Here is a 56,983-nt window from a genome sequence, read left to right on the forward strand (position 1 = left end):
TCTCTGTCAGGGACGGCTATATCAGAGCCTTTTGCCTGGAATCCGGCGCGCAGCGCGTCTTTCTCGCGGCAAATGTGTTAGCGGCAGAGCTGGTGAGCCGAGATGTCTCCTAATAAAGTTATTATGCTTGCGGACTGCCAATCCTTTTATGCATCTGTGGAGAAGTCGGAGCATCCCGAGTATCGCGATTTGCCGCTTGTCGTCGCCGGGGATCCCGAGCGCAGGTCGGGCATTATTTTGGCTGCCTGCCCCATCGCCAAGTCATTTGGGGTAACGACTGCCGAACGGCTTGGCGACTCGCTTGCGAAATGCCCGAATTTAGTCATCATCAAGCCGCGAATGCAGCTGTACATCGACATTTCGATGACGATTACGCGCATTTACCAAGCCTATACCGACCTCGTTGAACCCTATTCCATCGATGAGCAGTTTCTCGATGTGACAGGCTCGCTCCATTTATACGGCTCGCCGGAGGAACTTGCGCATCACATCCAGACCCGTATTCTAGCCGAGCTTGGCATATACACCCGATTCGGCATTGCAGAGAACAAAATGTTAGCAAAGACGGCCTGCGACAACTACGCGAAAAAAAACGGTTCCGGGATCTATATTTTAACAAAGGAAAATCTCCCCGAAACGTTATGGACCTTGCCCATCTCCAAAATGTTCATGGTCGGCAGCCGGATGACGAGGCATTTCCAGTTCATGGGACTGGAGACAATCGGCAAGCTCGCCGCGACGCCGCTCGATAAGCTAAAGCTGATGATGCGCCGCAAGCTTGGCAAAAACTCGGATATTAATGCGGAGCTGTACTGGAATATCGCCAATGGAATCGATAATAGCCCCGTCACCCCGGGGACGCATGAGGTTGCTCCGAAGGCAGTAGGGCATATGATGACGCTGCCGCGCGACTATGGAAAGCTCGAGGAAATCAAGGTTGTGCTGCTTGAGCTGACTGAGCTCGTCTGCCAGCGCTGCCGGGGCAAAGGGTATATGGGGCATGTCGTTTCGGTCGGCTTGATGGGCGCCGATTATGATCGGCCGTCCGGCTTTAGCCGCCAGATGAAAATGGACGATCCGACGAACATCACCAATCAGGTCTATCGCGCCGCCATCCAGCTGGTGCTGCGGCACTGGGACGGCTATCCGGTACGGAAGGTTGGCGTCAGCCTGTCGCAATTCTCCCAGGATGACGAATATCAGCTTTCATTATTCGACACGAAGCGCGAGAAGACGATGGCGCTTGAGAAAGCGACGGACGCGTTGAAGCGGAAATACGGAGACGCCGTTATTTTGAGAGCGGTGTCCATTACGGATGCCGGTCAGGCGCTCCATCGCTCGGAGAAGATCGGAGGACATTATAAATGAGAAAGAAGCTTGAAGGCAACGGAATTTGGGAATCCAGCCGCATGATGCTGCCCGAGCACAAAGTGGCGATTAATGAGCATGAGAAGGCTTTACGGAAGCGGGAGCGCGTAGAGCTTGACGAGCAGGAATGGGAGCATGTGGCCCGCTCCGTGACGGAGTCGCTGCAGCAGCAGCAGCCGATTACGCTCCGTCTTTTCCACCCGCTCGAGGAGCTCACGGTCATCGGCATCGTAGAACGCATTGACCAGCTGAGAGGCCGTTTTATGGTCGATGGCGAGTGGTTCCCGATTCAGGACATTGAAGGCGCGTCTGTTCAGGAATAATGAGAAACCGCCCTATCCACAAAAACGGCAGCCTTGGCCCGAATAAGAGGGCCGAGGCTGCCTGACTGCACGCACGGAAAATTATTTTGATGATTTCAAAGCCGCTGACGGCTACAGACTTTTGGAGATGTAACTTTTTTGGCGCAGCATCAGGATAACGGGTACTAATGCAGCGATGAAACAGCATGAGGCAAGAATCGGAAGCAGCGTCCATTCGAAAATGGAATTTCCGAGATACGTTTGCCAGCCGATCAATGCTAATCCAAGAAAATAAGTAAGGCCGGAAATATGAATCGACGTGCGGCGTACGGGAGAGGTAAGCGACTGGCGTTCTGTCAGCCAAGCTACAAAAGGCAGCGCCTGCAGCGCATGAAAACCGAGTCCATGGAGCCAAATAATATTTCCGTGCAAACCGACAAGCCTGCCTTGGTTAACGGAAATCCATATCCCTGCCGCAAAGGAGAGCATAACCGCAACCATGGCGTACCGAATGCTGAGCACAAGCTCCGGGCGGAGCCGATAAGCCTTCTTGCGGTAATATTGAATGGCTAAGAAGAGATAGAACACTACCAGCAAAAGAGCAACCAATCCAAAGATCGAACCGACAGCCGTATCGAAGGCTGTTCCGTCCTGTACGAATCTTGGATTTACACCGCGGAAATTTTGAACGGTCTCCGCAAAATAGGAATAAAACGCCAGTAAAATATAAGACCACCGAAAAAATGCTTTACCTTTCTCCCCCATTGCCGAAAATGGAAGGATCGCTGCCGTGGATAGCAAAAATATGCCAAGTGCGGCATTAAAGGAAAATGCTTTCAATACATCCCCTTCCGGGGCTACGGCTCCCCCGTTCAGCATGCCCCATACCCCGCAGATCACCGCAAGCAAAAATCCGAGCAGTCCGGTAAGCACCAAGGACTTCTCCCCTTCAAAAAACTTGACTGCCGGACGCAGTCCGCTACCTGCTTGATTATTCAATTTAAACACCCTTCCTGCCATGAGTTGATGACTCTCACTTTACAGGAAGGATGTTACATTTTTAACGGACGCAGGTTTGATTTGCAGTTGAACCTTCAGGATGGTTTTGTACTCGACTTAAGTCTAAACTTGACCAACATCCAGACCGATCATTTACTTGCCTATGATCCGATTCGCTCAGCGATATAAAATATTACTGAATCCTTTTACAATATGAGCATTGTTCTCCATTACTATTGATCCAACACCCCTGCCTGATCCAGATGCATATACACAATCACTTCATTTCCCCCGCTGCATCGCAAGCACCGCCAGCTCAATCTTGTTCAGCATGAGACCGTATTCATTCGTAATCTCGAAAGAATGAGGCAAAGGCAGCTTTTGAAAATAAGGCCACACCTCGTTTACCGATTTGAACCAATCGCCAGGCTCCGGAGCCTCTAAAGGCTGATCGTTCCACGCAGCGCCCAGCTCCGGGCTGTAAAGCGGCTCGGCACCCAGCTTCAAACGCCCGCCAAGCAGACGCTCCTTATAGACGCTATGCGGAAGCTGTTGACGAACGCGCGAGAACATATACGGCGCATAGTCCGCGCGCGAGCCCGTATGCTTCACCGCGCCGGCAAAGCATCGCGCCCCATCATATACGCGCGGTATGCCAAACAGCATCGCATACAAGCGCTTGCCGAATTCAATCCGCTCCGGTAAATTTTCGAACTGCTCCAAAATAAGGCCGGAGAGCTTTAACACGGATGCTCCTTCACCTCTTGCTTGCCCAGTTCCGTAAGGAACAATAACGCCGTTCAGCTGAAGCAGGGACTGCAGTCCAAAAAATAGCGTATGCAGCACTTTTTCGCGAAAATACGGATGCTGTACAACCCGCTGCTCAATGTAATGCTGCTCGTTTACGATTAACGCAATCGTAAGCGGCACTGCGTCGCGATCACGCCAGAACTGCTTCCAGACCGGCGCCATGAACGCCGATACGCCAAAAGCAGGCAGCAAATGGAACAAACTCCTGCCCTCGCGCCGGCTCCATTCATAAAGCAGCAGCTGAGGATAAGCATCTTGAAAGATCAAAGCGTTTGCCTGCTCCAGAAATCGAAAAACGGCCTCCCTCTGCTCTGCATTCAGCAGCAAGGGAAGCCACTCTCCTTGCAAGTCTGTCATATTCCAGCCGCCATTGCGGGACACCATGTGGGCTAGCAGCGCCCAATGCAGCTCTGGGGTACGGAAGTATACGGAACGGTAAGCTTCCGTTCGTGTCACATTATTTCGGTTGTAGGCTGCCGTCTCGTCGCGTATCCGCGCAATGAGAGCAAGGTCCCGTTCATGCCAGCCCTCTGCCATAGCAGGACCAGGGAATGTACTCTGCTTAGACCACGCATATTTTAGCTTCGCGGCTGCCGAAGCCGAAAGCTGAAGCGGGATCGCCTCCTCCATCATCGCATGCGATGCGCTCATAGCGGCCCATTTGCCGACCGCATAGTCAAACGCCGCGCCAGGAAGCGCCAGCAGCTGCCGGAGCCAATAGCCGAATGATCGGCGGTATACTCGTACCCCATTCTTATTGCCCATTGTAAACGCCCCTGTCCAACGTCATTGACTATATGAAGCAAATGCTCGCATCATCCTATATAACCAGTATTTGCCAACCTGCGAATCGTCATACCGTGTAAGCAACATATGCGCCGCAGCTGGCCGCGATGTATAATAAAAGCAAGCATAAAGGAAGGAGACGAGAGTCATGTGCGGAAGGTATACGCTCACCGTCACGCTGGAGGAGCTGATGGTTAGATATATGATTGGGGAGACGATGATCCCGTTTCATCGTCCGAAATACAATATTGCCCCTAGCCAGCAGGTGCTGACGATCATTAACGACGGGCAAAGCAACCGGTTAGGAGAGCTGAAATGGGGACTTGTTCCGCCATGGGCTGATGATCCGAAGATCGGCTTTCAGATGCTTAACGCCCGCTCTGAAACAGCGGCCGGCAAGCCAGCGTTCCAGAAACCGCTGCAGCGCAAGCGCTGCCTCATACCGGCTGACGGATTTTATGAGTGGAAAGCGACGGCACAAGGTAAACAGCCGATGCGAATCGTTCTGAAGAGCCGTGCTCTGTTCAGTATGGCCGGTCTCTTTGAAACATGGATCTCGCCTGAGGGAACGAAAATCAACAGCTGCACGATTTTAACGACAACACCCAACGAGCTCGTTGCCCCCATACATGACCGCATGCCGGTTATTTTGCGCCCTGAAGATGAGCAGCTCTGGCTGAATCGTTCCATAACAGACACCGCTGTACTTACGCCTCTGTTTAAGCCGTACCGGGCAGACGAACTCGAGGCTTACACGGTTTCCGCGGCTGTCGGAAGCGTACGCAATGACGAGCCTTCTTTGATTGAACCCTATAAAGCCGATGAGCAGTTGGAGCTATGGTAAACTATGAGTCCCAGGACTGCAGCGAGAGACAAAAAAAATCGCTGACCTCAAGCGGTCAGCGAAACATTCCCCAAAGCTTCAACAAGTGAAACGTGTTGTTAGGATCGATTTTTTGCCCCATGACGAAAGCGACAATCTGATCTTCCTGCGTATCCGTAAGTTGCTCCTGCAAAATAACGGCCGCTGCTTTCACAAGCTTCCTCACCTTTGGCCGATCCTGCAAATCATACTTCGTCACATTTCCAAGCAGCTGCCTGATACGATCCTTCACTACAGGGTTTTTCATTTTGTATTTGATGCGCTCGACCAACTGCGGCCGAATTCCATAATTTTGGTAACTCACTGGCCTGACACCTCCATCCGGCAATCCCGTCACATTGTTTAACTATATGCCGCAAGGAGATAATTATTGCCTAGTCCAGCTGTTCACCTTGAAAAAATTGATCTTTGCGCAATACGCTGCGAACTCTTTCATAAGAGTCGTTTGACCAAAAATCATCGCGTTCCGTCATTTCTGCGGCATCTTCCCTAGCAATCTCGAGCACCTCGTAGTCTGCTACCATATCCGCTAAACGGAATTCGGGCAGCCCGCTTTGCTTCGTCCCAAAAAAATCGCCGGGACCGCGAATCTCTAAATCGCGCCGGGATACTTCAAAGCCATCGTCCGTATCCGTCATGACTTTCATGCGCTCGCGTCCGGTTTCCGATTTCGGATCGGCTACAAGAATACAATGCGATTGATGCTCGCCACGACCCACCCGTCCCCGCAGTTGATGCAGCTGGGACAAGCCGAAACGTTCCGCGTCCATAATAATCATAAGCGTGGCATTAGGCACGTCGACGCCAACCTCAACCACGGTCGTCGCCACAAGCACATGCGTTTCATTGGCACCGAAGGCACCCATGACCGTTTCTTTCTCTGCTGCCGATAACCGACCGTGCAATAAACCGACACGCAGATCCGGAAACGACTGCTGTGTTTGCACGTAAAGATCAATCGCATTTTGAACGTCGAGCTTTTCTGATTCTTCAATCAAAGGACAAATAATATAAGCTTGCCGGCCTTTGTTTACTTCTTTTCGAATAAAACCAAGCACTCGCTCCATCATGGTATGCTTCACCCAATAGGTCTTGATCGGCTTTCGCCCATGCGGACGCTCTCGAATCGTCGACACATCCATATCCCCGAACGCGGTAATCGCCATTGTTCTCGGGATCGGAGTAGCCGTCATCGTGAGCACGTCCGGATTCATCCCTTTGCGGCGCAGCACGCTTCTTTGGTTAACGCCGAAACGATGCTGCTCGTCCACGACAACAAGTCCCAGGCTTCGGAAACAAACATCATCCTGAATCAACGCATGCGTACCGACAACGATATCGATGATCCCCATTTGCAGCCCCGCGAGTACGTCTCTCCGCTTGCGCTCTGTCAAACTGCCCGTTAACAAGGCAACCTGGATACCAAGCTCCGCAAACATCCTCGTTAGCGATCGCATATGCTGGTCGGCTAGGATTTCGGTCGGCACCATCAAAGCGCCTTGGTGCCCCGACTTCACAGCACAATAAAGAGCAATCGCGGAGACGACCGTTTTGCCTGAACCGACGTCCCCCTGAAGCAGACGGTTCATGCAGGAGGGTCTTCTCATATCGACGCAAATTTCATTAACGACCTTCTTCTGCGCATCCGTCAGCTCAAACGGCAGCGTAGCGGCAAATTGACGGATCGTCTCGCTCTCGATACGATGCGCGATACCGTCATTGCGCTTGCGGTTGAGCGCTCGGTATGCCTGCAGCTTAAGCTGGAACAAGAAAAGTTCCTCATAAACCAGCCTTCTGCGAGCTTCCTGCCCTTCCCGCGTAGCATCAGGGAGGTGGATGCGCTGCACTGCGTCCCGTCTAGCCATCAAATCATGCTGGCGGACAAGCTCTTGCGGAAGCATCTCTTCGATCATCGTTCCATATTGTGTTAAGGCTTGACGGACCGTTTTGCGCATCCAGGGCTGCGTAATGCTTCCCCCGACGGAGTAAACGGGCTGAAGCGTTCCCGACTTCGCCGCGCCTCCGCTGCCAGGAAATTCAGAGTCTGAAACCGTCATCTGCAGGCGCTGCTGCTCCCACTTGCCAGTAAGCATAATCTCCCGGCCGATGGTCAGCTGATCCTGCAGAAAATGCCGATTAAACCATACTGCCGTGACCAGCCATTGTCCGATCTCTACTTTACACGTCAGTCTTGATTTGCTTTTGCCATAGCGCTGCAACAGGGGAATCCCCCTCACATGTCCCAGCACCGTTACCTTTTCGCCTTCCTTGACATCGGTCAGCTCGCGAATGCGGTAATCCTCATACCGAAACGGAAAATAATCGAGGATATCCGCAACGGTTTTAACGCCAAAGGCGTGAAGCTCCTGTTCCTTAGGAGCACTCACGCCTTTGATTTGCCGAACTGAAATTTGGTCCAGCGTCATCATAATATCACATCCTGTACATAAACACGGCTGATGCGCCAGGTCCGGTGTGTGTTCCGATTACCGCGCCAATCGTCGTCCAGTTAATCGATCGTACATTGAATTGGCTCTTTAGAAGCTCACAAAGCTCCTCTGCGGTATCCTTGCGGAAAGAGTACGCCATTGTCATGCCAACCGGCTCATCGCCGTACGTCTGCTTCAGCAGCTCTATGATACGCGCCATCGCCTTCTTGGAGCCCCGCACCTTATCAACCGCATACACGATACCTTCCGGTTCCAATGACAAAATCGGTTTTATATTGAGGATCGAACCGATCAGCGCCGAAGCTTTCCCGATCCGTCCGCCCTTCTGCAAATATTCCAATGTATCCACAAGAAAATATAATTTCGTATCTCGCTCAAGCTGCTCGATTGCCTCTATGATCCGTTCCTTTGATTCCCCTGCCTGCGCCATTTCTGCCGCTTTCACGACACGCATCCCAAATCCGTAAGAAGCCGATCTAGAGTCCAAAATCGTAATATCCGATTCTTCCTCCAGCATAGAATGAGCGATGACTGCCGACTGAAAGGTGCCGCTCAGCGCCGCTGATAAATGAAGTGAAATAATAGGAGAATCAGCGTCTTCAGCGAGCAGCCGTCCATATACTTCCGAGAACTCAAGCGGCGATGGTTGCGATGTTGTAGGAAGCACAGAGGACTGTGCCAGCTTTTCATAGAATTGCTCCGACTTTATCGTCACCGCGTCTAGAAAAGTCTCTTCGCCGAATATCACCTTAAGAGGAACAATGGATATCCCCAAACGCTCTTTAACCTCATCCGGAATGTCGGCCGTGCTATCCGTTACGATACGGACCTTCCCCATTGTCATACCCTCCCCGCATTATAACGACCATATCTTTATTCTAAAGCAAATACGTAAGGATAGAGCGGTTGTCCGCCTTTTTGCACCTCGAGCTCCAGCTCAGGATATTGCTCCCCAATCCATTCGCAAAGCGATGCCGTTTCCGTTGCATCCGCTTCCTCCCCGGATAAAATCGTCAGCAAATCTCCACCGGAGTCAAGCATGCTCGCGATAAGCCCGTGACAGGCTTCCAGCAAGCCGGCTTCCGATACAACGATCGTTTTCTCCTTAATGCCGATGTATTCGCCCTCGCGGATGTCCACGCCTTCAATCGTCGTATCCCTTACTGCCTTTGTTACTTGCCCCGAAACTACCTGTTCCGCGGCATTTTTCATCCACACGCTGTTGCGCTCAGCCGTTTCTTCTTCTTTAAAAGCAAGAACTGCCGCCAAGCCCTGCGGAATCGTACGGGTAGGGATTACGGTAACGCTGCGCTCGCTAAGCTCGGCAGCCTGCTCTGCCGCCAAAATGATATTCCCATTATTCGGAAGAATATAAATATGCTCCGCGGACAACGCTTCGATCGCTTTCACGAAATCCTCCGTGCTCGGGTTCATCGTTTGGCCGCCGGACAACACCGTATCTACTTCATTTTCCAGGAAAATATCGGCAATGCCTTCGCCTAACGCGACCGCGATAATGCCAAAAGGCGCCTTTTCGAATATTTGTCCCGGCGGAACTCCTTGAACAGCTTGGCCTGCAAGCAGCTCAGCCGCGGAGAAGTCCACAACGTCCGTATCCGCTTGTTCATGCTCAAGCAAATCACGATGCTGCTCACGCATGTTAAGAATATGGATATCGGTTAATTCTCCGTGAGGAAGCGATAGATTAAGAACATCGCCCGGTTTCCGCGTGTGCACATGCACCTTGATGATATCGTCTTCCGTTATGACCAATATAGAATCTCCGTCTTTGCTAAGCGCCCGTTTGTAAGCGGATTCATCAAAAAACGCTCCTGCTTTGCCGGCCAGCTTGCGATTGATAAAAAATTCCATATCATATAAGAACTCGATAGCTTCCGTCGATAAACGCGATTGCGCCGATGTCGGCTCTTGCTTACGAACGGGAGGAACAGCAGTAGGTACAGCCACCTCTTCAGGCGGAGCCGCTTCCGAAGCCATGGAATAGGAATCAAGCTGCCCGTCCACATCGGTTAGGCTGCGTAAGAAACCTTCGTAAATAAATACGAGACCTTGTCCCCCAGAATCGACGACGCCTACCTGCTTCAGCACCGGCAATAAATCCGGCGTACGCTGCAGCGCGTCATATGCTTTCTGATGAACCTCCTGCATTAGCTCAGCCACATCGTTAGTTCTGCGGGCGTATTGCACGGCATGCTTGGCAGCTTCCTTGGCCACCGTAAGAATCGTTCCTTCTACTGGTTTTACGACAGCTTTATAAGCGAGGTCAACACCGTATTGCAAAGCAGCGGCCAGCTGCACCGTTCCCGCCTCTTCAAGACCGGCAAGCGATCTGGAGAAGCCCCGGAACAGCTGCGACAAAATAACGCCGGAGTTGCCGCGAGCGCCCATCAGAAGCCCCTTAGATAAAGCCTCAGTCGCCTTTCCAATGCTGTTTGACGGTTTGCTGCGGAGCTCGCGAACGCCGGAGGACATCGTTAAATTCATGTTTGTTCCCGTGTCGCCATCCGGCACCGGAAATACATTTAACGCGTTAACGTGCTCTGCGTTACGCTGTAAGTAATCCGCGCCGAGCAGTGCCATTGCGGCAAAATCAGATCCGTTTATAAAGCGCTTACTCAACGAAATTTCCCTCCCTGTTACTTAAGTACCCTGACATCCTGCACAATTATATGGACTTCTTCCACTTGTAGACCAATCACGTCATTCAGCACATATTTTACTTTGGATTGAATATTATGCGCTACCTCGGAAATTTTTGTTCCATAGCTTACGATGATGTAGAGATCAATATGCAATTTTTCGTTTACCCGTCTAACTTCAACGCCTCGAGTTAAATTATCTCGTCCGAGCAACTCGGCAATTCCGTCCTTCAGCTGTTTGCGTGAAGCCATTCCGACAAGTCCATAACAATCCATGGCCGCAGAGCCGGCAATAATGGCTATGCAATGGTCTGAGACATGTATGGTACCGAGTTCGGTGCTTAGCTGCAGTGACATGGAAAAACACTCCCTTACTGTATATATTATGGACTAAGTATTATTGTACTATAAACGGCTCCTTTATAGAAGTCCGATCAGCAAATCCAGTCTTTCTAAGGAAAAATGAGCTTTTAATGCTTGGAAGGAATGCTTTGTCCGTATATTTAGGTTGAACAGAACCGATGTTTATGATACGATATTCAAGTGTGTTTAAATGTTATTTCGCTTACGAATGAAGTTTTCCTCACGCATAACGAGCCATTCTTATGGAATCAGTTTTGCTCACGCAAGATTTAAAGGAGGTGTAGTCATGTCCCGCAAATGTTTTCTTACAGGTAAAGCACCTGGTAAAGGTAACAACGTTTCCCACGCAAACAACAAAACTCGTCGTTCTTGGGGCGTAAACGTGCAAAAGGTTCGCATTTTGGTTGACGGTAAACCGAAACGTGTTTATGTCAGCACTCGCGCGCTGAAAGCCGGTAAAGTTACCCGCGTATAATGATGGCTTTGGCCATAGACAAAAGCACCTGAGCGCTCAGGTGCTTTTCTTTTACTTTTACACGATCACGGCCGAAGGGTGCCCTGCAGCGTCTGACCTAATTTTTTTGGAAGGTATTCAAAATCGCCTTTACGAATCCGCCCAAAAATTTAGGCAGTTTGATTGTATAAAATTTCATGCCCCATCCCTCCTCAGACACGCTCATCGAATTTATCCGTGACAAAATTCCTACGCTCATGTAAACATCCTATGCGTATTCAGTTCGTCCTATTCCATTGAGAGCCTGCGGGGGTAAGCGTATTACGCGCCCATTATTGTGTCTGGGTGATCTCTTAAAAAGATAAAGGCAGAGACGATAACAGCGATTAGCAAATAAAAAACAATCGACAATACGAAAAAGGTAATTCTAAAACCAAGCGTTTCGAATCTCCGAAAAAAGCGTATGCCTATGTATAAAGCTAACAAAGAAAAGAGATAACGATAAAAATCCTCAATCAGTGAAAAAATCGTCAGCATGAGACCAGCTGAAAACGTATAGGCCAAAAGCCAAAACGTCGTTTTTAATCGCTCATTCATCATCCCGGCCCCTAACGCAATACCGCAATGGCTGCTGCACGGTCCTCTTCCGAAAATACGGCGTTCCCTGCTACAAGTACGTTGGCCCCGGCTTCGCGAATCACCGCCGCCGTAGTCGAATTCACGCCGCCGTCCACCTGTACGTGCACGTCATCCAATCCCTGCTCCTCAAGCATCGCACGCAGCTGCCGTAATTTCACGAGCGAATAAGGGATAAACTTCTGCCCGCCAAAACCCGGATTAACCGTCATAATAAGCACAAGGTCAAGATCATGCAAAATCGGCTCTAATACAGAAACCGGCGTTGCCGGATTTATGGCTACGCCCGCAGGCAAACCCTTTTCCTTAATATAATGCACCGTTCTATGCAGATGCACGCAGGCCTCGGCATGCACCGTAATCCGGTCCGCGCCTGCTGCGATATAATCGGCAATGGATAGCTCCGGACGTTCAATCATCAAATGCACATCAAATGGCAGCTTTGTCGCTGGCCTTATCGCAGAAATGACCGGCGGTCCGAAAGTAAGATTGGGAACGAAATGTCCATCCATCACGTCCACGTGGATCCAATCCGCGCCTGCCGCTTCCACGGCTTGAACTTCTTCCCCAAGCCGCGCAAAATTAGCCGATAGTATGGAAGGAGCAATAATTGTCATAGTAGTTAGTACCTCCGTTTTTTCTCTTTCATTTCCGCTAAAAAAAGCAAATAATGCTCATGCCTGCTTTTCTCGATTTCCCCGCTTTCAACCGCAGCGAGCACGGCGCAGCCTGGTTCTTGGACATGCGTGCAGCCTCGGAACTTACAGTCTGGAGAAAGCTTGCGCATTTCAACAAAACAGTAGCCTAAATCCTCAATCCCCAGCTCTTGGAAATCCAACTGGCTAAACCCTGGCGTATCCGCGACTAAACCGCCGCCGATTTCAATCAGTTCCACATGTCTGGTCGTATGCTTGCCGCGCCCCAGCCTATTGCTGATTTCATTGGTCTCAAGCTGGAGGCCTGGCACAATGGCATTAAGCAGCGAGGACTTCCCTACGCCTGATTGACCGGCAAATACGGCCAGATGGCCCTTTAGCCGCTCTTGAAACGGTGCAATGCCCTCGCCAAGGCGAGAGCTCGTTCCGTATACCTCATACCCGAGCGGACGGTAAATACGATTAACGGAGGCAGCCGCAGCCTGCGCCTCCTCCGTCTCTAAACCGTCGTTTTCTAAATCTTGTTTACTTAAACAAAGCACAGCAGGTATGCCGGCATGCTCGATATGGACAAGAAACTTATCAAGCAGCTGCAAATTCAGTGCAGGCTCCGTAACCGAAAACACGAGTATGGCAAGATCGATGTTCGCGACCGGAGGACGAATAAGCTCCGAAGAACGGGGGAGAAGCTCCTCAACGGTGCCTTCCCCGTTCTCCGTTAAGCTAAACATGACAACATCGCCCACTAGCGGAGTAAGTCCTTTGTTTTTGAAAACGCCCCGTGCCCGGCATTGGACCGTTATGGAATCCGCTGCTGTGTCAACCGCCCGAACATAATAATAACCGCTCAACGCTTTTACTATCGTGCCTTTGAGATGATCCTCTTTGCTGTTATGGCTGCTGCTGTTGCTGTTCTTGCTGCTGCTCTTCTTCAATTGGCTCATCGCTTTCGGTAACCTCCGCTTGTGTCGGCTCTTCTGTGGCCTGCACTTCTTCACCCGGAATGGTCAAGGTGGATGAATTTGAACCCTGCATTAGTTCTTCGTAAGTGATCGTTTTGGTATCGATAAACTGGTTGTCGCGGTATACCGTTACCCTCGCTTCCGTATCGGGTGCGACGATAACTGTAACAGGGAAGGTCTGCGTGTTGTTGATTTGACGTTTATCCCATTCAATATTCTCGCCGCGCGCATCGGAGTATTCAATTCGAACTTCGCTGGTTTTGCCTGCTTCCGCAGGTGAAATCGTGATATTGAATTGATGCTCCTTCGCATCAGCCGGCGGTCCGGAGCTTACGCGAATGGAAACCTTGGCCCCTTTGGAAACTTGATCCTTCGGCTTGTATGGATCCTGGCTAATGACATAATCCTTCTGATGCAAATAGCTAGGCTCATACAAAATATCAGCGTCATCCAGCGTCAACTCGTTTGCCTTAATCAAATCCTTCGCTTCGCTCAGGCTCTTGCCGATCAGATTCGGCATCGGAACGGTCTCGCGGCCTTTGCTGACCATGAAATTGAATTCAACGGATTCAGGATTGTACTGTTCGCCCGGCTCTGGCGACTGCTGGACAATCGTATCCGGCTCTTCCTCGCTGAATACCGGATCAATCACGATCTGATCCTCCGTTATGCCTAATGCTCCGAGCTCATCAATCGCAGTTTGAAGAGATTTCCCGACATAATTGCCTAACTCCTCGAGTTCTGGCCCATCGCTGACCGAAATCTGAATCAATGAGCCTTCCTTGACCCTCATATTCGCCTTCGATTGACTGATTACCTGATCCTTCGGAATTTCTTTATTATGCTCATGAACGACAGGATCTTCCACTTTTAGACCCGCGCCTTCAATCATTTGCCGGGCTTCGGTCTCTGTCTTGCCCACAACGTAAGGCACGTCGACCTCTGCGACATCAAGTACGCCCAGGAGCCAGAAAAAGCCCCAAATGAGTAATCCCAGAAAAGCGAGCGTGAAACCGACTACAGCGAGCGGTTTTTTCCAGCCCTTTGACTTCGGGACCGTTTCTTTCTCCTGCTGTTCTTCGACCGCGGCAACTGCCGGCCGATCGCGCTCTTTGGCGTCTACCGGAAGGATATCGCCGCGAATAGCAGGCATTACGCGCGTTTCTTCCATGTCATTGACATGTATAAACGTTATTTTGGGCTCCTTCAATCGTTCAGGACGAAGGCAGGAATCCAAATCAAGCTGCATTTCATGGGCTGAGCCGTAGCGCTCGCTCGGGTTTTTCCGCATCGCTTTAAGAATAACGTTCTCTACGCTTTGCGGAATATGCGGATTAACGACCCGCGGCTCCTCGAAATTTTCCTGCAGATGCTTCAAAGCAACGCTGATCGGGCTTTCGCCCAGAAACGGCAGCTTTGCCGTAAGCATTTGGTAAAGCACGATGCCAAGCGAATATAAATCCGATTTTTCACCGGTGTTTACCCCTTTGGCATGCTCGGGAGAAAAATAGTAGACCGATCCAATAACAGATCCCGTCTGCGTAATGGTCGATGATGTAACCGCACGCGCAATACCGAAATCGGTTACCTTCACTCGCCCGTTTTTGCCTATAAGAATATTATGAGGCTTAATATCGCGATGTATAATATGATTTTGATGGGCATGGTCAAGAGCATCAGCAATTTGCATGGCAATGCGCACCGCTTCATCTGTCTGCAACGGCGCACGCTCTTGGATAATTTCGTTCAAATTGTGGCCTTCGATATATTCCATTACGATATAATGCGTATCCTCTTCTTGTCCTACATCATAAATGCTGACGACGTTCGGATGAGATAGCGCAGCTGCCGACTGTGCTTCACGACGGAATCGGCGAATAAATTCCTCGTCATGCACAAATTGCTGCCGCAGCACCTTTACCGCGACCTTACGATTCAGCAGTACGTCATGCGCTTTATAAACAAGCGCCATCCCGCCGCCGCCGATCCGTGTCAATATTTCATAACGTCCGCCTAAATCCTGTCCGATCATCCTTGTCACCCCTCTCGATTCATGCTAGGCGCTTCTTGCAGCAGAACGACTGTAATATTGTCGTCCCCGCCAGCATGGAGTGCAAGCTGAATGAGATGATCAGCTTTAGCTTCAAGCTCCAGCTGCTCCGTCGAGACCGTTTGCAGCATTTGCTGCTCGCTCACCATATTCGATAAACCGTCGCTGCAAAGCAGCAGAACGTCATGGGAAGACCACTCTACGGTTTGAACCTCGATGTCAACCTGGGAATCCGTACCGACAGCACGTGTCAGCACATTGCGCCTAGGATGATGAGCCGCCTCTTCTGCGCTAAGCTGGCCGGATTTGACCAGTTCATTGACGAGCGTATGGTCATTTGTAATTTGCGTAATAACGCCTTCCGTAATTTTGTAAGCGCGGCTGTCGCCAACATGTCCGATAATAGCATTGTCCTGCTTCACCAAAGCAGCAACGATCGTAGTGCCCATGTTATGATAACGCTCATTACGGGAAGCCAACTCAAATACAGCTTCATTCGCATGCGAAATCGCTTGCCGAATAAGCATTTTCCCTTCCTGTAAGGACAAATCCGCTTTCGCCGCGCTTTGCTCCAGCATGCTGCGGAACGCATCAACAGCCTTTTGGCTTGCTACGTCCCCAGCCTGATGGCCGCCCATGCCATCGGCTACGATGGCAAGGGTTACCCCATTGTTTAATTGACTTACCCATGATTGGTCTTCGTTGACTTGACGAACCCGTCCGATGTCACTGCGGTTTGCCGTTAACAATCAATCATCACCTCGCCTGAGACTCCATATGTTTCGCTCTTAATTGGCCGCAGGCTGCCGCGATATCATGACCTTGCTCCCTGCGAATCGTTACGCTCACTTTATTCCGTTCCAGTACGCGTTGGAATTCAAAAATATCCTCGCGCGGCGTCCGGACGTAATTCCGTTCAGGAACATGGTTTACGGGAATTAAATTGACGTGGCATAACATGCCTTGAAGCACATCAGCAAGCTCTTGCGCATGCTCGGCACGGTCATTCACTCCGCCAATCAAGGCGTACTCAAACGTGATTCTCCGGCCTGTTTTCGCGATATAGTTATGGCAAGCAGCCATTACGTCATCGAATGGGAAACGGCGGTTAACCGGCATCAGCTTGGAACGCAGCGCATCATTCGGTGCATGGATCGACAGCGCGAGGTTAATCTGCGTGTTTTCCTCTGCAAATTTATACATGCTTGGTACAATGCCGCTCGTCGACACCGTAATGTGACGTTGACCGATGTTCAAGCCTTTTTCATGAATCATGATACGCAGGAAGGCCATGGTTGCGTCGTAGTTCTCAAAGGGCTCCCCTGAGCCCATTATGACGATACTGGAAACGCGCTCGCCTGTTGCGTCAAGCATTTGCTGCGCAGTAACAACCTGTGCAACGATTTCTCCCGCGGTCAGGTTGCGTTTCAAGCCGCCAAGCGTCGAGGCACAGAATGTGCAGCCGATTCGGCAGCCGACCTGTGTCGTCACGCAAATGCTGTTGCCGTAGTTGTGGCGCATAATCACCGTTTCGATCGCATGCGCGTCATGCAGGCCGAATAGAAACTTAACGGTGCCGTCCTTTGATTCGAATTTTGTAATTTCGCTAAGCGTTATAATCTGGAAGCTTTCCTCGAGCTTATCGCGAAGCTCCTTGGATAGGTTGGACATATCTTCAAAGCTCTTTACCCGCTTCACATAAAGCCAATCAAACAACTGCCCGCCGCGAAAGGCCGGTTCGCCGTTATCTTTCATCCATTGTTGAAGCTGTTCGAGCGTGTAGTCATATATGCATGGTTTCATTTCATCACACCTGTACCTTATAGTAGGGCGGACCAAACGTTCTGGTATCCGCCATCGATTTATTTTACCACAAACGCCCATGTTCAGCCATAAGCGCGGCTTATGGGCGCTTTACCATCCTTGCAATGTAAAAACCGTCGCTGTCAAAATGCTGCGGAAGCAGCTGCGCTTGGCCATCAAAATGCTCATCGATAGCTCCGGCTTTCTTCAGCTGGTCAACGATGGCCTCCGGCCAATTGCGATCCAATTCAAACTCGGGATGCTCCTGTAAGAACCGGGCAACCTGCTGCTCGTTCTCATCCTTCTCGATCGTGCATGTGCTGTATACGAGCACTCCTCCAGGGCGAACCAAATCGCATACGGCATTCAGCAAGCGCTGCTGAACGGCCGCTATATCCGATACATCTCCGGCTGTTTTGGTCCATTTGATCTCCGGCTTGCGTTTAATTACGCCAAATCCGGAGCAAGGGGCATCGAGCAAAACGGCATCCATCGAATGCGGCTTGAAGCGGCCTGCCAGCTTGAGTGCATCCTCGGTAGTAGCCTCGACATTGCGCAGCTTCAGCCGCTCGGATTGCGAAACGATCAAATCGCGCTTATGGGCATGCAAATCGTTCGCCCACACCTTGCCCTTGCCATCCATTAACTCAGCCAAATGCGTACTCTTTCCGCCGGGAGCCGCGCAGCAATCCAGTACCTGCATGCCGGCTTTAGGCGCTACGACCTCTGCAACCAGCATCGAGCTTTCATCCTGCACAGACCATAGGCCCTCGCGGAATCCGTCGGAATCGGCTAGATTGCCTCCGCGCTGAACGGTTATGCCTGCGGGCGCAATAACGGATGGCTCAGCCTCGAAGCCTGCTTCTTTCAACAGCGCAATGGCTTCTTCGCGGCTAACCTTTAATCGGTTAGCACGCAGGCTGGTATGGGGATGCTCATTCCCTGCCGCGCAGATTGCCTCTGCCTTTTCTTCCCCATATGCGATTACCCAGCGGCTTACGAGCCATTCCGGATAGGAGTGGCGCAAGGCGATCTGAACGACCGGATCTGCATGCTTGATATCAAGCGCCTGCAGGTCTGAACGGCCGCGGTCGATGCTGCGAAGCACGCCGTTCACCATGCCGGAAATCCCGGAGTGCCCGCGCTTCTTCGCTATGGTCACCGCTTCATTCACGGCAGCATGCGCCGGTATGCGATCTAAATACAGCAGCTGGTACGCGCTCATACGAAGCAGCTGATGCACCCATGGCTCAAGCTTATGTAGTCCTTTCGAGACGAATCGGCTTAACCAATAATCAAGCGTCGCTTGACGCTGGATTGTCCCATATACGAGCTCCGTTACTAACCCCGCGTCTGCGCGCTGCAATCCTGCGTCCTGAAGGGTACGGTTAAGCTGCAAGTTACTGTAAGCTCCGGTCTGGGCTACCTTAACCAAGGTATCCATTGCCAGCTCCCGCGGCGAATTCGCTTTGCGGGTTCCCTGCTGCGGCGGAGTCTGTCCAGCCTGAGCAGGCTTGCCGCCTGGAGCTGGACGTTTATGACCATTCCTTGCTTTGGGCTTGCCTTTTGCGCCAGTACCGTTGTTACCCGTTTTTTTCGTGCCGCTCTCCGTCATGCCGCACCTCCGTCGCCAAGCAGCGTGCCTGCTTCAAGACGTGCGCCTTTCAGCCAATCTGCCGCGCTCATCGCTCGTTTGCCTGCTGGCTGAATTTCTTTCAATACAAGCACGCCTTCGCCAGTCTGGACTTGAATGCCGCTGCTGTCCGATGCAAGAACGGCTCCTGGTGCAGCAGCTTCTTTTGAATCAGCGGCTGACTGCACGGCGCACTGCCATACCTTAAATACTTCACCATTCAAATAGGTAAAAGCACCGGCCATCGGCGATAAGCCTCTGACCTGATTGAAAATCGCGCGAGCCGGTTTCGTCCAATCGATTCGCTCATCCTCACGCGTTAAGTTGGGTGCGTAGGTTGCTTCCTCATTCTGCTGCGGGACGGCCTTCGCCTCACCCGAAATTATGGAGGGCAGCGTTTGTCCAAGCAGCTCCGCGCCTGCGCGGCTAAGCTTTTCGAACATGGTCCCGGATGTATCCTCGTCACCTATCGGCAGTTCGACAACGCTGATCATGTCACCGGTGTCCAAGCCCTCCGCCATATACATAATCGTAACGCCAGTCGAGCTCTCGCCGTTAATGATAGAGCGCTGGATAGGAGCGCCGCCGCGATATTTCGGCAGCAAAGAGCCATGCACGTTAATACAGCCAAGGCGCGGAATATCAAGCAGCGCCTTCGGCAAGATTTGGCCGTAGGCTGCCGTAACAATCAGGTCCGGCTTCAGCTCGGCAACCGCTGCAACGGCATCTGCATTCCGCATCCGCTCCGGCTGGAGCACAGGCAGGTTGAACGACAACGCCGCTTCCTTTACAGGCGGCGGCGTTAGCGTTTTTTTGCGGCCCTTCGGCCGATCGGGCTGTGTAACAACAGCAACAACATTATACTGCTGCTCCAAGAGCAGCTTCAAAGAGGGAACGGCGAATTCCGGCGTTCCCATAAATACGATACGCATGAAGCTATTCGCCGCCTTTTCTAGCTCTTTCCGAAATGTCGTAGATACTCTCCGCCAAATCGGTAAACAAAATACCGTTCAAATGGTCGACTTCATGCTGAAACGCACGTGCGAGGTAGCCCTGCGCTTCGACCTTAATTGTCTGACCGCTGCTGTCTTGTCCGGTTACCACGATCCGGTCTGCACGCAGCACGTCCCCATTCAGGTTAGGAATGCTTAAGCATCCTTCAGGCCCAAGCTGTTCGCCTTCCTGCTCGACGATGACGGGATTGACCATTTCGATTAAACCATTCTCATCGCCCACATCCACGACGATAATCCGCTTCGAAATCCCGATTTGCGGTGCCGCGAGGCCTACGCCCTCTGCATCGTACATCGTATCGGCCATATCCTTAAGCAATTTTTGCAAATTTGAATTGAATTTCGTTACTTCTTTGGCCACTTCCCGCAAAACCGGGTCCGGTTCTTTCACAATTATACGGATACTCATTGTATTCCCTTCCTTTACGATCATTAAAATAGTAATAGCTATTTATAATATAACTTGTGGATCTACGTCAATACTGAACTGCACAAGGCGTTGCGCCGGCCCCTCCGTGAAAGGGATAAGCGCCTTGCGGACAAGAGCAGAAGCATCGATGCTCCCACGATATTTTATCACACATTGAAAACGGTAGCGATCTTTCATTCTCGAAATCGGCGAAGCGACTGGTCCAAGCACCTCCAGCGCCCTGCCAAATCCGCTGCCGAGCGAAATGAGCACGCCTTCATTTTCGGCGAGTTCCCTCAGCTCGGCGGCAAAACTCTCGCTGACCGAGGAAAGCAAGGGCAGCTGCTCATGCGACATTGTTACGAGAATCAGCCGGCAATAAGGCGGGTAGCCCATCGCGCTGCGATGACGGAGCTCCTCGCTGACAAAAGCCGCGTAATCATGCTGCTGCGCCGTAATGACGGCATAATGCTCTGGCGCGTAGGTTTGAATGACGACTTCGCCCGGCAAATGATGACGGCCCGCGCGGCCCGCAACCTGCGTGAGCAATTGGAACGTACGTTCCGCCGCGCGAAAATCGGGCAGATTGAGCGAGGTATCCGCTGCAATCACTCCGACAAGCGTAACATAGGGAAAATCCAGCCCCTTCGCTACCATTTGCGTCCCAAGCAGCACATCCGCCTTGCGTTCACCGAATTGCTTCAACAGCTTTTCATGCGAATTTTTTTCAGTCGTCGTGTCGACATCCATGCGGATCACCCTGATGCCCGGAAAGAGCTTGGACAGCTCCTCCTCTACCCGCTGGGTTCCGGTACCAAAGTAACGGATATGCTCGCTTTGGCAGGAGGGACAGCTTGTCGGCGCTTGCTCCGCATGCCCGCAATAATGGCAGCGCAGCGCCCGCGACTTTTGGTGATAGGTCAATGAAATGTCACAGTGCGGGCAAGCTGCCGTATAACCGCAGGAGCGGCACATCACGAAGGTCGAATACCCTCGTCGATTAAGCAGTAGAACGGATTGTTCGCCGCGCTCCAGCCTCTCTGCAAGCGATGTGTGCAGCAGCCGGCTGAACATCGAACGATTGCCTTCTTTCAGTTCCTCCCGCATATCGATCACGGTCACAGGCGGAAGCGGTCTTTCGCCTACCCGAACCGGCATGGGCAGCAGGGCAGGCTCGCGTCCTTCATCCCGTGCGGTTAACGGCCGGCTTGCCGCGGCAAAGGATTCTAAGGATGGCGTTGCCGATCCAAGAACTACCGCCGCTCCATGCTGCTTTGCCCTCTTCACCGCGACATCGCGCGCGTGATATTTCGGGCTCTCCTCTTGCTTATAAGATGATTCATGTTCTTCATCCATTATAATAAGCCCAATTCTCTCAAAAGGTGCAAAAATGGCCGAACGCGCGCCAATCGCCACCTGCACCTGACGGCTGCGAATTTTGCGCCACTCGTCGTACCGCTCACCATTCGAAAGCCTGCTGTGGAGCACGGCAACCGCATCGCCAAATCTGCCCTTGAACCGTTCAACCATTTGGGGCGTCAACGAAATCTCGGGAACGAGCACAATCGCCTGTTTCTCCTGCTCCAAGCAAAATTGGATGGTTTGCAAATATACTTCTGTTTTCCCGCTCCCCGTTACGCCGTGCAAGAGCATCGTCTGCGGCTCGCCAGCATCCACCGCCCTGACTATACGGTCATATACCGCTTTTTGTCCTTCTGTAAGCTCAAGCGGCGATGTTCTCTCGAACTCCCTGCCTGCATAAGGATCACGCTGCTGCTCTACCTCACGAAGCTCAAGCAGCCCTTTCTCGGCTAATGACCGTACGCTCGCGGCAGACCCGCCGGCTTCGGCCAGCAGCTGCTGAAGCTGCATCGGGCCTCCATGCTCAAGCATGAAGGCTAGAACTTCGCGCTGCTTCGCCGCCCGCGAGGGCAGAGCTTCCATTTGCTCGCGCACTGCCTCGATATTGTCCGGCAAATAAACGGTCAGCACCTTACGAACGGCAAGCCTGTCACGTACCTTGGTGTGCTCAACGAGCACGCCTTCGCGCAGCGCGGCCTTGACGACCTTCGCATGCTCTGGAAAACGCTCCAGCAGCACCTCAAGCTTGACCAGCTTTCCGCCATTCGCCATCCATTCCGTCATCGCAAGCGGAAGATCCTCCCTGGCAGCTTCTTCATCCTCAATGCCGACAAGCCTCTCGGCTTTGCCTTTCAAGGCAGCCGGGATCATGGCCTGCAGCGCCGTTGTCCAGGAGCAGCAATATTTATCGCTCATCCACTTGGCCAGCTCAATAAGGTCAGGCAGCAGCGGCGGCACATGATCGAGCAGCTCCGAGATCGGTTTTAGCCGCTTCGAATCGAAATCACTCGTATCGGCCAGCTGCGTCACAAAGCCCTGCAGCACGCGTCCGCCGAACGGCACGCCGACGCGGCTTCCCACCTCGATCCAATCCGCAAAGCCAGCAGGCACCTCATAATCAAACGGCCGATCCGTCTGGCGGCTCGGCACGTCAACAATTACTTTAGCAATCATCCGGCGCTCCCTCCGGAACGGATAAGCCGTCCAGCAACCAGCTCCAGCAAACGAACGGCAACCTCTCGCTTGTACAAGAGCGGCATCGCCTCGACTAACCCCTCCGCACCGAATACCTGAACGATATTCGTATCGCCGTTAAAGCCTGCCCCATCCTTGCCCACATCGTTTGCCACAATAAGATCGCAACGCTTCCTGCGCAGTTTATCCATGGCATAATGCTCGACCTGATCCGTTTCAGCGGCAAAGCCGACAAGAAATTGATGCTGCTTCCGCTGTCCGAGCGTTTCCAAAATATCCGTCGTCCGCTCAAGCTCGAGCACAAGCTTCTCTCCGGTTTTCTTCAGCTTCTTATCGCTTATGTTCGCCACCCGGTAATCGGCAACCGCTGCAGCTTTGATAACGATATCCATCTCGTCGTATCTTTCTGTTACGGCTTCCAGCATTTGCTGCGCGGACTCTATCCGGATCACCTTAACTCCGGAGGGCAGCGCAGCAGTCGCACGGCCAGCCACTAAAGTAACATCCGCCCCCATAAGCTGCGCTGCTTCCGCAATCGCAAAGCCCATTTTGCCGGAAGAATCATTCGTCAAAAATCTTACCGGGTCCAGCCTCTCCATCGTCCCGCCAGCGGTGACCAGCACTCGCTTGCCCTTTAGCTTGGCGCTTCTTCCAAACCAAGAATCGATCGCCGCGACGATATCTTCCGGTTCAGCAAGCCGGCCCTTGGCAACATAACCGCAAGCCAGCTGGCCTGTGCCAGGTTCGACGAACATTGCTCCGCGCGCTGCAAGCAGTTCTAAATTATTGACCACCGCAGGGTGCTCGTACATATGTACATTCATTGCCGGCGCAATCAGGACCGGGCAAACAGCAGCAAGAAGCGTCGTGCTCAGCATATCGTCGGCATGGCCTCCGGCTAGCTTAGCTATCGCATTGGCGGTAGCCGGGGCAATGACGATTAAATCCGCATGGTCTGCCAAGTGGATATGCGATACGACGGCCGGATCCCGCTCATCGAACGTATCGGTATAGACCGGGTTGCGAGATAACGTTTGCAGGGTCAGAGGAGTTATGAATCTAGCTGCCGACTCCGTCATGATCACATGGACATTCGCGCCTGCCTGCACCAGCTTGCTGCATAAAGCTGCACCTTTATAGGCTGCAATTCCGCCCGTAATTCCGAGTAATATTGTTTTTCCTTTTAGCATGGTGTATCTCCTATCAAGCGTAACGAAGAGTAGCAAGCTTATCATTTGTTATATTTTTATAAATAAAGCCTTGGACCATTCACCGCTTAAGTCACCAATCCTTGCGTTCTCTTAAGCTTGTGATTTGAGCAACGTGATGTTTGCCATGCCACGCCACAAATCCTAAAAAATAAGCCAAGCCTATCTGATTCCCCTGCTCGGGATGATAGAACATTTTTTCGAAATCAGAGGACTGCATCGAACGAAGCAGCAGCACCCAACGGGCATATATCCCCTCGACGATCGCATTACTAACTTCCGGCGAAGCCTGCAGGCTATCCGCCGTTTCTGCCCAGCGTTCTTCGTTAAACGGCTTAATGGTCGGATTGTTCTCCGTAAGCGCAAGCTTAAAGCGCGAGAAACAATTCATGGAAGCATCCGCGAGATGATGGGCAACCTGACGTACGGTCCATCCCCCGCTTCGGTAAGGCGTATCTAACTGCTCTTCATCTAAATCCGCTAACGCAGCTCTCAATTGACCTGGCAGCTTCTCGATGTCCGCAATCCACTGTTCACGATGCTTATTGGTCATTCCCTCGAACGAGTACCTGCCAATCGGATAACGTAATTTGTCCATTCCGTTCCCTCCTGTTCATTCGTCCACGAAACGTGAGTCCCGCCATCTATCATAACATATGCAGACTCAAAATCTAACCAGACCTTATACTTATTGAACAATAAAGCCGGTCCTGGAAAAATTACAAAAGACCGTTTCTGATCCGATGCGCCATCCAATAAAGCTCCGCAATATCAGAACGGCCGATCGCTCTGAAACGTTTTACCGCTTCATCGATGCCGACCACTTCTACGACGGCCACTTGCTCGCCATCCGGTGGATTTAAAGGATCGCCTACCAGCTCAACCTCGCCGTATCCGACAAGCCTCACAAAATGCGGATGGGGAATATGCGGCCGATAAGGCTCCTTAGCGGATGAATGACAAGCAAAGCAGCCGAATAGGGTGTAACTCAGCAGCTCGGCTCCGAGCTCCTCCTTTACTTCCCTGACTAACGCATCCATATGATGCTCTTCAGGCTCCAGCGTTCCCCCGGCAAGCTCCCATCTTCCATCCTCCAATTGCATGACTGCATAACGGTCGCCAACGGTAGGAATAATGCTGATGTTGCTGACTAACGCTTCGTCCACCTTATAATCAGGGGTAAAGCAGTTCTCGACCGCCCCCCATACGATACCTTTCGACAATGCCGGAAAATCATTTAAGCTAAGGTTTTTAATCATGTGCAATCCATCGACCTTTCCTCAAAATTCATATCTATTTTCGACCATTGAACGCATAGCGGTTCTCATAGTTTAACAAATTAACAGCTTCTGTTCACACATAAATATTGAATGCTTGCTCCATAATATGCTGCCGACATATGGCTGCTAGCCAATAAACTGAATAACGCCTACGGAGATTATCAACATAACAAAAACGATAAGAAAACCAATGCCAAATCTTGCCAAGTTTGAGCGAGCGCCTCTGGACCCAGCCTTCAGCTCCGCCACCTGCGCCTCTAGCTTAATAATGGATTCCTTGATTTCACGAATCTCCTGCTCATTAGCCATTCTGATCGCTCCCTTCAATCTCTGCTTTTTATCGTTTATATTCGCTTATCGACGATATGTTTATTTTCTTGAATTTCCTTTCTCAGCAGCTTTATTTCTTGGTTAAGCGACTCCAACTGCTCTGTTAATTTAGAAGAATTAATAGCGCCGCGAATGACGACTGACAGAAGCAGCATGAAAACGACTAAGACAATAATCGAAAATAAAATAAGATCCACTTCTTTAAACCTCCTTGGGACTGACAAACATTTCAGATGTTCATATTCGCCTCAGTTACTACCTATATTTTACTAATAAAGTATATATTTTAAAAATATTTTCAGCATTATTAAAATAGAAAGCGGAGTGCTTTACTGTCGCCAGTAAGCACTCCGCCATTGCAATGATTATTAAAAACTCTGCTTAGTCCTCTTTTGTTGCGAGGTTTTCTACTTGGAGAATGTCGCCGTAAATTTCTTCCAACGCAACACCTACATACTTGCGGGAGCGCGGGTTTTTAAGTTCCGACTTGTCTCCGTTGCGAAGCATGCGGGCACGTCTTGAAGCTGCTACGACTAACGTGTACTTGCTGTCAACTTTTTTCACCATTTCGTCAATGGACGGATATAACATCGTTCATTCTCCTCACTCATGCTTTCTCAATTGCTGCGACCATACCCGAAACGTAAGGTAAATATCTGTCTCTGCGGCAATGTTCTGCTATCATGATGCTGCGAATACGATCGCATGCAGCATCTATCTCATCATTCAATACCGCATAGTCGTAATGGCCAAGCAAATTCATTTCCTCGACCGCGACAGACATGCGATTATTGATCGTATCCAAGGTTTCCGTACCACGTCCGGTAATTCGCTGCTTCAGCTCATCCAAGGAAGGGGGCAATAAAAATACAAAAATACCTTCAGGGAACTTTTGCTTCACCTTTAGCGCACCTTGTACTTCGATTTCCAAAATGACATCCTTGCCGCTCGCTAATGTGCGCTCAACGAAATCACGCGGCGTTCCGTAGTAGTTGCCAACATATTCCGCATGTTCCAGAAGCGCGTCGCGCGCGATCATGTCCTGAAACTGCTCCTTGCTTTTGAAAAAATAATTCACGCCGTCTACTTCACCCTGACGCGGCAGTCTGGTCGTTGCCGACACCGAATACACCAGCTCAGGAACCTTGTTACGAAGAACGGAACAAACCGTCCCCTTGCCAACCCCCGAAGGGCCGGATAATACAATTAGCAATCCCTTTTCCATATTACTCCCCGTACTATTCGTCGTTATCGTCGTCCTTAGTGGATAATCGGTGTGCAACCGTCTCTGGTTGAACAGCCGATAATATCACATGATCGCTATCCGTAATAATAACAGCGCGCGTGCGGCGTCCATATGTCGCATCAATAAGCATGTGGCGGTCGCGGGCCTCTTGAATGATTCTCTTAATCGGAGCCGATTCCGGGCTTACGATTGAAATAATGCGGTTTGCCGATACAATATTACCGAATCCGATATTAATAAGTTTAATAGCCAAGCCTGGTTCCTCCCCCGCCTACGGTCTTCCCTGTGCATCTGTCTGCAAGTGTTCAAAAAGCATGATTATATTTAATGAATGTGAATACGACAAGTTCGCGTTCTTGCCAAATACCGACAGAACTACTGCACTATTGTTGACGAAAAAAGTGCCGTGCATACTTCCCTTTGTAGAGTAAAGCATCTACCGTTACCGGTTTCCAGCAGCCTGTCCTTGCCATGCCGTGTAAGTGTGGCAACTGTATCCATGCTTTATTTTAATTGATTTTCCGCGCGCGAACAAGCGAAAATGCGAAAACAAGCAAAAAAGGCTGTTTTTCGCATTGATTCCACGTAATTCGCCTACATACGCTCTGTCTTCTGCCACACGTATTCCGTGAGCTGAACGCCCATATCGTAGAACATAAACGGCGTTATTAAATAGATGCCTTTAAAATGCGGCAAAGCGGCATCGAGCAGCTCTTTGGCGATTTTCACGCCCTCCGCACGGCCCGCTTCTCCCTCAAGTCCAGACATTCTGGCCCGAACCTCGTCGGAAAGCTGGATCCCCGGCACCTCATTATGAAGGTATTCGGCGTTGCGTCCGCTGGCCAGCGGCATGATGCCGATAAATACGGGAACCGAAAGATGCTTGGTCGCTTCCGCTATCCGTTCAATAAGACTTGGATCGTAGACAGGCTGTGTCATGATATAATCCGCGCCTGAAGTAATTTTGCGTTCAAGACGTTGAACGGCTTTATCCAAATGCTTAACGTTCGGATTAAAGGCGGCGCCGACGACAAATTTGGCCTTTTGCTTGAGCGGCTTGCCCGAGAATGCCGTTCCGTCGTTCAACTGCTTGATCATTCGGATCATCTCGAACGACGTAAGATCGTAGACCGAGCTGGAATCCGGCAAATCACCGAAACGGGCAGGGTCGCCGGTAACCGCAAGCACATGGTCGATATCAAGCGCGTCTAATCCCATCATGTGGGATTGCGTGCCGATCAAGTTGCGGTCGCGGCATGCAATATGCACAAGCGGACGGATACCGACTTTCTCTTGTACAAGCGCGGCAAGCGCAATATTGCTCATGCGCGTAACGGCAAGCGAATTATCCGCCATCGTAACCGCATCCGCCTTGGCTTCCTTCAATGCGGCAGCGCCGTCCATGAATTTACGGATGTCCAAATCGCGCGGCGGGTCGAGCTCGACGATAACCGTGTGGCGCTTCCGTACTAAATCAACGATTGACGGCTCCTGTATGGCAGACTGCTTCGGTGCAGATTCCGTTTCAACCGGTTTCTCTACCGGCTTTACGACAATCCTCTCGACCGCAGGCAGCGGCGCAGCAGCTTGTCCGAATTGCGGAATATAGCCGTCGAGCGCAGCAGCGATCGCTTTTATATGCTCTGGGGTCGTACCGCAGCAACCGCCGATCAAGCGGGCGCCGCGATCCGCGAAGCGCTGGGCTGTCTCGGCAAAATACTCGGGACCAGCGGAATAGGTGTATTTACCATCGATATAATCCGGTATACCGGCATTCGGATAAACCGATAGCGGTAATCCGACAGGACCGGTCATGGAATCAATCGCCCTCATGATCCCGTTAGGACCGCTGCGGCAGTTAAAGCCCACCACGTCAGCGCCTTCCGCTTGCAGTTGATCAAAAGCGCCCTTCATGCCATTGCCGTCCTGCGTGCGGCCAACGTCCTCAACCGCGAACTGGCAAATGACGGGAACGTCCGACGCCGCTCTCGCAATACGAAGCGCAAGGAGCATTTCATCCAGATCATAAAATGTTTCCAGCAGCAGTCCGTCAACTCCCTCATCAAGCAGGGCATGCATTTGACGCTGATAGGCCTCGATCACTTTTGCCGTGCGCAAATTTTTCAGCTTCCCGTCGCGTATAGAGCCGACCGCGCCTACAACATAGGCATCCTGGCCGATCGCGCCGCGGGCAGCGCGAACGCCGGCACGGTTAATGGCATCCATTTCATTCTCTAAGCCGTATTTGGATAACTTCTCTAAATTAGCTGAAAACGTATTCGTCTCGATGACGCGCGCGCCTGCCTCATAATAGCGGCGATGGATATTTTCAATCACATCGGGACGAATCGTATTGAATTCCTCGTAAGAAACGCCGACAGGGAACCCCATCTGATACAGATAGGTTCCCATCGCGCCGTCCCCGGTCAAGATACGCTGCTGGAGCGCTTCCCTCAAATCCGGTTTCATTATATTCATACCACCCATCTTACGTTGCTCTTATAGCGAGCCGCGGAACGATACCGCTGCTGGACCCGTCATGTACACGTGATTATCGGATTCATTCCATTCAATCAGAAGATCTCCGCCTTTAAGCGATACCGTAGCCGTGCGATCCGTTGCGCCGTTCAATACGGACGCGACAACCGTTGCGCAAGCGCCGGTACCGCATGCCAGGGTAGGACCCGCGCCGCGTTCCCAAACACGCATATCCGTTTGCGAACGGGAGTTTACCGTCACGAATTCAACATTGATTTTACGCGGAAATAACGGGTGCGTTTCAAGCTTTGGCCCCCAAGTGTTCAGATCAAAATTCACGGCATCGTCTACATAAATGACGCAGTGCGGATTACCCATAGATACTGCCGTGAAACGGAATTCGCGGCCGTCCACCTCGATTGGATGCTCGATTACGCGTTCAGCGTCAATGGTAGTCGGCACTTGCAGCCCGTTCAAAATCGGCTCGCCCATATCGACGCGAACAGAGGAAACCTCGCCATTGTCAACGGTAAGCTGTACCTTCTGAGCGCCCGCGCCTAACGTTTCTATCGTAATTTCTTCTTTATCGGTTAAACCATTGTCATAAACATATTTAGCTACGCAGCGAATCGCATTGCCGCATTGCTCAGCCTCCGAACCGTCGGAGTTAATGATCCGCATGCGGAAATCCGCGATCTCCGAAGGGAGAATGTAAACAAGACCGTCTGCTCCGACTCCGAAAAACCGATTGCATAGACGAATAGCCAATTCGGCTGCGTCTGCAGGCAGCTGCTGTTCACCCGCGATTACCACGAAATCATTTCCTAAGCCGTTCATTTTTGTAAAATTCATCTGTTTGCCCTCTCCTTGCTACATCAATAGGTATGATATTGCTATGATTAATTCCTAATAGCATACCGCAAAGCAAGGAGAAAGGCTATTCATAATTTGTTCAATCATTTGTATTTTCCTGTTATCTAGCTGCGGTTTGCGGGCCGATCGGCCATTTTGTTTTGGTCTTGTTTTTCTTCGAAGTGCCCAGCACGCTCCCAATACCCATTAAGAAAGTCGGAATTCCCGCGGCCACGAACACAAGACACCATTCGCGGAAGTTAAGCGGTACGGTTTTGAATATCGGCTGCAAGGCTTCGATATAAAGCACGCCGATCATGAGCAGCAGCGACGAAAGCACGGCAAGCACCAAATATTTATTTTGAAACGGATTGCGGTGGAAAATCGAGCGCGAGCTCCTGCAGTCGAACACGTGAATGAGCTGTGCCATGACCAAGGTAGCAAAGGCAACGGTCTGCGCCTTCATAAGCTGTCCGGCGCTGCCGGGCGCATCATGCAAGGTGATCCAGAAAGCCCCGAGCGTACAAACGCCGATCAAAATACCGCGGCTAATAATTTTCCAGCCGAGCCTGCGCGAGAAAATGCTTTCTTTCGCGGAGCGGGGCTTTTGCTGCATTAAATCCTTCTCGGCCTGATCTACGCCAAGCGCCATTGCCGGTAAGCCGTCCGTGACAAGGTTAACCCATAGAATTTGAATCGGCACCAGCGGAAGCGGCAGCCCTGCCATCATCGCAAGGAACATGACTAGTATTTCCCCAACGTTGGATGCTAATAGATAACGGATGAATTTACGGATATTCTCGTAAATGCCCCGTCCTTCTTCGATTGCGGCTACGATTGTCGAGAAGTTGTCGTCGCTCAGGACAAGAGCCGAGGCTTCCTTCGATACATCCGTCCCGGTGATCCCCATCGCGATACCGATATCCGCCGCTTTGATTGCCGGCGCGTCGTTCACCCCGTCGCCTGTCATTGCAACGACATGCCCTTGGCGCTGAAGCGCTTTGACGATCCGTAATTTATGCTCTGGGGATACCCTTGCATACACATAAATATTATCCACGAGGCGGTCAAGCTGTTCATCGTCCATCGCCTCAAGCTGCCTGCCGCTCATGGCAATACCGCCGCGCGGCATAATGCCCAGCTGGCCCGCAATGGCTTCCGCTGTCAATTGATGATCCCCGGTAATCATCACCGTCTTGATCCCCGCACGTCTGCAGGTCGCGATCGCTTCCTTCACCTCGCGGCGCGGCGGATCGATCATTCCAGTTAATCCTACAAACACAAGCTGGCATTCGGCATCCGCTTCCGTCTCGCAAACATCACTGGCTCGCAAATCGCGATAAGCAAGACCGAGCACGCGAAGCGCGGACTGCGCCATCAGCTCGCCTGCCTCGGCGCATTTCCGTTTGAGCGTGGATGTAAATGGCACGACCTTTCCTTCCCACAGCACATAAGAGCAGTGGTCCATCAGTAAATCAGGCGCTCCTTTTGTACAAATGAGACGGCCCCCTTGATGAGCCACCACAACCGACATCCGCTTCCGCTCCGAATCAAAAGGAAACTCTTTCTCGCGTTTATATAACGGCTCAAGCGATTTGGCCGAAGAACCAAGCTTGGCAGCAAGCACTGCCAATGCCCCTTCCGTCGGATCTCCCTTAAGCACCCATTCCTCTTGCACTTCCTTGCTTTTACGTTTGCCTGTTTCGGCTGATTCCACCTTTACGATTTGAGCGTTATTACACAGAGCGCTTACCTGGAGGAGCCGCTTGATCGATTGATCGTGTTTGATATCAAGCGCATTGCCAGCTTCATAAATGGCACCCGTCGGATCATAGCCCTCGCCGCTTACCTCAAGCTGCCTACCGCCTATCCATACATGGGTGACCGTCATTTTATTTTGCGTCAGCGTGCCCGTTTTGTCCGAGCAAATGACCGATGCGCAGCCGAGTGTCTCTACGGACGGCAGCTTACGGACGATTGCTTTTCGTTTGATCATTCGTTGTACGCCGAGCGCGAGAGCGATGGTCACAATGGCTGGAAGTCCCTCTGGAATAGCAGCTACTGCCAGGCTTACGCCGGCAAGGAACATGCCGTATGGAGGCTGTCCGTGCAAAATTCCCGCAACGACAACCATAACCGTCAAGCCAATCGCAACCACGATCAAAATTTTCCCAAGCTGCTCCAAACGATGCTGCAGCGGTGTTTCCATCGATTCCGTTTGCTGAATAAGACCCGCGATTTTGCCCATTTCCGTTTCCATGCCCGTCCGAATGACCACAGCTTTTGCTGTTCCCCTCGTAAGCATCGTGCCCATGAAGCCCATGTTTCTCTGATCTCCAAGAGGCAGATCATCCTCCGCGATCGCTGCGGCATGCTTGCCGACAGGTACCGATTCCCCCGTCAGAGCCGATTCCTCGACATAACAGCTGTTTGCTTCTAGAAGCCGCACATCAGCTGGTATCCGGTCCCCGCTCTCCAAATAAATAAGATCGCCTGCGACCAGCTCCTTGGCAGGAACGTTCAAAAGCTCCCCGCCCCTGAACACCTTGGCCGTTGGCGCGGAGAGCTCTTTAAGCGCCAGCAATGAGCGTTCCGCCCGAAATTCCTGGACGAAGCCGAGTACCGCGTTAATTACGATAATGGCCACAATCGTGATGGCGTCCAAATACTCGCCCAGCAAGCCTGAAATTAAAGTCGCTCCCATCAGTACGAGCACCATAAAATCTTTAAATTGATTGAGGAACAACAAGATCGGCGAGACGCGCTTGCCCTCCGTCAATTCATTATGTCCGTTCTTCTCCAGCCGCTGCGCCGCTTCCGACGTCGTCAGCCCTTGATCCGGGGAGCTGACTAATGCGTCAACCAGCTCATTTGTCCCCATTTGATGCCATTTCAATTGTTCCATGGTATAACTCCTTTCCGTAATATGCCGAGCCAAGCAGACACGACGCCAGCCCTTCGGACAGCCTTCTAGGGTAAATGTATTCGGACAGCCCATAAAATATCCCTTAAAAGACTTAAGTTTTTGGCTCAACTATGGCATGATAGAGAAAGACTGACCAAGGAAGCGAGGAACACACACCATGGCATTAGACGGGATCGTCACCCATGCTATTACGCAAGACCTGCAGCGCTGCGTCGGCGCGCGTATACATAAAATACACCAGCCTACCGAACACGAACTCATTTTCAGCATTCGAGGAGCCGGCATGAATGGCAAGCTGCTTTTGTCTGCCAATCCTACCTATCCCCGCGTACATTGGACAACGGGCACGTACGTCAATCCGATGGAAGCTCCTATGTTCTGCATGCTGCTCCGCAAACATTGCGAGGGCGGCGTCATTGAGTCCATCCGGCAAATCGGGTGCGAACGTATCATCCATATCGAAGTCAAGCATCGGGATGAGCTCGGCGACTTATCGAACAAAACAATCGTTATCGAGATTATGGGCCGCCACAGCAATATTATTTTGATGGACAAGGCAACCGGAATGATTCTTGACGGTATCCATCATGTTACGCCAGCAATCAGCAGCCACCGGATCGTATTGCCAGGCAGCAGCTACACTCCGCCTCCCGAGCAAGGGAAAATTGATCCGCTGGCAATTGATACGGAACAAGCGTTTTTGAATGCACTGAGCGATACCGATGAAACAGCGCCTATGCATAAGCGACTTGTGGACAAGCTGAGCGGTTTCAGTCCCTTGCTCGCGAAGGAGCTAGTATACCGGGCACAGGCTGGCGCAGAAACATTAAATGAGGGCTTACAGCAAAGCTTGGAACAAGTATGGAACAGCTTCTCCAGCTTTATCCAGCAGGTTAAGAATGAACAGTACACGCCTATGATCAAAACAAATCCGGACACCGGAAAATCTTTTTTCTCAGTCACGGAGCTTACGCATATCCAAGGTGAAGCCGAATTTTTCGCGGATGTCAGCGCTTGCCTCGAAGGTTTCTACGGCAACAAAGCCGAACGCGATACCGTAAAACAACGAGCAGCGGATCTCATCCGATTCGTTCAAAATGAGAAAGCAAAAAACGTCACAAAAATTAAAAAGCTTGAGGATACGCTCGTAGAAGCCAAGGATGCGGAGAAATATAGAGTTCTCGGCGAGCTCCTCACCGCTTACATGCATCAAATGAAGCGCGGGGATACTTCCATTGAGCTAATCAATTTTTATGATGATGAACAAGCCTCGGTCACCATTGAGCTTGATCCGCAGCTGACGCCTTCGGACAACGCGCAGCGTTATTTCCGCCGTTATACCAAGCATAAAAACAGCTTGTCCATCGTCGCTGAGCAGATGGACATCGCACGTACTGAAATTCAATATTTTGAATCCTTGCTGCAGCAGGTCGATAACGCTTCTCTTGGCGATATCGGGGAGATTCGTGATGAGCTCGTGGAGCAGGGCTACATGAAAGAACGCGGCCGGCGCGGACCAAAAAAGAAAAAAACGCTCAAGCCTTCCTTACTTTGCTACACGTCCTCCGAGGGGGCCACGATCTATGTCGGCAAGAACAATACACAAAACGAGTATTTGACGAATCGGCTTGCGTCGCCTTCCGATACATGGCTGCATACAAAGGATATTCCAGGCTCGCATGTCGTCATAAGAGGCGGAGACTTTGGCAACGCCACGCTTGAGGAAGCGGCTATGCTTTCCGCTTTTTATAGCCAAGCACGCGACTCCAGTTCCATACCGGTTGATTACACGACCATTCGCCATGTTCGCAAGCCGAGCGGCGCGAAACCGGGCTTTGTTATCTATGACAATCAAAAAACATTATTTATAACACCGGACGTACAGCGGATTAAATCGCTTCCCTGCGAGACGAAATAGACCCGCTGCCGATCTGCTGCACCGCACAAAAACAAAAACACGGTCTCTTATTTTCTTAAGAAATAAGAAGCCGTGTTTTTATTTTTTCTATGCAGATCTTGCCGTCACCCGACACCAGAAACACATGCTTCGCCCCAGGAAGCAATCCATCTTCACGAACCGCCCTGCCGCCTATAAACACTTTAGCCGTTAACTGACTGTCTTGGATCATTCGGTCCAACCTTAGCAGGAAGGCCGCAGCCGTCCCCAAGCGCTCCCCATTGGAAAAACTTAGCGTAAATGCTGAAGGCTTTACCTCAGCCAAGCAATCGAATATCCCTTTTTCGGAAGGAGAGCTCCCAAGGCAAACTACCCGAAAGCCCTCCTGCTGCGCAAAAAAACCAATCAATTGGATGCCGAGCTCATGCCGCTCCCCCGGGCCGCTGGCCGTAACCAGCAAGGGACTATCGTCGTTAGGCCGGAATAATCCGCGAATCGCAAGCACTTTATCACGAATAAAATGGCTCCCGAAATGCTCCTGGTATTCGGAGATTCCTCCCAGCTCCCGCCGTTCACCCAGCTCTACAAGCGCTGGCTCTAAAATATTTAAGAGAAGATGCTCCAAATGATGCATCGCAAGCAGCTGCTCATAAAATCGCTGCGCGCTGCCAAGGTCCAGTTGAGTGAAGCATTGCAGCAGAAACTCGATCGGCATGCTCCAATCCGGGGAAGGCGGCTTCAAGCCCTCCTGCTTTTGCCCAGGACGAGCTGAAGCATCTTCAAGACCGTTTTTCCATTCCATAACAGCCATCCCGATCGGAACGCCTTCATCCACCTGTCCTTTCAACCAGAGCAGCGTGTCGATATCCTCTTTCGTATAACCGCGGTAGCCATTCGTCATCCTCTCCGGCTTAACGGCTTCGTAGCGGTCCTCCCATTTGCGGATGAGCTGCGTGGACATGCCTGTCCGCAAGGAAACTTCTTTGACTGTATAAAGCCTAGAGGTCATTCCTCTTGCTCCTCCATGATGGCAGCAGCTGCTGCAGCACGCCGATACTTACCGTACGACTGCCTACCGCACCATGAAAAACAACGCCCTGCCGCGAGCCATGAAAATCCGAACCGCCGGTCGCTATCAATTGATACTTGGCTGCAAGTTCCGCATATCGGTGCTCTTCCTCATGACCGTGATCGGAATGATACACTTCAATGCCTTGGGCGCCATAGCGTATGATCTCTTCCACTAATGAATCGTTGTTGTATAATCCGGGATGCGCAATTACGCTTGTCCCCCCGGCCTCTCGTATCCAGTCAATGGCCTCGAACGGATTCAGTCTCGGAGGATTGACGTAAGCCTCGGCACCCGTAGCTAAATAACGATCGAACGCTTCCTTCATATTGGATACGACACCCTTACGGATAAGCGCCGCAGCAATATGAGGACGCCCGATGCTGACAGCGGCGGATTGCAACGACTCATTCGAACGGTTCCCGTGGGCGGCATCGAGCACATCATCCATTGTCATCGCTATGCCCAGTTCATTCAGCTTCGCGACAATCATTTCATTGCGTCGATCCCTCATGCCGCGCAGGCTTGCAAGCCTCGAGAGCCATTTTTCATCGGTATTATTCGTGTAATAACCTAGAATGTGAATATCGGTACCAGCCGCAACCGTGCTCACCTCAACGCCCGGTACAACAACGATACCTAATTTCTCGCCTTCTAACAGCGCTTCAGCTACACCGGCGACCGTATCATGATCAGTAATTGCAATCGCGGAAAGGCCGGCCTCTTTTGCCAGCTTGACGTTCTCGGAAGGACTATGCAATCCATCCGATGCAGTCGTATGTGTATGCAGATCAGCAAGTCCGTTCGTTAGAGCCATTGCTGCAAATCCCTCTCTCTCAAAAAGGATAAGAACGTTACGGCGGATATAGGCAAGATTGCCGATTTCAGATAGATCGAATAAAACTGCCGCTTAAACTTCGAGTCTGATACTTTGATCATTCGAATTAAATCAAGCGCAACCTCATGCTTAACGGAGGAGGAGGAGACAAAGGAAATGCCTAAACCTGCTTCGACAGCTGATTTCACGGCACCGGTGCTGCCTAGCTCCATGACGATTTTCATTGACGCGGGATCTATATTTTTCTTTCTAAGCTGCTCTTCCATCACAAGCCGCGTTCCCGAGCCTTGCTCCCGCAGGACGAAAGGAAATGCCATGGCTTCTTCTAAAGTGACCGATTCGCGGTCTGCTAACGCGTGCGATTTGGACACGATGAGCCTGAGCTCGTCGCTCATGACAGCTTCCATATGCATATCAGGATGGTTAACCGGAGCCTCAATCAAGCCGAAATTAAGCTGATGGCTCAAAATATCTTCCATTATTTGGGATGTATTCATGACCTTCATGCTAATCGAGATATGCGGGTACTCTTGACCGAACGGCCCGAGCAGCCTAGGTAAAATATACTCCCCTATCGTCAAGCTGGAGCCGAGCTGCAATCGGCCCTTCAACTGCTTCGTGAAAGCAGACATCGCTTGATCCGTATCTCTGATCAAATCGATACTGCGTTGGGCGTAAGGCATCAATGCCCTCCCCGCTTCCGTCAGCTCGATCCGTTTCGTAGAGCGCTGGAGCAGCTTTGTGCCGAAATAATCTTCCAGCGACTGCACTTGCATCGTTACGGCAGGCTGAGTCATATGTAAAGATTGCGCTGCAGCCGAGAAACTGCCGCGTTCGGCAACCGTACAAAAAATGTGAAGCTGATGAAAATTAAGCGCCATGATCGATCATCCTTTCTTCTGGTGCTTATTATACTACAAACCTTGTACGGATTCTTACAACCGCAACAAAAAAAGCATGCAATCTTATTTGGATTGCACGCTCCGGTTTTATTTATATAGTTATAATGCCTTATTTGCGTTTTCTGCTGCTCTTTACAAGAGTCATTCGCCGGGAATGACGCAGCCATGAATAATAGGACTTAAGATCCCTAAGCTCAATGGTTTCCGACATCCGTCCAAGAAAGGTCACTATGATCATTTTATGTAATGGAACTCCGGTAATATCCGTTTCCGTCAGTGATTCCGCAAATTCGGCAACAAAGACCAGGTCGTCGTCAATTAAATAAACATCCTGCTCATTGCGGTAATACGGCTCGATGCGGCCCTGCTTCAAGCATTCCCATAGAAATTCGGCAATATCTTCAAATCCGGTTTTCTCGCTTTCGATCCGGTCCAGCCAACGGCTTTTGGCATGGTTTGTGATGACGATATCCGCTACTTTTTTATCACCTAGATCAATATAAAACGACTCATATGTGCTCCATCTTCTTGTCATTTTATCTTTCACTGCGCATCTCGCTCCTTCCTAGGACCCAGGGCTTTTATACTATGAATTTAATTCCATTCTATCATGATTGTCCGAGATTACAACAATAAAATAAAGTACGACCATTTTTGTAAGTTATTGGTTAATTTATCGTAAAAAAAAGACACTTCTCAGCGTTAATCGACACGGAGAAGCGTCATTTCATCATGCATATATGCGATTACTCATTATTGAAACGGATAAGTACACTGCCATAAAACATATAACCTGCTTACAGGCTGTAAAACCTTGTTTTATCTTCACTGTCTTTGCTGTATTCGGTTTTGATTTCATTGCGGTACGAACGTTCGATCTTACGAACGTAAGAAAGCTTACCCATCTGCCGCACAGCCTCTTCAGAACGTTCCGCATTCATATACATCACGACGTAATGCATCTTACGCGACATATAATGAACCGTCCCGAACCTTTCGAGTGACCTTGCTGCTTTCAAATCACTTACCCATACGATATAACCCGTTCGTTCCGGTAGCATCTTTTCCCTCCTAAAGGTTTGCCCAGCAAACCTGCTTCGCAAGCATAGGCTAAAGTTTGCCCGGTAAACCTGCAACGAATGCTTATGCTGAGGTTTACCCTGCAATCCCGCCATTATTCCGTGCCGCGCACCGTGTTAGCTGCAACCGCCGCTTCCGCAGCTGCAAGAGCCGCCGCTTCCGCAGCTGCCGCCGCCGGCAGCTTTCTCGTTGCCAGGCACCTTGATATTGTCCGAAACCGACTCCGCGATCGTGCGCGAAACATCATACAGCATTTCGTCTACGACCTGCTCAGCGACTTTGAAACGACGAACGCTTTCAATTTCACTCAGCTCACGCTCGATTTGCTTCACTTTGTCCTTCGCTTCATTATAATCCGGATGAAAGCGCCCGAAGCGCTCACATTCGACGAACAATTCTTTAGCTTTGGCGAATCGCTTCGTCATTTGCTTGACTTCTTCGTCTTCGTTTACAGCCGTCTTCCAATATAGATAATCGGCAACTTCCGCCGATTGATTAATCCAATCTCCTAGTTCATAGGCACAGAGCAGCAGCGACGCCATATCGAGAGAAGAAACGCCGCCTTGCGGTTGCTCCAACTGAATAGCCGTTAAACCTTCAGTTGTTGGCATTCACCCACCTCATTTCAATTGCTAATTACTACAATTACTACACTATCATATCATATTCGCTTTACCAATAGATAGAGATTATATTGGGCTTTCTTGACCCGGGATAATTAGGCGCATCTCTTCCCACATATCCGGCGTGAGCCGGGTAATTTGCCGCTTCCGCTCATCTCGAAGCAATCCAACGACTGCCCATCCTTCCTCTTGATGCTCGAGCTTCTCCGGAACGAATGAACGCAGCTCCTGCTCCATGCGCAGCTGGATGGGCGTTTGCCATTGCAGCGCCTGCTCAATGAGTTCTCTCCTGGTGGAGTAGTGATACGTGCGAAGCTGCTTTATCCACATCGATGGCACTTGCTCCCGCTGCAACCAGGATTGAAGTTTTTCCTTCCCGGCATGATTTGTAAGCTCAAAATGATGTAGAGGTACGGCTTCATAAATATAAAAAGACGGTTCAGATAATGTTCCTTCTATTAAAGGCTGACCGTTTACATTCTGATGCGCCCGCTCCGTATTTACCATTGGGTAAGAGGCAGCGCCGTTCTCGTCCCGCGAGGCTTCAGTTTGAACCGCTTTGCGCGCAGGATAGCCCGCTTTCTGCAGCAGGCGCCTGATTTCGCTGATTTGTCCCTGCTCCACTATGAAATCTAAGGGACCAAGCTTCTGCTTCAATAAAGGAGCAAGATTAACATCGTTCTCCAAAATAGCAGCCATCTCTTCGTGATCGCAACGAAGCAAGGACACCTCGGCGAACGAGGTACGGCAAGCGCGGTTTGCCCATGCATCCAGCAAAGCCTCTACTGTAGCCGGCAAATCCGGAGCGCCGGATGCCTGTACGAGAAAACTCTTTATGGACGAACGTGTCCTGCCCTGCTCCAAAGCACGGGAAACGGAGGCAGAATCCAGCTGATAGACGGTGACCTGCTCATCCGATTTCCTCTCTGCAAGCAGTTCAAGCTCCCACCTTATCCAGAAGGGACATTCCGCCTCAACGACCATTTCTCCGTTCGGTTGAACGGTAATATAGGATTGAAGTACCGAAGCTTGATCTTGCTTCCAAGCAACTAAAGGCGCAGTTGATTTCCATCTGTAGAAAACCTCGTTTACGTTCGCATGCCCGCAGTCGACCAGCTCAAGCCAGCCCATGCTTTGCCACAGTTCGTGCCAGCGCATGTTCATAGTTCCGCTTTGACCGGATGTTTCCAGGCTTGAAGCCGCAGCCGCTTGTAATTCGTCCAGCCAGCTTGCCATACCGTTTACTGAATACCATTCTCCTGCCTGCAGGCCCATCATGGACGCAGCCAAATGAGCGCTTCCGATCCCTGCTGGCAGCAGCAGTGCTAGACACCAATCCATTAATTGTTTTTCCCGCTCTGCGTTTTCAAGCATAAGCCACTGCCGGAGCTGCGCTTCATTCCACTTTAACGATCCCTTTTCCGCCGTAAGCAGTCCGAGTGCAGTACCCGCTTCCAGTACAAATGCTGCTTGCAATGGATAACTATCGGCATGAGCCCAATTCAGATCGAATGCTTTGAGCGAGCGATCATCCAAATCAATCGCCTGTATCAGCTTGCCCACCGTTTTTTTGGGAAGCGTACCGTTCAAAGTCAGCCCTAATCCGCTTCGCCCGAGCTCCGCGAATGCGCTTAAGAGCTGCCTGCTGAATGGACGGCAATAGGTACGCATGGTCCCGCTCATTAGTCTTTCCCTTTCTAGGGTGGTTAGCTGCTCGGGTTTGTATGGGAAAAATACATTCTGCCAGCCAATGAAACATTCCGATGGCATAAAAAACAAACTTTCTCCCCATACCTTTTTGACGGAGAATAAGATACCTGCCTCCGCAAGCTCGGCAACGCCAAGCTGACATTCCGCACCGGACAAGGAGGTGCTCTTCCGCAGCTCCCGTATGAGCCTTTCACCTTCTACAGGGACAGCCGCATATTGACGCACGAATTCTTTTAAAACCTCCGCTGCATGTACAGTCAGCCGCGCAGCGGCTTCCTGGATACAATCATGATTAATGGCTGCCTGCTCCCAGGACATCCCTTTTCGGCTCGCGGTTTGCCATACTGGGTGTTGCATAAAGCTTTCCATGCGTTCCGCGGAAAGCTTGGAAATCAGCTGCTTCATTTTCATAGCGCCGCGGCCTCCTCTTGCCTATCCTCATCGCTAGTAATGCTGATCCTCTCGTAATGATAGCCTTGTTCAAGCATGAACAGCTGTCTTCTCATCGCGAATTCCGTTTCCTTTGTTTGGTCCGTCACTATCGTATAAAACCAAGCTTGATTGGCTCCCGCTTTCGGCCTTAACAATCTTCCGATGCGCTGCGCCTCTTCCTGCCTGGAGCCAAAGCTTCCGGACAGTTGAATCGCAACTGCCGCATCGGGCAAATCTACGGCAAAATTCGCTACCTTCGATACAATGAGCACGGATAAATCCCCTGCTTTAAAACGCTCATACAGTTTCTGCCGCTCCTGCTGAGGCACTTCGCCAGTAAGCAATGGAACTTGCAGCCTTGCTGCCAGCTCGTTCAACTGATTCAAATACTGCCCGATAATGAGAGTCGGCTTACCCGCATGCTCCTGCAGAAGCATTTCCACAATCGCAATTTTCCCGGGATTCTCGGCAGCCAAGCGAAACTTGGACCTTGCACTCGCCTGCGCGTAGGATGCTGACACGTTTTTATGTAGAGGAACTCTGATTTCGGTGCATGACACTGCCGCAATATGAGCGCTTGCTTCCGCTAATTTCCATTGCATATCAAATTGCTTAGGACCTATCAAAGAATACACGTCCTCCGCGCAGCCATCCTCACGCACCAGCGTTGCGGTTAAACCCAGCCGCCTCGTCGCTTGTATGTCAGCCGTCATTCGGAACACCGGCGCCGGAAGCAAATGAACCTCGTCATAAATAATCAGACCCCAATCCCGTTCGGTGAACAGCTTCATGTGCGTAAATGGCATTTCCTTCGACTTTCGATGCGTCAAAATAGTATAGGTCGCAATCGTGACCGGACGGACCTGCTTCAGCGCGCCGCAATATTGGCCCACTTCCGAATCCTGCAAGGTCGTTTTGTCCAGCAGCTCGTCCTTCCATTGCTTTACCGAAGTGGAATTGGACGTGAGGATTAATGTCGCTCTTCCCAAGCGGGTGAGAGCCGAAATGCCGACAATCGTTTTACCTGCCCCGCAGGGCAATACGATCACTCCGCTGCCCCCTTGTACGGTCCCTTCTTTATAAAAAAGCTCTACCGCTGAATGTTGATAGTCCCTTAATTCGAACATACGGTCCCGAAGCGTGCGTTTTCTCAACTCCACCTCAAGCGCTTCTCCGGCATGATAGCCCGCCAAATCGATAACGGGGTATCCAAGCCGCGTCAACTCCTGCTTTAGCGGGCCCCGACAATTGTTTTCAAGCTCCCACGACCCGCTGTTCAAACGGATCGTTACGTTTTGCATTATACTTTCCTGCCCTGACAGCTCTTCCAGTAACGTATCATCGCCGTGCAAAATCAATCTATCCGAATCATTCGACAGCCAAAGCTTGCCGTATCTGCCAATCAGCTTCCTAATCATGGCCTCTGCTTGAAAAGGCAGCTCGTATCGGCTGTATGCCGTAAGCCAGCCCACGATGTCTTCCGCTGTGAATCCGGCTGCAGCGGCATTCCATAGCGATAAAGGCGTCATTCGGTACGTATGGATAGCACCTGCTCTTCGAATGGCGTCCATGAAGAGAACGAGCTTCTCTTTTGCTTGTTCGGCATCAGGCTTCCGCTCATCAAGAAGCACCATTAGATCCGATTGGACAATTAATGGGCGGTCCTTAAGATCGTGCATCAGTCTCCCCCTCCTAGGTTGTGAAGCAAACCTTCATCGTAAGCACTTTTCCGAACAGAATGCTCCTTTTGACAGTATGCAAAAATTAACACTTTTTTATGCCAATTTTACAGTGATATTCGCGCGATTTTATAATGTAAAATGTGTTATAGTAATAAGAAGTTCTTATTTTGACCGCATATTGGGCTGGAGGTAACACATCTATGAAAAGAATTATTATCATTCTCCTCATGCTCATCTGCATGCCGCTTGCCGGCTGTTCGGCCATTTCCGAGCTTTCATCGAACGTTATTCAAACGAACCAATGGTATCAAGTAACTGGCTTTATAGATGGCGATACCTTCAAAATCAAGACCGGCTCTGATGAAACAACGGTTCGTCTGCTTTATGTGGATACGCCGGAAACACAAAGCCCTAACAGCGAACCTGAGGCTTTCGGAACCGAGGCATCCGATTTTACGCAAGAGATTTTAAGCGAATCACAAGAGATAAGGCTCACTTTCGACAAAGAGCAGAAGGACCGGTTCGAGCGTACGCTGGCCGTCGTGGAACTTAAGGATGGCCGGATATTAAATGAACTGCTGCTGGAAAACGGTCTCGCGAAGGTTCTCATCGTTGAACCTAACGTCAAGATGGAAAACGCATACAAGCAGATTGAGCAGCAAGCCAAGCAAGAAAAAAAGGGTCTTTGGAGCATCGATTCAGAAAGCAATCATACGGATTTTCCCGTTAAGAAGGCGGCAAAAAGCGGCATTATTATCGAGGTAGACAAACAAGCTGAGCTTGTAACCATAACGAATACGACCAATGAGACCATCAACATCAATGGCTGGAAGCTTATCAGTGTACGTGGCAATCAAACCTATCCTTTTGGATCGTACGTTTTGGACGCGCAGCAAAAAGTGTACATCTCTTCTGCAGATGAGGCTAGCTCCGTGAAAGCCGGCCAGCTTCAATGGGGGGCAACAAATATCTGGAGCAACAAGGAGTCCGATCCCGCTGAACTCTATAATCAATATAACGAGCTGGTATCCGTCTGGGAGGATAATTAACAGCGATGACCGGCTTAACAAAAAAAAAGGCTTTCCAATGCGGATGGAACCGCAATGGAAAGCCTTTTTTTATGAATTGCTCATCATTTATGAACATTTTAATTCCATAGGCGTTGCATGATCCGTACCACTCAGCTTAAACAATCGAATCTTTGCTGCGCGCGTAGTCCTCTGCCATTTCAATTAGCAGCCTAGCTGCACGCTGCATCGACTGCTCGTCGATATCGAACATCGGGTGATGATGGGCATAGGTGGCGCCGATGCTTTCGTTGCCCGCGCCTACAAACATAAAACAGCCTGGCACTTTCTCCAAATAATAGGAAAAATCCTCCGCAACCGTAATCGCCTCCGACCGAACAACGGCAGCCTCTCCAAACAATGCCCCGCTAACTTTGAAGAAACGCTCTGCTTCCTCTTCATCGTTGACGACTGGCGGGTAACCGATTCTCATTTGGTAATCGAATTCCGCGCCATGCATTTGGCAGACATGCGCAACCAGCGACTCCAAACGGTCATGGATCATCATTCTTGTTTTCTCGTCAAAAGATCGGACCGTGCCCTTCAGCCTGCAGCGCTCCGCAATCACATTATTGGTTGAGCCTGCTTGGAATGAACCGATCGTAACGACAGCCGGATGCAGAGGATTCACATTTCGGCTGACAATCGATTGCACGGATTGAACAAGATTCGAGCCGATCAAGATAGCGTCGACCGCTTCATGCGGCAATCCGCCATGACCGCCCCGCCCGATGATATCAATGACGAACTCGTCCGCTGCGGACATGAATGGTCCCGGCTTAGACGCAACTAAGCCATGGGCGAGCGGTGTCCATAAATGCACCCCGTAGATGACATCTGCGCCATCAAGCGCTCCGTCCTCGATCATTGGCTTTGCCCCGCCCGGCGTAACCTCCTCCGCCGGCTGGAACAATAACCGCCGTTCGCCGCTTATTTCGGCTCGGTTAGCAGCATAATAGGAGGCGATGCCAAGCATTGTAGCCGTATGGGCATCGTGGCCGCATGCATGCATGACGTTCGGTACCTTTGAAGCATATTCGCATTTTTTCTCATCCTGTATAGGGAGTGCATCGATATCCGCCCTCAGCGCAATCACCGGTCCCGGCTTATCGCCTCTTATGACAGCAATGATCCCATGTCCGCCAACCCCGGTCCGCACTTCAATCCCGAGCTCGCTCAATTGGCTGGCAATCCAGCTCGATGTTACGCGTTCATGGAACGAAAGCTCCGGATATTGGTGAAGATGCCTGCGCCACTTCATCATTTTAGGAAACAATTTCTTTAACTCAAGATCTACGATATCTTCTGTCTGCAAATCGCAAACCCCCTAACATTTTCTGAAACGAATTGACGCGCCTAATGCATGGAAGCAATCATCGCGCATCCGAAAGTCCCCGCTTCCAACGCAGGAGATCATATCATCTAGTTTACCAGAAGAAGTCCTTATTAAGGAAGCTTACACCGCTTCGAATACGCTCGAAACCTACATTTCTTCAAAATGTCACTTTTGAGGACGCTCATGGACGGGAGTAAGGGTTGCGCTTGCTGGGGAAACATACTATCATGAGAAAAGAATGTACAACTCTGTCTTTTGAATTGGAAGCATATGCTTGCGAAGTCAGTTTTGCTTCACAAAACCTTTGGGAGGAACTACCATGATTATTGAAAATACCGGCTTAAACGGTGTTAAAAGCGAACTTGACCATTTAGACGAATCTGCTGAAAAAGTCGGCTTTGTCCGTTGGCAATGGGAATACTATCGCGCTACATACGATTTGAAACTAGAAGATCGCGCCAGCGGCTCCGATTACTACTTGAGAATTAATACGCGTGCAGTCGAAGGCAAGCTTGAATCGCCGCATGCCGTGCTCGTTATTGAATCCGTCTACATCGGACGCTCCACGTTCCCGCATGGCCTTGAATATGAATCTCCGGTACCGCAGCCAATCTTGAATACGGCAACGCAACGACTTCTGCAATTGAAACAACTGCTAGCGTAACGGTGGTCACATGAAAGCCACGCAGAACGGCAGCCGAGGAAGACCGGACTTTCTGCTTCTCATTTTGACTCTTCTGCTCGTAGGCTTTGGACTTGTGATGGTATTCAGCGCAAGCTCAAGCGTTGCAAAAGTTTCCTTTGATGATTCACTGTACTTCATTAAGCGCCAGTTCATTTTTGCTGCATTGGGTACATTCATCATGCTTTTCATGATGAACCTGCGATATCAAGTGTACAGAAAATCGTTCATGCTCTTGTTTATCCCGGTCATCATCATGCTGATGATCGTTCCTTTCAGCCAGTCCATTAATGGCGCTAGAAGCTGGTTCAATATCGGTTCGCTAGGGATACAACCGACTGAGCTGGCCAAACTCGCGCTCATCCTGTATCTTGGCGCGCTGATATCCAAGAAGGACGAAAAGTTCCGGGATTTCAAAAAAGGCCTGCTGCCTGTCATCATCATTGTCGGTTTTATTTGCACCCTCATCATGATGCAGCCAGATTTAGGCTCCTGCCTTGTAATTGCATCGTTTGCCGGAATTATGATTTTGGCAGGCGGTGCGAACTTAAAGCACATTTTTGTTGCAGGATCTGTTCTCACTGTGCTTGCTGCTGCTGGCGTAAGCATTTGGATGGCTATCGATCCAAAAGGCTGGCAGTATAGAATCGATCGGTTCACTGCCTACACGGACCCGCTTGCCGATCCTTTAGGCTCAGGCTGGCAACTGTTGTCATCGCTTCAGGCGCTTGGACACGGGGGGATCACAGGGACCGGTTTCGGGGAGAGCGTTCAGAAGCTGCATTATTTAAAGTATGCTTACAACGATTTTATTTTTTCAATCATAGGGGAAGAATTTGGCTTTATCGGAAGCACGATTTTCTTGCTCGTTTATTTACTGTTTTTGTGGCGTGGCCTTATTGTCGCTTTGCGTTGTCCTGATCAGTATGGAACTATCGTTGGCGTAGGTATCGTCAGTTTGTTCGCCATCCAAGCGTTTATCAATATTGGCGGCGTTACGAAGGCCATACCTATGACAGGCGTCACCCTTCCATTCATTAGTTACGGCGGTTCATCGCTGCTCGTATGTCTTATGTGTATGGGAGTCCTGCTGAGCGTTTCCAGAGAATCAAACAAAGCTGAGAACAAAAGCACGAATACTGCCGGCAATCGCAGAACCACTACGGCAACAAAAAGGACCTCTTCCTTGTAAGAGGTCCTTTTTGCTGCTATTGCCTATAAGCTTTACCATTCATTACTTCAAACGCTGCTGCTGCTGCAAATCATCGATTTCTTCCTCTTTGAAGGCGACGCCCTCCACCTTCACATTCACTTCTACGACATGCAGGCCAGTCATGTTTTCAACAGATTCACGTACGTTCAGTTGAAGCTGACGGCAAACCTCTTGAATCGGGATGCCATAATGAACAATAATACGAAGATCAATTGCCGCCTCCGTAGTCCCGACTTCAACAGAAACGCCCTTTTGCACGTTCTTTCCGCTCAACCGTTTAGCGAGTCCTTCGGAAATGCCGCCCGACATTGCCGCAATGCCCGGTGTTTCAAGTGCTGCGAGTCCAGCTATCGTTGCTACAACATCATCAGAGATTCGGATAAGACCTGTTTGAAGTTCTTCGGTCATGTGACTCACTCCTCAATTTGCCATATAGGCTTATTATAGCAGACGGACATTACCACAGCAAAGTAGAGTCGTAAAAAGCTTTTGTTAAAGCATTCATAAATTTGTTTATGTATAAGGAAAAGGTTTTCCTTAATTGCCCTTCTTTTTCGCAATGGCATGCATTGCAAAATAATTGTCTTTTGGCAAAGTTTACATGACAGTTGATTTCCGCTATAGTATTAACAGGTTTTCAGCATATCGTAAAGAGGTGTTCAGAATGAACCAAAAATTGTTTTTCTCCGGGTTAATTACTATGTTTCTACTTAGTGCGATCGGGCATTTCGCCCACTGGAACAACACGCTGCAGTTCATCATTTCAGCGATCGCCATCATCTTTGTGGCCGGCTTCCTCGGTAAAGCAACCGAGAGTGTCGCCCATTATGCCGGACAACGGCTTGGCGGTTTTCTAAATGCAACCTTCGGCAACGCCGCAGAGCTCATTATCGCGATATTCCTGATAAAAGAGCAGCAGTTTGCCATGGTGAAAGCAAGCTTGACGGGCGCGATTATCGGTAACCTTTTACTCGTGCTTGGACTAAGTATTTTGCTTGGCGGGCTAAAGTACAAGGAGCAGCGCTTTAACAACCGACTGGCCGATCATAACTCTACGCTTATGGTTATGGCCGTAATCGGACTGTTCGTGCCAGCCGTATTCGTCGTATCAGAAAAGTTCACGATTGAAAAAGATCAGTTTCTGAGTCTTGCGGTTGCGGGCATCCTGATTGTCTCTTATATCTTGTGGCTTTTATTCTCCATGGTTACCCACAAGGATATGCTTTCCGATGAGGTTATGAACGCAGACCACGGCGAGGAGCCGGCCTGGTCCAAAGGAAAATCCATTTTGTTCCTCGTTCTAGCGACCGTTATGGTAGCTTTCGTAAGTGAATGGCTCGTACATACCTTAGACGCATTCAGCGAGCAATTTGGACTATCTGAGCTGTTTATAGGCGCATTTGTCATTGCGATCGTCGGTAATGCCGCAGAGCATAGCGCCGCTGTCATTTTGGCAATGAAAAATAAGATTGGCGCAGCCGTCGAAATCGCCATCGGCAGCAGCTTACAGATCGCATTGTTTGTAGCGCCTGTGCTCATTCTTGTCAGCGCTATGTTCGGCAACACGATGGATATCGTCTTTACGCCGATTGAACTGACCGCCATCGGCGTATCCGTTTTTATCGCCAAATCCGTTTCGCGCGACGGTCAGACGAACTGGTACGAAGGCGTACTGCTATTAATGGTTTATGTCATTCTAGGCATTGCCTTCTATCTCGTTTAACCAGTCGCTGTAAGCGTAAGATTACAAATAAAAAAAGAGTAGCCTCCATTAGGAGTCTACTCTTTTTTTTCTAATGCTTCGTATAGCATAGCTAAATTTCGCTCTAGCCTACTTACAATTTCCTTACCTGCCAGCTCTGCTATGAGCCCTGCGCGAACAGCAAAGTCAACCTCTCGCGAGAATCCATACATTTGCGTATCCAGCACTTCTTCGTACAAGGGACATTGACGTGTAGTCAAGTTTTCCATCTGAACTTCGATTAGTTTTTCTATTTTACTCGCATCTTCCTGAAGGAGACGAAGCGCTTTCTCATGCAATTGTACCGTAATTTCCGGTGAAGACATCGTTTTCCCCCCTGTGCGCGTATCCGCCGTCTTCTATACCCTTTATATTAGACGAAAAAGAGGGATTATACAAGGTCAAAACAGAAAAGCACCCCTTCAATAATGAAGAGGTGCTCAACAGGAAACTTATGTTCCTACTAATCCGTGATAACGTTCACGTTCAAGTTGTGTTTAGCAAATACATTAGCCATTGCTGTTTTTGCTTCTTCAGCGTCAGGACCATGTACATGCAATTCGTACGCATGTCCGCCTACCAATGTCGTGAAGAGTCCGAGGATGCTTTTTACATCGATATATTTGCTCTCGGCTTGCAGAACGATGGACGAAGTGAATTGGCTAGCCGTTTGGGAAATTTCTACGATAGCTGCATTGTTAGACATGGGAAATCCCTCCAGTTAAATTAGTAAAGCTTACCTTTGTCACCATGATAACCCGAAAAGGAGTATCCAGCAAGAGGTAAAATGAAAAACGCTTTATTTTCCATTTATTACAAAGAAAAATCGTGATTAATTATTACTTATTTTAAATTTTCCGCATTTAAACCTTCCAGCTCGGGAATTACGAAAACGCCGTCCTTACGGATGAGCACATCATCGAAATAAATTTCACCGCCTCCGTACTCCGGACGCTGAATAAGCACCAAGTCCCAGTGGACGGCGGACCGGTTGCCGTTATCCGTTTCCTCGTAAGCCTGGCCCGGTGTAAAATGCAGGCTGCCTGCAATTTTCTCATCGAATAAAATATCATTCATCGGATGCAAAATATGCGGATTAAAGCCGATGGCAAACTCGCCGATATAACGGGCTCCCTCGTCCATATCCAAAATCTCGTTCAAACGAGCCGTGTCATTGCTTTCTGCTTTCACGATTTTCCCGTTTTCGAACGTCAGCGCGATATTTTGAAACGTGACGCCTGAATAGACGCTAGGCGCGTTATACGTAATTTTGCCCTGAACGGAATCGCGAACGGGTGCCGAGAACACTTCGCCATCAGGAATATTGCGGTGGCCAGAGCATTTCTTAGCTCCGATGTTTTTAATCGAGAAGCTTAAATCCGTACCCGGCGAGACGATCCGGACACGATCCGTTTTTTCCATCAGCGCCTGAAGCGGATCCATCGCTTGGTCCATCTTCGCATAATCCAAATTGCACACATCGAAGTAGAAATCCTCAAACGCTTCCGTGCTCATATTGGCAAGCTGTGCCATCGATGCGTTCGGATAACGCAAAACTACCCATTTTGTTTTTTTAACGCGCTGCTCCGTATGTACGGGGTTTCTGTAGACTTGGTCGTATAACCGCATATTCGCTTCAGGCACGCCTGCAAGCTCGTTCACGTTGTCTCCTGCACGAACGGCGATGTAGCCCTGCATATTTTTCATCCGCTCTAGATCAAGCACTGACCAAAGCTCCATTTGCTCTTTTGAGGCATGCTTCAGCAAGGTACGAAGAACCGAACGGTCACTCGTTTCTACAAACGGCCTGCCGCCTCGCTTAGCGACCTCTTCAATAAGGCATTTTGTCAATTCTCGATCGGAACCGATCATGTCAAGCAAAACATTTTCACCTGGCTGGACATCGATTGAATATTCGACTAAATTTTGTGCCAGCTTTTGCAATCTTGGATCGCGCATGTCGATCACCTCTCCTTCTTTCCATTGCTTCATCCCGTTTTCAACGACGAGCTAATCTATCGTAACATGTTTTCGCTTCTGCTGAACAGACTCGCTTGAAGCGCCGTCGAATGACTGAAAGCGGACCGTGGTGAATCTCGTTTCCGAATAAGGCCTTTGCTCGTTACGATAACGAAACGAGGTTTTCTCCTCCATTTTCAGCGGAAGCAAGCGATCCCTATCTATAATCAGCTCGTACTCCGTATCTGCCTGCAGAGAAGCTAGCATATCGTCTAATTGCTTGCGGGATCGCGAAAATTCCTCCGTCCATTCCTGAAGGTACGGACGATCATCTGCCGGCCTATTGGCTCTGAGCTGATCAAGCTGCATGTTCAGCCGCTCTCTCCATCTTTCCTTGGAAACGCTGGCCGATTCCTTAATAATAAGTGTAACCGTGTCGGGATCGTTACCAGCAGCTGCTATACTCACGTTTTCATTCGTTTGGTTAAGCGTTTCTAATACTTGCACAGGATTCCAATGCAGCGGGTCCGCGCTGTTCGTTTGCAGCGTCAATTGCTGATGATCAACGACCTTTCCTTCGAAGGTTTCAGGTTTAAAAGCCAAACCGTCCTCCGTCTTAATGCTCATCGATCCCGTAAAAGCGTATTGATCCGTTGCTGCGAGCCCCGAATATGATAAAGACAGCCATTCCTCCGGCGTTCGCTGATCACCGATCATGCCGCATCCGGCTATGAACATCGTCAAAGCGAATAATACCGCAGCTGCCGGCTTTTTATGCCTTTGCCTCATAAATCTGCCCCCCGTCCATCCTATTCACTAGTATACTCCCAATCCGGACAGCTCCTTATTCCCATCCGAGGCAAAAAGAAAAGGATGCCTGGATTGGCATCCTTTTCCTTATAAGGCTTTAATCGCGACAGTTTAGCTTTGGCCTACGAAAATACAGTTTCTTCCATTGTTTTTCGCATCGTAAAGAGCCATGTCCGCACGGTAAAACAATGATTCCACGCTTATTTTATCATCCTCAAAAGTCCACTCAGACACTCCGCAGGATACGGTTACGACTGGATCGGTCTCTTGCTCGACATGCTGTCTGATCCGCTCCGCAATACGGTAGGCTTGCTCGGCTCTTATGCCTGGCAGGTAAATGGCAAGCTCCTCGCCGCCCCAGCGTGCCGCGATGTCTCCGTTTCGAATGGCGCCCCTAATGATGTCGCTCACTTGAATGAGAATCCGATCCCCCACCTGGTGGCCGTACGTGTCGTTCACACGTTTAAAGAGATCAATATCAACAAGAATAAGCGATCCAAACGGATCCTTCCGCTGACGGCTTTGGATCTGTTCATTGAGATAATGTCGGGCATGAAGGCCGGTTAAATTATCGGTTATAACCATCCTTCGCACTTCAGCATGCAGCGACGCATTCGTTACCGCCAGCCCGATATGCGTACTCATCACTTGAAGCAATTTATAATTTTCGTACGAGAAGAAATTTGGCGTTTTGTGTGTAACCAGGATGACGCCAACAACCTCACCATCAACCATAATCGGCGCTGCAATAAGCGATCTTGAGCTCGTATTATCCATTAACATGGAGGTAACGATCCGAGTATGCCAATAATCAGATATGATTAAAGGCTCCCGCGTGCGATAAACCATTCCGCAAAAGCCATAATCAGGTGAGAACTGTTCGTTTTTAATGGAAGGAAAATTGCTCGACATGACAATGAATTGATTCTTTTCTTTGTTAAGCTGCAATACGCAGCAATAATCCGCATCAAATATCGTCAAAAGCTCGCTTGTGGCAAATTGAAAGATTTCTTTGAGCCTCAGCGACTGGTTCAATCGTTTCGTAAGTTCATTGATAAGACGAAGCTCGTTAATTAGCAAGTTGGACTGCTCGTACAGCTTCGCATTCTCGAAAGCAGAGCCCGACGTATCCGCTAGCAACAGAAAAGCAGGCAGGTCGGCTTCGTCCCATAAACCCGGACCAATCGACATGCAAAGCACACCATAAGCTGCTTGCTTGCCGGTCATCGGCACCGCGAGCCGAAGCGTGCCGTCGCGATCATGCTCCGTCACCGACTTTCCGTTCAAGAACGCTTTGGCAACTAAATCATGTTCCGCATTTTTGAAAACTAGCGGCTTCACGCGCGGATCACCGTTCAAATGATCTTGCGACAAATACAAATGAACCTCGGAGTCCGGATACAGCTGTTCTAAGCTGAGCAGCAATTCCGACAGCACGGAGGCAACATCGATTTGATCAAAAAGCCGCTTTGACGCTTGGAATAAAGCATCTTTTCTTTTCGCGTCCATCTCTGCCCGCTGCTGCTGCAAGAGCAAATCTTTGACATAAAGCTGTTCGAAATTACGGTAAAAGCAGCTTCGAAAATGCAAGGAGCACAATTGCGTCTGCATAAGATCCGGCTGCTTTTCAATGGGTGACATATACGCAAATACACAAAAAACCGAACCGTCGTTTCGCCTGCATACAGGTACGGCTGCTATAAAATAGCCTTCTTCTTCTTTTGTGCACGAATCTCCGCCGCTGATGACGCTGCTTACAAGCAGACTAAGCATTTCCCTAGCATTTCGATGCGTTTCTCTTTGCTGCAAACCGGCAGAGGCTATTTCCTCAGCTTCTCTATTGTATAGCAGAAACTCACCTGCCTCTAATGAAGACAGCCCTGCCGCTTCATTTACCCATTGATCAAAGCTGGCACGGAACAATGGGGATAGCATCGGCTCGTCCGCATCATGAATATCTTCATGAATGAACCAAACAGGTTGTGATTCTGCTGATGTATCTACTATTGTTGATGTTTTACGATAGGCAAAATTGCTATTTATTTGATCAACCATGCAGCCCCAACCCTTCCATCCGTTAACCAAGGAGATGAGCTTCCTTTTATCGCTTATTATTAAAACCATCATACTCCATTTTTAAGAAATTTGCACTAGGATGTCCATAAAATATAGGACTTTTGATACCCTTTGCCTGTCATAAAAAATCAAGTGTTAACCTTGACAACGACTATCTATTTCATATATTATTTATTGATGAATAGATGGGCGTACGGTTTTGTGTCACCCTCAGGAAATACGTTCACTGTAGGCCAGCGGCTGACTAGCCTATCAGGGACGAGCATGCTCGGACGTTGAACGTATTCGGCGAAACACAACCCCATTCACAAATTTATTTGATGAAGGAGTTAATATTACGTATGTCACGTTATACAGGACCTAAATTTAAACTAAGCCGTCGCCTTGGAATCTCTTTGAGCGGCACAGGTAAAGAACTTGCAAAACGCGCATTTCCACCAGGTCAACACGGCCCTAACCAACGCAAAAAAATGAGCGGTTATGGCGTTCAATTGCAAGAGAAACAAAAGCTTCGCCACATGTACGGTTTGAACGAAAAACAATTCCGCAACTTGTTTGACAAAGCGGCAAAAATGAAAGGTAAAGCCGGTGAAAACTTCATGGGCCTCCTTGAAAGCCGTCTTGACAACCTCGTTTACCGCCTTGGCCTTTCCAACTCCCGTGCAGGAGCTCGTCAGTTGGTATCGCATGGTCACGTAACAGTAAACGGCAAGAAAGTGGATATCGCTTCTTACAGCGTATCTCTTGGCGACGTAATCGGTTTGCGCGAGCGCAGCCGCAGCCTGAGAACAATTAAAGAAGCTATGGAAGGCCGTCATCACCTTCCGAACTACTTGGAGTTCAACGATCAAGCTTTGGAAGGTAAATTCCTTCGTCTGCCTGACCGCGGTGAGCTTTCCCAAGATATCGACGAGAAACAAATCGTCGAATTCTACAGCCGTTAATAAACAAAAAACCTTGGACCAATTGGTTCAAGGTTTTTTTATGTTTAAATCATGCTGCTAGGATGATTGATCAGGCAATTTGGGCGATAGAGGTGCAGCATTGATATCTATTGGACGGTTGCTGCCCGCCTGCGCTTGCACTGCTTTGGAGGTAAGCCCTTTGATTAATGCGTTCACGTCTATGCCGGATACGCTCTTCAGCATTTCCGGCGCGGTAGACATTAATGAAGTAACATAATTGCTGAGACGCGCAGCACCTTCCCCGTTACCCGTATCTACGACGGTCAGTTTATCGATATTGCTAATAGGTTCCGCTACTTTCCCGGCAAGCTCAGGCAGCATTTTCACAATAATATCTAGCACCGCTGCTTCGCCAAACTTCTCGAAGGCTTCCGCCAGCTTTTCTTTTGCTTCCGCTTCCGCTAAGCCGCGGAGTCGGATGACATCGGCTTCCGCTGTCCCCTTCGCTCTCTCTGCTTCCGCAACTGCCAATCCATCCAAACGTTTCTGAGCCGCATGCGCTTTCGCTTCTGCTTCAATACGGTATTGAAGCGCATCGGCTTCACGCAGCAGCTTTGCTTTATTCGCTTCTGCCGCTTGCTCAACCGCGTAACGGTCGGCATCGGCTTTCTTCTTCACTTCGGCATCATACTGCTTTTCACGACGCAATATTTCCTTTGCTTCCAGATCTATTTCGCGTTCTTTACGCACAAGCTCGACCTTCATCTGCTCTTCGACAACGCTTTGCTTCGCACGGGCTTCATGGATGGCATAGGCCTGATCCGCTTCCGCTTTGGCCGTATCCTGATCGCGTTTAAACGAAGCCACCTTCATTTCCTTCTCTTTCTCTGCTTCGGCTATGTTGGTATCGCGCACAAGCTCCGCTTTCTGGCCAGCTTCCGCCGCGAGCGCTTTCTGGATTCTGGCATCCCGCACCGCTTCGGCTTCCGCAATCTCCGCATCCCTCTTAACTGCTGCAATTCTCGGCTTACCGAGCGCATCTAAGTATCCGTGCTTATCTCGTAAGTCTTTTATTGTAAAAGACACGATTTGCAGTCCCATCTTCTTCAAATCCTTTGCCGCAACGCCCTGCACTTCTTGCGCGAACTTATCGCGGTTACGGTAAACCTCTTCTACGGTCATTGAACCTAATATGGCGCGCAAGTGCCCTTCCAGAACCTCCTGGGCCTCGCCTTTGAGCGCTTCGGTCGGTTTTCCTAAAAACTGTTCTGCTGCTGTCGCCACATCCTCCACCGCACCGCCAATTTTTATAATGGCGACGCCGTCAGCCATCACGGGTACGCCTTGCTCCGTATATACCTCCGGTGTTGACACATCAAGCTTATGCGACAACAAGGACAGGAACTCAGCCTTTTGAAAAATAGGCAGGATAAAGGCGCCTCCGCCCCTAATGATTTTTACTTTACGGCCAGATTCGTCCGTGCTGGCGTTACGTGAACCTAGAAACGAGCCAGTAACGAGCATCGCTTCATCCGGACTCACGGTCTTATAACGCGCCCAGAAAGCTAAACCTAATACAATGAGTACCCCAACAACAATAGCGGGTATTATAAAAAAATCCGGCATTTCATTTCCCCTTTCTGCTGCATGAATTAAGATAAATCCACTTCCGATACATAAAGCGTGCTGTCTCTTACCTCAACGACAACGACTCGCGAGCCGCCTGCGATCTCGACGCCCTCAAAGCTCGCAGCAATTTGATTGGTAAAGCCGGCTCCTACTTTCACCATCACTTCCCCGTATCCATGCGCGGGAATCGGCACCAGAACGTCCCCAAGCATGCCTGAC

The 56,983-nt window shown here is 50.1% G+C and carries 57 protein-coding genes (2 of these 57 only partly in view); 11 read left to right on the forward strand and 46 right to left on the reverse strand.

The annotated features are described in order from the left end of the window. The 3 genes in view from MRBLPE1_RS01745 to MRBLPE1_RS01755 are tightly spaced (each overlapping or abutting the next) and all read left to right on the forward strand, a layout consistent with a single transcriptional unit that may run on beyond the window. A protein-coding gene (locus tag MRBLPE1_RS01745; RefSeq protein WP_364140743.1) for a hypothetical protein crosses the window boundary here: on the forward strand, positions 1-113 show its 3' portion. Its footprint begins 97 nt before the window's first position; only the last 113 of its 210 coding nucleotides appear in the window; its start codon lies beyond the left edge, outside the window; its stop codon occupies positions 111-113. Further along, the gene (locus MRBLPE1_RS01750; protein ID WP_364140746.1) at positions 103-1,368 is read left to right on the forward strand and encodes a DNA polymerase IV; all 1,266 of its coding nucleotides are present in this window, start codon (positions 103-105) and stop codon (positions 1,366-1,368) included. The genes MRBLPE1_RS01745 and MRBLPE1_RS01750 overlap by 11 nt, the downstream gene beginning before the upstream one ends. After that, positions 1,365-1,691, forward strand: a complete 327-nt coding sequence (locus tag MRBLPE1_RS01755) for a YolD-like family protein (protein ID WP_364140749.1) — start codon at positions 1,365-1,367, stop codon at positions 1,689-1,691. Before MRBLPE1_RS01750 ends, MRBLPE1_RS01755 begins: the two co-directional genes overlap by 4 nt. A gap of 111 nt (positions 1,692-1,802) precedes the next feature. Here the strand turns inward: MRBLPE1_RS01755 and MRBLPE1_RS01760 are convergent, their stop codons facing one another. Further along, a complete protein-coding gene (locus MRBLPE1_RS01760; RefSeq protein WP_414698822.1) occupies positions 1,803-2,669 on the reverse strand; it encodes a hypothetical protein in 867 nt (288 codons plus the stop codon). Positions 2,670-2,951: 282 nt separating this feature from the next. Beyond that, the gene (locus MRBLPE1_RS01765; protein ID WP_364140755.1) at positions 2,952-4,244 is read right to left on the reverse strand and encodes a DUF2515 domain-containing protein; all 1,293 of its coding nucleotides are present in this window, start codon (positions 4,242-4,244) and stop codon (positions 2,952-2,954) included. 169 nt (positions 4,245-4,413) lie between these two features. Between MRBLPE1_RS01765 and MRBLPE1_RS01770 the strand changes: the two genes are divergently transcribed. Continuing rightward, positions 4,414-5,109 (forward strand): SOS response-associated peptidase, encoded by a 696-nt coding sequence (locus MRBLPE1_RS01770; protein ID WP_364140758.1) that lies wholly within the window; start codon positions 4,414-4,416, stop codon positions 5,107-5,109. A 55-nt stretch (positions 5,110-5,164) separates the two neighbouring features. Here MRBLPE1_RS01770 and MRBLPE1_RS01775 read toward each other — a convergent pair whose 3' ends face one another. From MRBLPE1_RS01775 to MRBLPE1_RS01795, 5 genes are all read right to left on the reverse strand, one after another. Continuing rightward, complete coding sequence (locus MRBLPE1_RS01775; RefSeq protein WP_183561882.1) at positions 5,165-5,452, reverse strand: stage VI sporulation protein F; 288 nt, start codon at positions 5,450-5,452, stop codon at positions 5,165-5,167. A 70-nt stretch (positions 5,453-5,522) separates the two neighbouring features. Then, positions 5,523-7,574 carry an ATP-dependent DNA helicase RecG gene (gene recG / locus MRBLPE1_RS01780; protein ID WP_364144431.1) on the reverse strand — a complete coding sequence of 684 codons (2,052 nt, stop codon included), beginning with the start codon at positions 7,572-7,574 and terminating at the stop codon, positions 5,523-5,525. 7 nt (positions 7,575-7,581) lie between these two features. Then, complete coding sequence (locus MRBLPE1_RS01785; RefSeq protein WP_364140761.1) at positions 7,582-8,436, reverse strand: DegV family protein; 855 nt, start codon at positions 8,434-8,436, stop codon at positions 7,582-7,584. Positions 8,437-8,471: 35 nt separating this feature from the next. Then, complete coding sequence (locus tag MRBLPE1_RS01790) at positions 8,472-10,238, reverse strand: DAK2 domain-containing protein (protein WP_364140763.1); 1,767 nt, start codon at positions 10,236-10,238, stop codon at positions 8,472-8,474. 17 nt (positions 10,239-10,255) lie between these two features. After that, positions 10,256-10,615 carry an Asp23/Gls24 family envelope stress response protein gene (locus MRBLPE1_RS01795; RefSeq protein ID WP_364140766.1) on the reverse strand — a complete coding sequence of 120 codons (360 nt, stop codon included), beginning with the start codon at positions 10,613-10,615 and terminating at the stop codon, positions 10,256-10,258. 292 nt (positions 10,616-10,907) lie between these two features. Between MRBLPE1_RS01795 and rpmB the strand changes: the two genes are divergently transcribed. After that, positions 10,908-11,096 (forward strand): 50S ribosomal protein L28, encoded by a 189-nt coding sequence (rpmB, locus tag MRBLPE1_RS01800; RefSeq protein WP_053375639.1) that lies wholly within the window; start codon positions 10,908-10,910, stop codon positions 11,094-11,096. Between the two features lie 97 nt (positions 11,097-11,193). Here the strand turns inward: rpmB and spoVM are convergent, their stop codons facing one another. The 22 genes from spoVM to MRBLPE1_RS01910 form a co-directional block, all read right to left on the reverse strand. Next, a complete protein-coding gene (spoVM, locus tag MRBLPE1_RS01805; RefSeq protein WP_010345573.1) occupies positions 11,194-11,274 on the reverse strand; it encodes a stage V sporulation protein SpoVM in 81 nt (26 codons plus the stop codon). 122 nt (positions 11,275-11,396) lie between these two features. Then, complete coding sequence (locus tag MRBLPE1_RS01810; protein ID WP_364140768.1) at positions 11,397-11,672, reverse strand: hypothetical protein; 276 nt, start codon at positions 11,670-11,672, stop codon at positions 11,397-11,399. 11 nt (positions 11,673-11,683) lie between these two features. After that, positions 11,684-12,328, reverse strand: coding sequence for a ribulose-phosphate 3-epimerase (gene rpe / locus MRBLPE1_RS01815; protein ID WP_364140771.1), 645 nt, complete (start codon positions 12,326-12,328; stop codon positions 11,684-11,686). 5 nt (positions 12,329-12,333) lie between these two features. Further along, positions 12,334-13,311, reverse strand: coding sequence for a ribosome small subunit-dependent GTPase A (rsgA, locus tag MRBLPE1_RS01820; RefSeq protein WP_364140774.1), 978 nt, complete (start codon positions 13,309-13,311; stop codon positions 12,334-12,336). Beyond that, complete coding sequence (gene pknB / locus MRBLPE1_RS01825) at positions 13,259-15,361, reverse strand: Stk1 family PASTA domain-containing Ser/Thr kinase (protein WP_364140777.1); 2,103 nt, start codon at positions 15,359-15,361, stop codon at positions 13,259-13,261. Before pknB ends, rsgA begins: the two co-directional genes overlap by 53 nt. Before the next feature lie 5 nt (positions 15,362-15,366). Further along, the gene (locus tag MRBLPE1_RS01830) at positions 15,367-16,128 is read right to left on the reverse strand and encodes a Stp1/IreP family PP2C-type Ser/Thr phosphatase (protein WP_364140780.1); all 762 of its coding nucleotides are present in this window, start codon (positions 16,126-16,128) and stop codon (positions 15,367-15,369) included. A 7-nt stretch (positions 16,129-16,135) separates the two neighbouring features. Next, the gene (gene rlmN / locus MRBLPE1_RS01835) at positions 16,136-17,182 is read right to left on the reverse strand and encodes a 23S rRNA (adenine(2503)-C(2))-methyltransferase RlmN (RefSeq protein WP_364140783.1); all 1,047 of its coding nucleotides are present in this window, start codon (positions 17,180-17,182) and stop codon (positions 16,136-16,138) included. 100 nt (positions 17,183-17,282) lie between these two features. Further along, positions 17,283-18,797 carry a 16S rRNA (cytosine(967)-C(5))-methyltransferase RsmB gene (gene rsmB, locus MRBLPE1_RS01840; RefSeq protein WP_364140786.1) on the reverse strand — a complete coding sequence of 505 codons (1,515 nt, stop codon included), beginning with the start codon at positions 18,795-18,797 and terminating at the stop codon, positions 17,283-17,285. Next, entirely contained in the window at positions 18,794-19,747 is a 954-nt protein-coding gene (gene fmt / locus MRBLPE1_RS01845) for a methionyl-tRNA formyltransferase (protein WP_364140789.1), read from the reverse strand. The genes rsmB and fmt overlap by 4 nt, the downstream gene beginning before the upstream one ends. Before the next feature lie 4 nt (positions 19,748-19,751). Further along, positions 19,752-20,237, reverse strand: a complete 486-nt coding sequence (def, locus tag MRBLPE1_RS01850; protein ID WP_364140792.1) for a peptide deformylase — start codon at positions 20,235-20,237, stop codon at positions 19,752-19,754. Positions 20,238-20,279: 42 nt separating this feature from the next. After that, a complete protein-coding gene (gene priA, locus MRBLPE1_RS01855; RefSeq protein WP_364140795.1) occupies positions 20,280-22,772 on the reverse strand; it encodes a primosomal protein N' in 2,493 nt (830 codons plus the stop codon). Then, positions 22,769-23,983, reverse strand: coding sequence for a bifunctional phosphopantothenoylcysteine decarboxylase/phosphopantothenate--cysteine ligase CoaBC (gene coaBC, locus MRBLPE1_RS01860; RefSeq protein ID WP_364140798.1), 1,215 nt, complete (start codon positions 23,981-23,983; stop codon positions 22,769-22,771). Before coaBC ends, priA begins: the two co-directional genes overlap by 4 nt. A gap of 91 nt (positions 23,984-24,074) precedes the next feature. Further along, on the reverse strand, positions 24,075-24,599 hold the full coding sequence (locus tag MRBLPE1_RS01865; protein ID WP_364140801.1) for a YfiT family bacillithiol transferase: 525 nt from the start codon (positions 24,597-24,599) through the stop codon (positions 24,075-24,077). Between the two features lie 121 nt (positions 24,600-24,720). Continuing rightward, a complete protein-coding gene (locus MRBLPE1_RS01870; protein ID WP_364140804.1) occupies positions 24,721-25,260 on the reverse strand; it encodes an NUDIX hydrolase in 540 nt (179 codons plus the stop codon). Between the two features lie 147 nt (positions 25,261-25,407). Next, entirely contained in the window at positions 25,408-25,590 is a 183-nt protein-coding gene (locus MRBLPE1_RS01875) for a hypothetical protein (RefSeq protein ID WP_364140806.1), read from the reverse strand. 35 nt (positions 25,591-25,625) lie between these two features. Then, positions 25,626-25,808: a hypothetical protein gene (locus MRBLPE1_RS01880; RefSeq protein WP_364140808.1), complete on the reverse strand. Its 183-nt coding sequence runs from the start codon at positions 25,806-25,808 to the stop codon at positions 25,626-25,628. A 184-nt stretch (positions 25,809-25,992) separates the two neighbouring features. Beyond that, positions 25,993-26,202: a DNA-directed RNA polymerase subunit omega gene (gene rpoZ / locus MRBLPE1_RS01885; protein WP_053375625.1), complete on the reverse strand. Its 210-nt coding sequence runs from the start codon at positions 26,200-26,202 to the stop codon at positions 25,993-25,995. A gap of 16 nt (positions 26,203-26,218) precedes the next feature. Then, positions 26,219-26,836 carry a guanylate kinase gene (gmk, locus tag MRBLPE1_RS01890; RefSeq protein WP_364140811.1) on the reverse strand — a complete coding sequence of 206 codons (618 nt, stop codon included), beginning with the start codon at positions 26,834-26,836 and terminating at the stop codon, positions 26,219-26,221. A gap of 13 nt (positions 26,837-26,849) precedes the next feature. After that, complete coding sequence (gene remA / locus MRBLPE1_RS01895) at positions 26,850-27,110, reverse strand: extracellular matrix/biofilm regulator RemA (protein ID WP_005548256.1); 261 nt, start codon at positions 27,108-27,110, stop codon at positions 26,850-26,852. Between the two features lie 341 nt (positions 27,111-27,451). Further along, positions 27,452-29,326 carry a bifunctional homocysteine S-methyltransferase/methylenetetrahydrofolate reductase gene (locus tag MRBLPE1_RS01900; RefSeq protein WP_364140820.1) on the reverse strand — a complete coding sequence of 625 codons (1,875 nt, stop codon included), beginning with the start codon at positions 29,324-29,326 and terminating at the stop codon, positions 27,452-27,454. A 30-nt stretch (positions 29,327-29,356) separates the two neighbouring features. Continuing rightward, the gene (gene dapF / locus MRBLPE1_RS01905) at positions 29,357-30,187 is read right to left on the reverse strand and encodes a diaminopimelate epimerase (RefSeq protein ID WP_364140823.1); all 831 of its coding nucleotides are present in this window, start codon (positions 30,185-30,187) and stop codon (positions 29,357-29,359) included. A gap of 121 nt (positions 30,188-30,308) precedes the next feature. After that, positions 30,309-33,092, reverse strand: coding sequence for a calcium-translocating P-type ATPase, SERCA-type (locus MRBLPE1_RS01910; RefSeq protein WP_364140825.1), 2,784 nt, complete (start codon positions 33,090-33,092; stop codon positions 30,309-30,311). 178 nt (positions 33,093-33,270) lie between these two features. Here MRBLPE1_RS01910 and MRBLPE1_RS01915 point away from each other — a divergent pair, with 178 nt between their 5' ends. Continuing rightward, positions 33,271-35,031 carry an Rqc2 family fibronectin-binding protein gene (locus MRBLPE1_RS01915; RefSeq protein ID WP_364140828.1) on the forward strand — a complete coding sequence of 587 codons (1,761 nt, stop codon included), beginning with the start codon at positions 33,271-33,273 and terminating at the stop codon, positions 35,029-35,031. Positions 35,032-35,086: 55 nt separating this feature from the next. Here the strand turns inward: MRBLPE1_RS01915 and MRBLPE1_RS01920 are convergent, their stop codons facing one another. The 8 genes from MRBLPE1_RS01920 to MRBLPE1_RS01955 all read right to left on the reverse strand — a co-directional run bounded on the left by MRBLPE1_RS01920 (position 35,087) and on the right by MRBLPE1_RS01955 (position 43,343). Then, complete coding sequence (locus MRBLPE1_RS01920; protein ID WP_364140831.1) at positions 35,087-36,019, reverse strand: MerR family transcriptional regulator; 933 nt, start codon at positions 36,017-36,019, stop codon at positions 35,087-35,089. Continuing rightward, on the reverse strand, positions 36,009-36,896 hold the full coding sequence (locus tag MRBLPE1_RS01925) for a PHP domain-containing protein (protein ID WP_364140834.1): 888 nt from the start codon (positions 36,894-36,896) through the stop codon (positions 36,009-36,011). The genes MRBLPE1_RS01920 and MRBLPE1_RS01925 overlap by 11 nt, the downstream gene beginning before the upstream one ends. Next, the gene (locus MRBLPE1_RS01930) at positions 36,887-37,798 is read right to left on the reverse strand and encodes a selenium metabolism-associated LysR family transcriptional regulator (RefSeq protein WP_364140836.1); all 912 of its coding nucleotides are present in this window, start codon (positions 37,796-37,798) and stop codon (positions 36,887-36,889) included. Before MRBLPE1_RS01930 ends, MRBLPE1_RS01925 begins: the two co-directional genes overlap by 10 nt. A gap of 130 nt (positions 37,799-37,928) precedes the next feature. Continuing rightward, positions 37,929-38,366, reverse strand: a complete 438-nt coding sequence (locus tag MRBLPE1_RS01935; protein ID WP_308994645.1) for a hypothetical protein — start codon at positions 38,364-38,366, stop codon at positions 37,929-37,931. A gap of 250 nt (positions 38,367-38,616) precedes the next feature. Then, complete coding sequence (locus tag MRBLPE1_RS01940) at positions 38,617-38,880, reverse strand: YlbG family protein (protein ID WP_138751699.1); 264 nt, start codon at positions 38,878-38,880, stop codon at positions 38,617-38,619. Positions 38,881-39,015: 135 nt separating this feature from the next. After that, positions 39,016-39,510, reverse strand: a complete 495-nt coding sequence (locus MRBLPE1_RS01945; RefSeq protein WP_364140841.1) for a YlbF family regulator — start codon at positions 39,508-39,510, stop codon at positions 39,016-39,018. A gap of 78 nt (positions 39,511-39,588) precedes the next feature. Continuing rightward, on the reverse strand, positions 39,589-41,643 hold the full coding sequence (locus tag MRBLPE1_RS01950) for a helicase-associated domain-containing protein (protein ID WP_364140844.1): 2,055 nt from the start codon (positions 41,641-41,643) through the stop codon (positions 39,589-39,591). Further along, positions 41,640-43,343, reverse strand: coding sequence for a DNA repair helicase XPB (locus tag MRBLPE1_RS01955; RefSeq protein WP_364140847.1), 1,704 nt, complete (start codon positions 43,341-43,343; stop codon positions 41,640-41,642). The genes MRBLPE1_RS01950 and MRBLPE1_RS01955 overlap by 4 nt, the downstream gene beginning before the upstream one ends. Positions 43,344-43,546: 203 nt before the next feature. Between MRBLPE1_RS01955 and MRBLPE1_RS01960 the strand changes: the two genes are divergently transcribed. Then, on the forward strand, positions 43,547-44,395 hold the full coding sequence (locus MRBLPE1_RS01960; protein WP_364140850.1) for a thermonuclease family protein: 849 nt from the start codon (positions 43,547-43,549) through the stop codon (positions 44,393-44,395). 136 nt (positions 44,396-44,531) lie between these two features. Here MRBLPE1_RS01960 and MRBLPE1_RS01965 read toward each other — a convergent pair whose 3' ends face one another. After that, on the reverse strand, positions 44,532-45,728 hold the full coding sequence (locus MRBLPE1_RS01965) for a M20 family metallopeptidase (protein ID WP_414698823.1): 1,197 nt from the start codon (positions 45,726-45,728) through the stop codon (positions 44,532-44,534). Between the two features lie 340 nt (positions 45,729-46,068). Here MRBLPE1_RS01965 and MRBLPE1_RS01970 point away from each other — a divergent pair, with 340 nt between their 5' ends. Further along, positions 46,069-46,413, forward strand: a complete 345-nt coding sequence (locus tag MRBLPE1_RS01970; protein ID WP_364140853.1) for a YugN family protein — start codon at positions 46,069-46,071, stop codon at positions 46,411-46,413. A 10-nt stretch (positions 46,414-46,423) separates the two neighbouring features. Then, entirely contained in the window at positions 46,424-47,623 is a 1,200-nt protein-coding gene (gene ftsW / locus MRBLPE1_RS01975) for a putative lipid II flippase FtsW (protein ID WP_364140856.1), read from the forward strand. 42 nt (positions 47,624-47,665) lie between these two features. On the opposite strand, the gene MRBLPE1_RS01980 is transcribed toward ftsW, so the two are convergent. After that, positions 47,666-48,052, reverse strand: coding sequence for an Asp23/Gls24 family envelope stress response protein (locus tag MRBLPE1_RS01980; RefSeq protein WP_364140859.1), 387 nt, complete (start codon positions 48,050-48,052; stop codon positions 47,666-47,668). Between the two features lie 256 nt (positions 48,053-48,308). Between MRBLPE1_RS01980 and cax the strand changes: the two genes are divergently transcribed. Further along, a complete protein-coding gene (gene cax, locus MRBLPE1_RS01985) occupies positions 48,309-49,367 on the forward strand; it encodes a calcium/proton exchanger (RefSeq protein ID WP_364140861.1) in 1,059 nt (352 codons plus the stop codon). Between the two features lie 56 nt (positions 49,368-49,423). On the opposite strand, the gene MRBLPE1_RS01990 is transcribed toward cax, so the two are convergent. The 5 genes from MRBLPE1_RS01990 to MRBLPE1_RS02010 form a co-directional block, all read right to left on the reverse strand. Next, positions 49,424-49,711, reverse strand: coding sequence for a YlaN family protein (locus MRBLPE1_RS01990; RefSeq protein WP_364140864.1), 288 nt, complete (start codon positions 49,709-49,711; stop codon positions 49,424-49,426). Positions 49,712-49,848: 137 nt separating this feature from the next. Beyond that, entirely contained in the window at positions 49,849-50,091 is a 243-nt protein-coding gene (locus MRBLPE1_RS01995) for an HPr family phosphocarrier protein (protein ID WP_183561958.1), read from the reverse strand. Between the two features lie 137 nt (positions 50,092-50,228). Next, positions 50,229-51,344: an aminopeptidase gene (locus MRBLPE1_RS02000; RefSeq protein ID WP_364140867.1), complete on the reverse strand. Its 1,116-nt coding sequence runs from the start codon at positions 51,342-51,344 to the stop codon at positions 50,229-50,231. Positions 51,345-51,395: 51 nt separating this feature from the next. After that, positions 51,396-52,133 carry a hypothetical protein gene (locus MRBLPE1_RS02005; RefSeq protein WP_364140871.1) on the reverse strand — a complete coding sequence of 246 codons (738 nt, stop codon included), beginning with the start codon at positions 52,131-52,133 and terminating at the stop codon, positions 51,396-51,398. A gap of 132 nt (positions 52,134-52,265) precedes the next feature. Continuing rightward, complete coding sequence (locus MRBLPE1_RS02010; RefSeq protein WP_364140873.1) at positions 52,266-54,239, reverse strand: sensor domain-containing diguanylate cyclase; 1,974 nt, start codon at positions 54,237-54,239, stop codon at positions 52,266-52,268. A 332-nt stretch (positions 54,240-54,571) separates the two neighbouring features. On the opposite strand from MRBLPE1_RS02010, the gene rpsD reads away from it, so the two are divergent. Continuing rightward, positions 54,572-55,174: a 30S ribosomal protein S4 gene (gene rpsD, locus MRBLPE1_RS02015; protein ID WP_308994735.1), complete on the forward strand. Its 603-nt coding sequence runs from the start codon at positions 54,572-54,574 to the stop codon at positions 55,172-55,174. A gap of 57 nt (positions 55,175-55,231) precedes the next feature. Here rpsD and MRBLPE1_RS02020 read toward each other — a convergent pair whose 3' ends face one another. Together MRBLPE1_RS02020 and MRBLPE1_RS02025 are read right to left on the reverse strand one after the other, a co-directional pair. Beyond that, a complete protein-coding gene (locus tag MRBLPE1_RS02020) occupies positions 55,232-56,761 on the reverse strand; it encodes a flotillin family protein (RefSeq protein ID WP_364140877.1) in 1,530 nt (509 codons plus the stop codon). Between the two features lie 26 nt (positions 56,762-56,787). Continuing rightward, positions 56,788-56,983, reverse strand: partial view of a protease gene (locus tag MRBLPE1_RS02025; RefSeq protein ID WP_364140880.1) — the final stretch only. The gene runs 335 nt beyond the window's last position; only the last 196 of its 531 coding nucleotides appear in the window; its start codon lies off the right edge, out of view; its stop codon occupies positions 56,788-56,790.

This window comes from Paenibacillus sp. LPE1-1-1.1 (assembly GCF_040676435.1).
Classification (GTDB): domain Bacteria; phylum Bacillota; class Bacilli; order Paenibacillales; family Paenibacillaceae; genus Pristimantibacillus.

Excerpts from the sequence above, each read along its gene's own strand:
- pknB (WP_364140777.1), bottom strand. The coding sequence starts at position 15,361 with ATGATCGGACAGGATTTAGGCGGACGTTATGAAATATTGACACGGATC.
- MRBLPE1_RS01765 (WP_364140755.1), bottom strand. The coding sequence starts at position 4,244 with ATGGGCAATAAGAATGGGGTACGAGTATACCGCCGATCATTCGGCTAT.
- MRBLPE1_RS01920 (WP_364140831.1), bottom strand. The coding sequence starts at position 36,019 with ATGACCTCTAGGCTTTATACAGTCAAAGAAGTTTCCTTGCGGACAGGC.
- rsmB (WP_364140786.1), bottom strand. The coding sequence starts at position 18,797 with ATGACGGAGAGCGGCACGAAAAAAACGGGTAACAACGGTACTGGCGCA.
- MRBLPE1_RS01950 (WP_364140844.1), bottom strand. The coding sequence starts at position 41,643 with ATGAAAATGAAGCAGCTGATTTCCAAGCTTTCCGCGGAACGCATGGAA.
- rpmB (WP_053375639.1), top strand. The coding sequence starts at position 10,908 with ATGTCCCGCAAATGTTTTCTTACAGGTAAAGCACCTGGTAAAGGTAAC.
- ftsW (WP_364140856.1), top strand. The coding sequence starts at position 46,424 with ATGAAAGCCACGCAGAACGGCAGCCGAGGAAGACCGGACTTTCTGCTT.
- MRBLPE1_RS01900 (WP_364140820.1), bottom strand. The coding sequence starts at position 29,326 with ATGAAACCGGATTTGAGGGAAGCGCTCCAGCAGCGTATCTTGACCGGG.
- MRBLPE1_RS02005 (WP_364140871.1), bottom strand. The coding sequence starts at position 52,133 with ATGAGGCAAAGGCATAAAAAGCCGGCAGCTGCGGTATTATTCGCTTTG.
- MRBLPE1_RS01930 (WP_364140836.1), bottom strand. The coding sequence starts at position 37,798 with ATGGCGCTTAATTTTCATCAGCTTCACATTTTTTGTACGGTTGCCGAA.
- MRBLPE1_RS01910 (WP_364140825.1), bottom strand. The coding sequence starts at position 33,092 with ATGGAACAATTGAAATGGCATCAAATGGGGACAAATGAGCTGGTTGAC.
- cax (WP_364140861.1), top strand. The coding sequence starts at position 48,309 with ATGAACCAAAAATTGTTTTTCTCCGGGTTAATTACTATGTTTCTACTT.
- dapF (WP_364140823.1), bottom strand. The coding sequence starts at position 30,187 with ATGAATTTTACAAAAATGAACGGCTTAGGAAATGATTTCGTGGTAATC.
- MRBLPE1_RS01785 (WP_364140761.1), bottom strand. The coding sequence starts at position 8,436 with ATGGGGAAGGTCCGTATCGTAACGGATAGCACGGCCGACATTCCGGAT.
- MRBLPE1_RS01865 (WP_364140801.1), bottom strand. The coding sequence starts at position 24,599 with ATGGACAAATTACGTTATCCGATTGGCAGGTACTCGTTCGAGGGAATG.
- MRBLPE1_RS01960 (WP_364140850.1), top strand. The coding sequence starts at position 43,547 with ATGAAAAGAATTATTATCATTCTCCTCATGCTCATCTGCATGCCGCTT.
- rpe (WP_364140771.1), bottom strand. The coding sequence starts at position 12,328 with ATGACAATTATTGCTCCTTCCATACTATCGGCTAATTTTGCGCGGCTT.
- rpoZ (WP_053375625.1), bottom strand. The coding sequence starts at position 26,202 with ATGTTATATCCGTCCATTGACGAAATGGTGAAAAAAGTTGACAGCAAG.
- MRBLPE1_RS01980 (WP_364140859.1), bottom strand. The coding sequence starts at position 48,052 with ATGACCGAAGAACTTCAAACAGGTCTTATCCGAATCTCTGATGATGTT.
- MRBLPE1_RS01945 (WP_364140841.1), bottom strand. The coding sequence starts at position 39,510 with ATGCCAACAACTGAAGGTTTAACGGCTATTCAGTTGGAGCAACCGCAA.
- MRBLPE1_RS01995 (WP_183561958.1), bottom strand. The coding sequence starts at position 50,091 with ATGTCTAACAATGCAGCTATCGTAGAAATTTCCCAAACGGCTAGCCAA.
- priA (WP_364140795.1), bottom strand. The coding sequence starts at position 22,772 with ATGATTGCTAAAGTAATTGTTGACGTGCCGAGCCGCCAGACGGATCGG.
- recG (WP_364144431.1), bottom strand. The coding sequence starts at position 7,574 with ATGACGCTGGACCAAATTTCAGTTCGGCAAATCAAAGGCGTGAGTGCT.
- MRBLPE1_RS01925 (WP_364140834.1), bottom strand. The coding sequence starts at position 36,896 with ATGGCTCTAACGAACGGACTTGCTGATCTGCATACACATACGACTGCA.
- MRBLPE1_RS01875 (WP_364140806.1), bottom strand. The coding sequence starts at position 25,590 with ATGGCTAATGAGCAGGAGATTCGTGAAATCAAGGAATCCATTATTAAG.
- MRBLPE1_RS02000 (WP_364140867.1), bottom strand. The coding sequence starts at position 51,344 with ATGCGCGATCCAAGATTGCAAAAGCTGGCACAAAATTTAGTCGAATAT.
- fmt (WP_364140789.1), bottom strand. The coding sequence starts at position 19,747 with ATGCGTATCGTATTTATGGGAACGCCGGAATTCGCCGTTCCCTCTTTG.
- rlmN (WP_364140783.1), bottom strand. The coding sequence starts at position 17,182 with ATGAAACCATGCATATATGACTACACGCTCGAACAGCTTCAACAATGG.
- MRBLPE1_RS01915 (WP_364140828.1), top strand. The coding sequence starts at position 33,271 with ATGGCATTAGACGGGATCGTCACCCATGCTATTACGCAAGACCTGCAG.
- MRBLPE1_RS01770 (WP_364140758.1), top strand. The coding sequence starts at position 4,414 with ATGTGCGGAAGGTATACGCTCACCGTCACGCTGGAGGAGCTGATGGTT.
- MRBLPE1_RS01990 (WP_364140864.1), bottom strand. The coding sequence starts at position 49,711 with ATGTCTTCACCGGAAATTACGGTACAATTGCATGAGAAAGCGCTTCGT.
- rsgA (WP_364140774.1), bottom strand. The coding sequence starts at position 13,311 with ATGAGCCAATTGAAGAAGAGCAGCAGCAAGAACAGCAACAGCAGCAGC.
- MRBLPE1_RS01755 (WP_364140749.1), top strand. The coding sequence starts at position 1,365 with ATGAGAAAGAAGCTTGAAGGCAACGGAATTTGGGAATCCAGCCGCATG.
- MRBLPE1_RS01955 (WP_364140847.1), bottom strand. The coding sequence starts at position 43,343 with ATGCACGATCTTAAGGACCGCCCATTAATTGTCCAATCGGATCTAATG.
- MRBLPE1_RS01795 (WP_364140766.1), bottom strand. The coding sequence starts at position 10,615 with ATGTCACTGCAGCTAAGCACCGAACTCGGTACCATACATGTCTCAGAC.
- rpsD (WP_308994735.1), top strand. The coding sequence starts at position 54,572 with ATGTCACGTTATACAGGACCTAAATTTAAACTAAGCCGTCGCCTTGGA.
- gmk (WP_364140811.1), bottom strand. The coding sequence starts at position 26,836 with ATGGAAAAGGGATTGCTAATTGTATTATCCGGCCCTTCGGGGGTTGGC.
- def (WP_364140792.1), bottom strand. The coding sequence starts at position 20,237 with ATGAGTATCCGTATAATTGTGAAAGAACCGGACCCGGTTTTGCGGGAA.
- MRBLPE1_RS01940 (WP_138751699.1), bottom strand. The coding sequence starts at position 38,880 with ATGCTACCGGAACGAACGGGTTATATCGTATGGGTAAGTGATTTGAAA.
- spoVM (WP_010345573.1), bottom strand. The coding sequence starts at position 11,274 with ATGAAATTTTATACAATCAAACTGCCTAAATTTTTGGGCGGATTCGTA.
- MRBLPE1_RS01750 (WP_364140746.1), top strand. The coding sequence starts at position 103 with ATGTCTCCTAATAAAGTTATTATGCTTGCGGACTGCCAATCCTTTTAT.
- coaBC (WP_364140798.1), bottom strand. The coding sequence starts at position 23,983 with ATGCTAAAAGGAAAAACAATATTACTCGGAATTACGGGCGGAATTGCA.
- MRBLPE1_RS01870 (WP_364140804.1), bottom strand. The coding sequence starts at position 25,260 with ATGATTAAAAACCTTAGCTTAAATGATTTTCCGGCATTGTCGAAAGGT.
- MRBLPE1_RS01810 (WP_364140768.1), bottom strand. The coding sequence starts at position 11,672 with ATGAATGAGCGATTAAAAACGACGTTTTGGCTTTTGGCCTATACGTTT.
- MRBLPE1_RS01970 (WP_364140853.1), top strand. The coding sequence starts at position 46,069 with ATGATTATTGAAAATACCGGCTTAAACGGTGTTAAAAGCGAACTTGAC.
- MRBLPE1_RS02020 (WP_364140877.1), bottom strand. The coding sequence starts at position 56,761 with ATGCCGGATTTTTTTATAATACCCGCTATTGTTGTTGGGGTACTCATT.